This is a genomic window from Saprospiraceae bacterium (assembly GCA_016709995.1).
Lineage (GTDB): Bacteria > Bacteroidota > Bacteroidia > Chitinophagales > Saprospiraceae > JADJLQ01.
In genome coordinates this window covers 277672-335342 of record JADJLQ010000001.1, presented here as the reverse complement: position 1 = coordinate 335342, position 57671 = coordinate 277672, and the positions used below count along the sequence as shown (strand labels likewise).

Annotated in this window: 44 protein-coding genes and 1 pseudogene (2 of these 45 only partly in view); 12 read left to right on the top strand and 33 right to left on the bottom strand. The window is 41.5% G+C overall.

All coding sequences use genetic code 11. The features are described from left to right. From IPJ09_01450 to IPJ09_01440, 3 genes are all read right to left on the bottom strand, one after another. Positions 1-1919: the 5' portion of a DUF1553 domain-containing protein gene (locus IPJ09_01450; protein ID MBK7370116.1), read on the bottom strand. It extends 1315 nt beyond the left edge of the window; 1919 of the gene's 3234 nt are visible here — the first part of the coding sequence; it begins with the start codon at positions 1917-1919; its stop codon lies off the left edge, out of view. A 109-nt stretch (positions 1920-2028) separates the two neighbouring features. Further along, positions 2029-3321 carry a hypothetical protein gene (locus IPJ09_01445; protein ID MBK7370115.1) on the bottom strand — a complete coding sequence of 431 codons (1293 nt, stop codon included), beginning with the start codon at positions 3319-3321 and terminating at the stop codon, positions 2029-2031. A gap of 16 nt (positions 3322-3337) precedes the next feature. Further along, entirely contained in the window at positions 3338-6511 is a 3174-nt protein-coding gene (locus IPJ09_01440) for a glycosyl hydrolase (protein ID MBK7370114.1), read from the bottom strand. 237 nt (positions 6512-6748) lie between these two features. Between IPJ09_01440 and IPJ09_01435 the strand changes: the two genes are divergently transcribed. Next, positions 6749-8578, top strand: coding sequence for an acyl-CoA dehydrogenase family protein (locus IPJ09_01435; protein MBK7370113.1), 1830 nt, complete (start codon positions 6749-6751; stop codon positions 8576-8578). A 172-nt stretch (positions 8579-8750) separates the two neighbouring features. On the opposite strand, the gene IPJ09_01430 is transcribed toward IPJ09_01435, so the two are convergent. Next, positions 8751-9413 carry a TetR/AcrR family transcriptional regulator gene (locus IPJ09_01430; GenBank protein ID MBK7370112.1) on the bottom strand — a complete coding sequence of 221 codons (663 nt, stop codon included), beginning with the start codon at positions 9411-9413 and terminating at the stop codon, positions 8751-8753. 110 nt (positions 9414-9523) lie between these two features. Here IPJ09_01430 and IPJ09_01425 point away from each other — a divergent pair, with 110 nt between their 5' ends. Then, positions 9524-9871, top strand: a complete 348-nt coding sequence (locus tag IPJ09_01425) for a 4Fe-4S dicluster domain-containing protein (protein MBK7370111.1) — start codon at positions 9524-9526, stop codon at positions 9869-9871. Between the two features lie 3 nt (positions 9872-9874). Here the strand turns inward: IPJ09_01425 and IPJ09_01420 are convergent, their stop codons facing one another. After that, complete coding sequence (locus IPJ09_01420) at positions 9875-10456, bottom strand: sigma-70 family RNA polymerase sigma factor (protein ID MBK7370110.1); 582 nt, start codon at positions 10454-10456, stop codon at positions 9875-9877. Between the two features lie 284 nt (positions 10457-10740). On the opposite strand from IPJ09_01420, the pseudogene uvrA reads away from it, so the two are divergent. The 3 genes and pseudogenes from uvrA to IPJ09_01405 all read left to right on the top strand — a co-directional run bounded on the left by uvrA (position 10741) and on the right by IPJ09_01405 (position 16109). Beyond that, positions 10741-13586, top strand: a pseudogene (gene uvrA, locus IPJ09_01415) (excinuclease ABC subunit UvrA). A gap of 85 nt (positions 13587-13671) precedes the next feature. Then, positions 13672-14376, top strand: coding sequence for a CDP-alcohol phosphatidyltransferase family protein (locus tag IPJ09_01410; protein ID MBK7370109.1), 705 nt, complete (start codon positions 13672-13674; stop codon positions 14374-14376). Next, positions 14373-16109: a sulfatase-like hydrolase/transferase gene (locus IPJ09_01405; protein ID MBK7370108.1), complete on the top strand. Its 1737-nt coding sequence runs from the start codon at positions 14373-14375 to the stop codon at positions 16107-16109. The genes IPJ09_01410 and IPJ09_01405 overlap by 4 nt, the downstream gene beginning before the upstream one ends. 28 nt (positions 16110-16137) lie before the next feature. Here the strand turns inward: IPJ09_01405 and IPJ09_01400 are convergent, their stop codons facing one another. The 19 genes from IPJ09_01400 to IPJ09_01310 all read right to left on the bottom strand — a co-directional run bounded on the left by IPJ09_01400 (position 16138) and on the right by IPJ09_01310 (position 38315). Continuing rightward, complete coding sequence (locus IPJ09_01400) at positions 16138-17100, bottom strand: glycosyltransferase family 4 protein (GenBank protein ID MBK7370107.1); 963 nt, start codon at positions 17098-17100, stop codon at positions 16138-16140. 3 nt (positions 17101-17103) lie between these two features. Then, positions 17104-17484 carry a 6-carboxytetrahydropterin synthase gene (locus tag IPJ09_01395; GenBank protein ID MBK7370106.1) on the bottom strand — a complete coding sequence of 127 codons (381 nt, stop codon included), beginning with the start codon at positions 17482-17484 and terminating at the stop codon, positions 17104-17106. 11 nt (positions 17485-17495) lie between these two features. Continuing rightward, on the bottom strand, positions 17496-18440 hold the full coding sequence (locus tag IPJ09_01390) for a zinc-binding alcohol dehydrogenase (protein ID MBK7370105.1): 945 nt from the start codon (positions 18438-18440) through the stop codon (positions 17496-17498). A 10-nt stretch (positions 18441-18450) separates the two neighbouring features. After that, positions 18451-19041, bottom strand: a complete 591-nt coding sequence (gene ribA / locus IPJ09_01385; protein MBK7370104.1) for a GTP cyclohydrolase II — start codon at positions 19039-19041, stop codon at positions 18451-18453. A 186-nt stretch (positions 19042-19227) separates the two neighbouring features. Then, positions 19228-19971: an energy transducer TonB gene (locus IPJ09_01380; protein ID MBK7370103.1), complete on the bottom strand. Its 744-nt coding sequence runs from the start codon at positions 19969-19971 to the stop codon at positions 19228-19230. Between the two features lie 119 nt (positions 19972-20090). Further along, positions 20091-21104, bottom strand: coding sequence for an exo-alpha-sialidase (locus tag IPJ09_01375; protein MBK7370102.1), 1014 nt, complete (start codon positions 21102-21104; stop codon positions 20091-20093). A gap of 392 nt (positions 21105-21496) precedes the next feature. Further along, positions 21497-22090 (bottom strand): dihydrofolate reductase family protein, encoded by a 594-nt coding sequence (locus IPJ09_01370; GenBank protein ID MBK7370101.1) that lies wholly within the window; start codon positions 22088-22090, stop codon positions 21497-21499. Positions 22091-22224: 134 nt separating this feature from the next. Continuing rightward, a complete protein-coding gene (locus IPJ09_01365) occupies positions 22225-23922 on the bottom strand; it encodes an alpha-glucosidase (protein ID MBK7370100.1) in 1698 nt (565 codons plus the stop codon). A 305-nt stretch (positions 23923-24227) separates the two neighbouring features. Next, positions 24228-27077: an aminomethyl-transferring glycine dehydrogenase gene (gcvP, locus tag IPJ09_01360; GenBank protein ID MBK7370099.1), complete on the bottom strand. Its 2850-nt coding sequence runs from the start codon at positions 27075-27077 to the stop codon at positions 24228-24230. Positions 27078-27316: 239 nt separating this feature from the next. Then, complete coding sequence (locus tag IPJ09_01355; GenBank protein ID MBK7370098.1) at positions 27317-28573, bottom strand: methionine adenosyltransferase; 1257 nt, start codon at positions 28571-28573, stop codon at positions 27317-27319. 270 nt (positions 28574-28843) lie between these two features. Beyond that, on the bottom strand, positions 28844-29455 hold the full coding sequence (locus IPJ09_01350) for a fumarylacetoacetate hydrolase family protein (GenBank protein ID MBK7370097.1): 612 nt from the start codon (positions 29453-29455) through the stop codon (positions 28844-28846). A 345-nt stretch (positions 29456-29800) separates the two neighbouring features. Then, a complete protein-coding gene (locus IPJ09_01345; protein ID MBK7370096.1) occupies positions 29801-30286 on the bottom strand; it encodes a YdeI/OmpD-associated family protein in 486 nt (161 codons plus the stop codon). Positions 30287-30344: 58 nt separating this feature from the next. Continuing rightward, entirely contained in the window at positions 30345-32987 is a 2643-nt protein-coding gene (locus IPJ09_01340) for a family 78 glycoside hydrolase catalytic domain (GenBank protein MBK7370095.1), read from the bottom strand. 261 nt (positions 32988-33248) lie between these two features. Next, a complete protein-coding gene (gene trpS, locus IPJ09_01335; protein ID MBK7370094.1) occupies positions 33249-34280 on the bottom strand; it encodes a tryptophan--tRNA ligase in 1032 nt (343 codons plus the stop codon). A 1-nt stretch (position 34281) separates the two neighbouring features. Continuing rightward, the gene (locus IPJ09_01330; GenBank protein ID MBK7370093.1) at positions 34282-34662 is read right to left on the bottom strand and encodes a RidA family protein; all 381 of its coding nucleotides are present in this window, start codon (positions 34660-34662) and stop codon (positions 34282-34284) included. Between the two features lie 5 nt (positions 34663-34667). Continuing rightward, the gene (gene rpmF, locus IPJ09_01325) at positions 34668-34853 is read right to left on the bottom strand and encodes a 50S ribosomal protein L32 (protein MBK7370092.1); all 186 of its coding nucleotides are present in this window, start codon (positions 34851-34853) and stop codon (positions 34668-34670) included. Positions 34854-34872: 19 nt separating this feature from the next. Beyond that, positions 34873-35379 carry a DUF177 domain-containing protein gene (locus IPJ09_01320; GenBank protein ID MBK7370091.1) on the bottom strand — a complete coding sequence of 169 codons (507 nt, stop codon included), beginning with the start codon at positions 35377-35379 and terminating at the stop codon, positions 34873-34875. A gap of 276 nt (positions 35380-35655) precedes the next feature. Next, on the bottom strand, positions 35656-37818 hold the full coding sequence (locus IPJ09_01315; protein ID MBK7370090.1) for a xanthine dehydrogenase family protein molybdopterin-binding subunit: 2163 nt from the start codon (positions 37816-37818) through the stop codon (positions 35656-35658). A gap of 41 nt (positions 37819-37859) precedes the next feature. Further along, positions 37860-38315, bottom strand: coding sequence for a (2Fe-2S)-binding protein (locus IPJ09_01310; GenBank protein MBK7370089.1), 456 nt, complete (start codon positions 38313-38315; stop codon positions 37860-37862). Positions 38316-38632: 317 nt separating this feature from the next. Between IPJ09_01310 and IPJ09_01305 the strand changes: the two genes are divergently transcribed. Genes IPJ09_01305 through apaG form a run of 3 tightly spaced genes read left to right on the top strand, consistent with a single transcriptional unit; the run spans position 38633 to position 40476 of the window. Then, complete coding sequence (locus IPJ09_01305) at positions 38633-39502, top strand: YicC family protein (GenBank protein ID MBK7370088.1); 870 nt, start codon at positions 38633-38635, stop codon at positions 39500-39502. Positions 39503-39505: 3 nt separating this feature from the next. Continuing rightward, the gene (gene gmk / locus IPJ09_01300) at positions 39506-40072 is read left to right on the top strand and encodes a guanylate kinase (GenBank protein MBK7370087.1); all 567 of its coding nucleotides are present in this window, start codon (positions 39506-39508) and stop codon (positions 40070-40072) included. 29 nt (positions 40073-40101) lie between these two features. Further along, positions 40102-40476, top strand: coding sequence for a Co2+/Mg2+ efflux protein ApaG (apaG, locus tag IPJ09_01295; GenBank protein MBK7370086.1), 375 nt, complete (start codon positions 40102-40104; stop codon positions 40474-40476). 38 nt (positions 40477-40514) lie between these two features. Here the strand turns inward: apaG and IPJ09_01290 are convergent, their stop codons facing one another. From IPJ09_01290 to IPJ09_01275, 4 genes are read right to left on the bottom strand one after another with little or no spacing between them, the layout of a single operon-like run. Then, the gene (locus IPJ09_01290) at positions 40515-41888 is read right to left on the bottom strand and encodes a hypothetical protein (GenBank protein MBK7370085.1); all 1374 of its coding nucleotides are present in this window, start codon (positions 41886-41888) and stop codon (positions 40515-40517) included. Further along, the gene (locus tag IPJ09_01285) at positions 41885-44065 is read right to left on the bottom strand and encodes a hypothetical protein (protein ID MBK7370084.1); all 2181 of its coding nucleotides are present in this window, start codon (positions 44063-44065) and stop codon (positions 41885-41887) included. Before IPJ09_01285 ends, IPJ09_01290 begins: the two co-directional genes overlap by 4 nt. A gap of 46 nt (positions 44066-44111) precedes the next feature. Next, complete coding sequence (locus IPJ09_01280) at positions 44112-46157, bottom strand: hypothetical protein (GenBank protein ID MBK7370083.1); 2046 nt, start codon at positions 46155-46157, stop codon at positions 44112-44114. Beyond that, positions 46063-47598 carry an FAD-binding oxidoreductase gene (locus tag IPJ09_01275; GenBank protein ID MBK7370082.1) on the bottom strand — a complete coding sequence of 512 codons (1536 nt, stop codon included), beginning with the start codon at positions 47596-47598 and terminating at the stop codon, positions 46063-46065. Before IPJ09_01275 ends, IPJ09_01280 begins: the two co-directional genes overlap by 95 nt. A gap of 262 nt (positions 47599-47860) precedes the next feature. Between IPJ09_01275 and IPJ09_01270 the strand changes: the two genes are divergently transcribed. From IPJ09_01270 to yidD, 4 genes are all read left to right on the top strand, one after another. Next, positions 47861-49174: an adenosylhomocysteinase gene (locus IPJ09_01270; protein MBK7370081.1), complete on the top strand. Its 1314-nt coding sequence runs from the start codon at positions 47861-47863 to the stop codon at positions 49172-49174. 90 nt (positions 49175-49264) lie between these two features. Beyond that, entirely contained in the window at positions 49265-49846 is a 582-nt protein-coding gene (locus IPJ09_01265; protein MBK7370080.1) for a HupE/UreJ family protein, read from the top strand. Positions 49847-49880: 34 nt separating this feature from the next. Next, the gene (locus tag IPJ09_01260; protein ID MBK7370079.1) at positions 49881-50408 is read left to right on the top strand and encodes a hypothetical protein; all 528 of its coding nucleotides are present in this window, start codon (positions 49881-49883) and stop codon (positions 50406-50408) included. Positions 50409-50414: 6 nt separating this feature from the next. Continuing rightward, positions 50415-50687: a membrane protein insertion efficiency factor YidD gene (gene yidD, locus IPJ09_01255; protein ID MBK7370078.1), complete on the top strand. Its 273-nt coding sequence runs from the start codon at positions 50415-50417 to the stop codon at positions 50685-50687. A 109-nt stretch (positions 50688-50796) separates the two neighbouring features. Here yidD and IPJ09_01250 read toward each other — a convergent pair whose 3' ends face one another. The 5 genes from IPJ09_01250 to IPJ09_01230 all read right to left on the bottom strand — a co-directional run. Then, a complete protein-coding gene (locus IPJ09_01250) occupies positions 50797-52266 on the bottom strand; it encodes a RagB/SusD family nutrient uptake outer membrane protein (protein ID MBK7370077.1) in 1470 nt (489 codons plus the stop codon). 18 nt (positions 52267-52284) lie between these two features. Continuing rightward, positions 52285-52704 (bottom strand): hypothetical protein, encoded by a 420-nt coding sequence (locus tag IPJ09_01245; protein MBK7370076.1) that lies wholly within the window; start codon positions 52702-52704, stop codon positions 52285-52287. Beyond that, positions 52701-55406, bottom strand: a complete 2706-nt coding sequence (locus tag IPJ09_01240; GenBank protein ID MBK7370075.1) for a SusC/RagA family TonB-linked outer membrane protein — start codon at positions 55404-55406, stop codon at positions 52701-52703. Before IPJ09_01240 ends, IPJ09_01245 begins: the two co-directional genes overlap by 4 nt. 373 nt (positions 55407-55779) lie before the next feature. Next, the gene (locus IPJ09_01235; protein ID MBK7370074.1) at positions 55780-56502 is read right to left on the bottom strand and encodes a YebC/PmpR family DNA-binding transcriptional regulator; all 723 of its coding nucleotides are present in this window, start codon (positions 56500-56502) and stop codon (positions 55780-55782) included. A gap of 86 nt (positions 56503-56588) precedes the next feature. Continuing rightward, positions 56589-57671, bottom strand: partial view of a hypothetical protein gene (locus IPJ09_01230; protein ID MBK7370073.1) — the 3' portion only. Its footprint extends 462 nt past the window's final position; the window shows 1083 of its 1545 coding nt (coding positions 463-1545); the start codon falls outside the window, past its right edge — the gene reads right to left on this strand; its stop codon occupies positions 56589-56591.

Below are 57671 nucleotides of genomic sequence, written 5' to 3'. Positions count from 1 at the left end.
CCTTTGCCACGCCACCAGCCTCCAATTTGCAGCGGTGGCTCTTCTTTTTGGTGGAATAGGATGTCTTTGGTTAATTGGTCCATGGTAGTCTTCATCTTCAGTTCAGCACCATCCAGATACAATCTTGCACCGGCTGCGCGGGACGAGCCATCATAGGTCATGACCAGCTGTATCCATTGGTCTTTTGGGATCGTATCGATGGTGCATTTGGTGATGGCATTGGATGGAGCGGTATGGGCAAGACTTAGTTCGATTCGCCCATTTTTATAATATAGATGATAACCTTTAAAATTATAAAGTCGCTCTGCAATACATTTATGCAAAAGGACTCCTTCTTCAAATTCCGTAGGAATCTTTAGCCCTAGACTGATACTAAACGGATCCGCTTTGCCAAATATGCCAACACCTTTGAGAAATAAATAGGCATCTCCGTCCAGCATCAAAGCCAACCCATTGTCTCCAGTCACCAGGCGAGCTATTTCAGCAATCGTGTCGTTTTCGCGGAGAATGGTGGCCTCGCGATCAGCAGTGATAACGTTGCAAAGTGAATCTTCAAAATCAAACTGCCCTATCAAGCCATCCAGCGGCACATTCATCTTACCCAGATCACGATATTTTTCCTCCTTCACCCATTGATCAAAGCGACTGTTGGGTTGCAATGTATAATTTGCCTTTTCATCTTCCTGCCGGTCAATAGATTTCTGGATAAAGGATATTATTTTTTCTTGTTCTTCAGATGGAAGTAAAAGCGTCGGCGTAGGCAAGGCATCATTCCAGGCGATCTGTCCTGACTCTTTGACATTATTAAAAAAAGAAAATAGCTCATAATAATTCTTTTGTGATATGGGATCAAATTTATGATCATGACACCGGGCACATCCAAAAGACAATCCCATAAATACTTCGCTCGTGGTATTAGTGCGATCGATCACATATTCAGTCTGGAACTCTTCTTCCACGATACCTCCCTCCATATTTTGAGGATGATTGCGATTAAAGGCTGTAGCGATGATCATTTGTTTGGTTGGGTGAGGCATCAGATCCCCCGCCAATTGTTGTTGAATAAACTGATCATATGGCAGATTATCATTGTAAGCCTGGATGACCCAATCCCTGTAAGGAGTCATATCTCTCAGTCGATCGACCGTATACCCATGTGAATCTGCATATCTGGCAAGGTCAAGCCAATCCACAGCCATTCTTTCTCCGTAGTGAGGCGACTGCAATAATCTATCCACTTGTTTTTCATAAGCAAAAAAGCTGGTATCCTTTTTAAATTGGGCAAGGTCTTCCAGGCTGGGTGGCAGTCCGGTGAGATCTAATGACAATCTGCGCAAAATGATCTCTTTGCTGGCCGGAGCATTGTGAACCAAACCCTCCATTTCTAACTTCTGACCGATAAAATGATCTATTGCATTGAGCGGCCAATTCATATCTTTTATGGCAGGAGGATCGTTTTTCACAGGGGCGAGAAAAGCCCAGTGTGGTTGATACTCCGCTCCTTGTTCGATCCATTTGATCAGCAAGGCTTTCTCCCTGGGAGTGAGGGTGAGATTAGATTTTGGTTCAGGCATCAGCTGGTCAGGGTTGGCCGTCAATATCCTTCTAACAAGTTCACTTTGATTTATGTCAAACGGTTTGATGGCTACTTTGTCAGGAGATATCGGCAGCGCCCCATAGGCATTGGCTGCTTTGTCCAGTCTCAGCTCAGCTTGTCTTTTATTAGCATCATTGCCATGGCAGGCAAAACATTTGTCAGAAAGAATCGGCTTGATCGTTTTATTGTAATCCAGTTTGGTTATAAGTGCATTATATTCCTGGAGCACCCCCGTTGGCAAGAGCTTAGTTATGTCCTGGCCCATTAAAACCACTCCCTGGATCATAAACACCAGCACCCATCCTGATTTAAGACACTTCATCATTCAATGTTCCGAATTTAAGCAATTGAAAAACAATCAGCTTTAAAATCTAACAGCGCTTTTCATTTCGCTCGTGCATAATTTTAAAATTTCTAATACTGGATATTTCTTAATATAATATATTTTCAAGGTCACCCTTCCATTTTACAAAGCCGTCTACCAATTTCGAATAATCATGAAATATTCTTTTATAATTTGATTCCCCAGATTGGATATAACTGAGTTTTCCCTGTACCTGGATGGTCTGTATAATCGCTTCGACATGCTGCAACATGCCTTTTAAGTGGGGCAAATTCTTTTCTGTATGCCAGACATAAGTGGCCTCTTCTGTATTGAGCGTCTCCCATATGATATGATATGCTCGGACTCCTTCGATCAAAAAAACAAATGAAAAAGGTTTCAAAATAAAGCGAAGCTTCATAATCTGATGTGCATGAAGATCAGACAGATACCGAAGATTCTTGTAATGTTTGGTGGAGGTTATGGACAATATATCATCCAGCAACATGGACTCTTTATCATAGAACGCTCCAAGTCCTGAGGATTCATCCTTGAGAGATTCAAAATATTGGTCCATGGTAAACAATGACTTGTCGATGGGTTCCATATATTTTTTCTTCGGCAATTCTTTTAACATTTCAAATTTAATCGACTCAATGATCGAAGGATTGATCAAATCTATTTCTTTACTGGTAGCTCTTGATTCGATCACGTTTGCTTGATCGCATTTTAGCTGAAGTTTTACATTGATCTTCTTACTGTTTAATTTTTTGGAAAAATAATTTTTAATAGCGTCAAATTCAGGTCTTAAACATTGATTGTACATCCTCAGCTCTACCTGATTATTCAACTGTTTCATTTTATGTTCCACGGTACAAAATCCAAAATCAAAACGGAGGTCTTTCCAGGCTACTTTAATTTCACTATTTATAATTTTAATTTTTGGAGTCGGAAGGATCTTTTCATAAGGCAATGGGCCTGCCACCGTTTCAATCAATGGTTCAGTCTCCCTCAAAGCCTCAAAAGTAAACATTTGGTAAGCTTCGTCCTGTGGCTGCGGATTGGAAATATATGCTTCCATTCTGGTGACCCCTCCCAATGTGATCAATAATTTATTGGTATCTATCGACCTGAAAGTTATTTTCTCTACCTGATAATCATCTTCGATATTTTCCTGATCTGGCAAGAATGGTTCATGACCCAGATGGTATTCGACTATTTCTGCAAAAATTTTTTTTTCTCTTGCATTGTACGATATTATTCTGCAAAGCCAATGAGCCTCAGCATAAAACTTACGGGCAAAAGCAGGCAGGTTTAGCTGAGATATTGCCAGCGATTTTGTATCCGAGATGAAAGCTAAATCTTCGGTAAAATTTATAATAAACTCCTCTCCTGCGACCATGGTGTTTTTAAATCCATCAACTTTTACTCACAGGTTTCTCCACTTTTCGCTCGGTAGAAATGAAAGGGACTTTATTTTTCTCGATCAACTCATTTAATGATTTGACATCGTCCTGGATCAATTTGTTTACTGACTGTTTGGTATCTACCCATTCTTTGATCAGATCCATGGACCTGGATTTCTGTCCCTGAGTGATCGGAGGGGCAGCTTCGTCGATAAGATCCATCACATGCTTGAGCTTGGCATCCAGTTGATTTTCAAAATTCACAACATCCTGAAAAGTCTTTGATTTTGACTGGACCATTTTGTTTTCGAGGCTATCGATAAGCTTAGTGATTGATGCTGCTTTTTCTTTGATCTCTTTTTGATCACCATCACCTCTTTTAGTATAAGCATTGACTTGCTCCTTAATATATCTCATCCTTTTGACCTGATCATAGATATCGTCGATCGAGGTTTTCAATTCATTTAAAATATTCTGTTGATCAGCAAATTGTTCAGCGGTAGTACTTCGCCTGGGATCATTTTTTAACTCAAATTGTTTGGTTTCTGATTCTTTCCCATAAGTTACTTTGACCTGGTAGGTGCCAGGAGCTACCCGATAACTATTGTTGCCTCCTAACACCATCAATCCGTCCGGCAATGATTGTGGCTCTGTGCGAAAATCCCAGACTATTTTATTGAGATTAGTATCCCTGGTTGCTTTTTTTGCGGCTAATTTTTCTTGTGAGCCAAAGGTTCGGATAACCTTTCCATTTATGTCACTGATCTCTACAGATACATGTTCTGAGGTATCTGAGATATTGAGCGAATAGTAAATCACCGCACCAGATGGAGGATTCGTCCCCAATATGACCGCCCCCCTTGCCGGGCCGCCACCGTCACTGCCAAACCGGATCGGAATCTCCGGTTGATAAACGATCAATTTTTTTGATTTATCCTCAGGCTTATAATCTTGTAAAGGTTTTAAATCATCCAGTATCCAAAATGCCCTGCCTTGAGTTGAAGCCAATAAATCACCTTGATGAACCATCAAATCTGTGATCGGTACGATCGGCAGATTTAGTTGGAACTTCTGCCAATCATCACCACCATTGAAAGAAATATAAAATCCTGTCTCAGTACCTGCATACAGCAAATCTTTTCTAACTGGGTCTTCTCTCACTACCTTCACATGCGCCTCTGGCTCCAATCCTTTGACTTTTTGAGTCCAGGATTTACCATAATCTGTCGTTACATAAATATGAGGTGTAAAATCATTAAACTTATATCGGCTAAAGGCCACATAGGCTTTGGCCGGATCATGAGGAGATACTTCAATACTATTGACCAGCCCTTCCTTCATATCAGCAGGAGTGACATTGATCCATGTCTTGCCCCCGTCTCTGGTCATATGCACCAATCCACAATCAGACCCTGTCCATAGTACATTGGCATCTGATCCTGACTCGGTCATACAAGCGAGTGTATTATAATTTTCACCCCCAGCTGATTCATTCGTTATCGGACCTCCCCCTTTGCCTTGTTTGGATATTTCATTTCTTGTAAGATCACCACTTAATTCTACCCAGTTGATGCCTCTGTTTTCGGACTTGAGCACTTTATTGCCTCCATGATATATCACATTGGGATTAAACTTAGAGACCAGGATAGGGGCATTCCAATTAAATCGATATTTATTATCCCCTGCATTGGCTCCAAGACCAAGGAAAGAGTATGCCATGACATCCTTGGATTCCCGAGTCTCCCAATCAAACTCTTCAATTATACCCTGGTAACACCCGGAATAGATATACCTGGGATTATTAGGATCGAATGCCGGCCAAGCACTTTCACATCCGGATATATTGATAAAATCTTTGCCCGAAATACCTGGGCCGGAGGTTCTGCTCATGACTGCGACTGCGCTATTGTCTTGCTGGCCTCCATACACCCAATAGGGGAATCTGTTGTCAGCGATCACCCTGTAAAACTGGGCAGTTGGCTGATTGTCTTGATCGCTCCAGTTTAATCCGCCATTATAAGTGACATTTGCCCCACCATCATTGGAGTTGGCCATGATCATATTATTATTTGGATTGATCCACAGGTCATGATTATCCCCATGAGGTACCTGTACATTTTTAAACGTGCGCCCTCCATCGGTCGATTCCATATAAGGTGCATTCAAGACGACGACCCGATCTGCATTCTGAGGATCAGCGAATACATGCATATAATACCAGGCTCTCGCCCTCAGCATCCTATCGCCATTGATCAATGCAAAAGTATTGCCACCATCTTCAGATCGGAATAACCCGCCCTCATCAGATTCTATTATAGCATAAACTCTTTGGGGGTTGGCCATAGATACTGAAATTCCGATTTTACCCATAAGAGCGGTAGGTAATCCATTGCTCAGTTTTTTCCAGGTATCTCCCCCATCGGTTGATTTCCAAATACTACTCCCTTTTCCCCCACTGCGTACGTACCAGGGTAGTCGCTGGTGATCCCAGAATGCTGCATAGAGGACCCTTGGATTTTTCATATCCATGCTCAAATCACTAACTCCGCTATTTTCATCTACAAAGAGGACTTTTTCCCAGGTTTTGCCACCATCTTTTGTTCTGAATACCCCCCGGTCAGCGGTAGGTTGATAAGGACTGCCCTGGGCACCCACATACATAATATTGGGATCTTCAGGATGGATACGGATTTTGGAGATTTGTCGTACATTTTTTAATCCTATATGATTCCATGTCACGCCAGCATCGGTAGATTTATAGACCCCATCACCATGCGATGTCATGACCCCTCGTACCGGAGCTTCACCCATACCTACCACTACAACATTGGGATCTGACCAGGCTACCTGGATAGCTCCCACTGAGCCGGTATTAAAATATCCATCAGATATATTGTTCCATTTATTGCCTCCATCGATAGTTTTCCAAACCCCACCTCCGGTAGAGCCCATATAAAAGGTATAGATTTGATCAGGCACCCCACAAATGGCAGTCGACCTGCCTCCTCTATAAGGTCCAATATTGCGCCAGGTGAGTGCGTTAAAATCCTTGTCATTGATTTTTGGGGTAGTAATAACAGGATTAGTCACTATCGAAGTTTTAGCCACTGTTGCTTTTTTCTTTTGAGCAAAAATGATGGAGCTCAACATCAACATGATGCCAACAGATATCACAAGTCTTTTCATACAGATTTGATTTTCAGGTCAATTTAAGAAAGATTTGAAGAGAATCTCCATTCTTCATATAAATTTAATACAGATAGCCATTTTTTAAATTTTTCTGACTGTTAGTCAATAATTAGAAGCTCCCAGACAAGCAAAATTGAAGGTAAAAATGAAAGAATTGTTAATTTAACGCAAACAGTATTGATTGGCAAATACAAATTACTTAACTTTGAGTCAAATAGCAAAAACCTTTAATGTATGCAAACTGATGTTCAATCTATACCCTTAAAAGGTGGAGAATTTCTAGTAAAAGATGCCGAATATGGTCAGACTTTTATCCCTGAACAATTTGGAGAGGAATCACTCATGGTCGCCAAAGCTGCTCAGGATTTTTTAGAGAATGAAATTAATCCTGTCGCAGCCCGAATTGAAGTACAAGAAGAAGGCCTTTCAAAAAGCCTTATGATCAAAATTGGGGAGTTAGGCTTTCTCGGAATTCATATGCCTGAAATATATGGAGGCAGTGATTTAGACACCAATACCAATACGTTAGTAACTGATATTTTAGGCCCCATGGGTTCTTTCTCCACAACTTTTGCTGCACACACGGGTATTGGCATGCTTCCAATCCTTTATTTTGGCACAGAAGCACAAAGAAGTCATTATTTACCAGCATTAATCACTGGCGAAAAGATAGCCAGTTATTGCCTTACCGAACCAGGATCAGGATCGGATGCGCTAGCTGCCAAGACCCGGGCTGATTTAAGTGCTGATGGACAACATTTCAGTCTCAATGGTCAGAAAATGTGGATCTCTAATGCAGGTTGGGCTGATTTATTTATTGTATTTGCTCAAGTGCACGGGTCCGAATGGCCTGATGGGAAAGGAGGATTTTCTTGTTTTTTGGTAGATGCCGGACTCAAAGGACTCACGCTCGGGGAAGAAGAGAAAAAAATGGGAATTAAAGGATCCTCTACCCGCCAGGTATTTTTCGAAAATGTTGTGATCCCCAGATCAGCTCTGTTAGGTGAGGTAGGCAAGGGACATAAAATAGCCTTCAATGCCCTCAACATCGGTCGATTTAAATTAGGTGCTTTCTGTATCGGTGGAGCAAAATCTCTGATCACGAAAAGTGTACAATATGCTAACGAACGAGTGCAATTTGGCAAAAAGATAGGAGAATTTGGTGCCATAAAATATAAGCTCGCCGAACAGTTCATTCGAACCTATATGGCAGAGTCTACGATGTATCGGGTGTCCAATATGATGCAGGAGAAAATAGAATCTTTGATCGGAGAAGGAAAATCACCTTCTGAAGCAAAGCTTATTGCCGCTGAAGAATATGCGATCGAATGTTCCGTACTCAAGGTCAATGCTTCTGAAGTATTGGACTATGTAGTTGATGAAGCGGTTCAAATACATGGTGGTATCGGATTCTCCGAAGAAAATCGTGTCGCCAGCGCCTACCGGGATGCCCGGATCAATAGGATCTATGAAGGCACCAATGAAATCAATCGATTATTGATCTTTGATATGCTCATCAAAAGAGCCATGAAAGGCCATATCAACCTGACCGATGCAGCCTGGGCTGTACAGAAAGAACTTACCAGCATGCCATCTATGGAAAGGCCATCTGGCCCTTTGGGCGAAGAGAAAAATTCACTTAAAGAATACAAAAAACTCGCGTTGTTGGTGGCAGGTGCTGCTGTCAAATCACAGATGGATGGCAAGCTTCAGTTGCAGGAGGAGCAAGAGATCCTGACCAATTGCAGTGATATGCTCATCGATATGCTCAATGCAGAATCACTGCTGTTGCGAATTGAAAAACAAGATCAATTAGGCATAAAACCAGAGCTCAAAGACCTCCAAATGTCTGTGGTCAAAATTGTATTCCATGATATGAATGCAAGAATGACCAAAAATGCATTGGACGCTTTGTCCAGTTTTTGCGAAGGAGATTTACTCAAAACACTTGCTATGGGGGTTAAAAGATTTACTAAATATCCTCTGGTCAATGTTAAAGAATATAGAAGATTTATAGCAGATTTTATGCTCACAGCCAATCAATATCCCATTCAAATTATATAAAAATTATATCACCATGAACGAATATTCACTAGACGAAAACACCCATATAGAACCAGCTGCAGATCATTGGCTGATGCTTTGGGTCGAAGAAAAAGTAAATGATTTTGAAAGTGTAGAGCTGGACGATTTTATTCTGATAGACTGACTAAAGTAGATTCAGCACAAGACCGGATCAAACTCTGCTCTCAAGCTGATTTCTCATGAGTTGCAGCACGTATTTTTTCCATTCTAATTTGTTGATGGTGTGCAAAGTAGATCGGTGTTTTCCTGAAGCAGTGGTCAATTTGAGATAACCGACTATTGTAGACCAGGCGGTGATAAAAAGCAATTCAGGCTTATTAGGATTTAGCACACTACCATCTCGTTTACCTTTTTCTATTTCCTTGATAGCCAAAGATATAGGCACATTCTGAATATCCGAGATCTTTTGATAATAGATACTTGATTTCATAGCTTCAGTCATTTTGGCAGCGTCCTGCCCCGAAGAAGAGGCACGGTTAATCGCCATAAAGTCCAACAGGCACTCAATATATAAAGGGAAATCCTCCGCAAAATCTATATAAGTCTCCAGCAAGCCGATGACACATTTGGACCCATTATCGTCTTTATGATTGGCCAGGCTGGTATACATGAAATCATTCAGTTTTTGCATGCCGCGGTAAGTGATGGCCATGTAGAGATTCTCTTTGCTTTGAAAGTAAAAATAAATACTCCCTTTGCTCATACTTGCTTCTCGGGCGATATCGTCCATTTTCGCATTGACAAAGCCTACCTCCTCAAATATTTTTTCGGCGGCATTAAGTATAATTACCTCTTTTAGGTCCCTCTTCCCCATGGCGCCAAATTACTAAATAAGTACTAGCTACCCAATGGTCCTCTCTTTATAAATCATATCTTTGTAGTGAACTTATAGAGTGTTGACCTTGTTTTAAGGATGAAAAATTTATGGCAATAAGAATAACGAATGAATGCATTAACTGTGGAGCCTGCGAACCAGAGTGTCCAAATAATGCAATATATGAAGGCGGTATCGAGTGGGCTATCAATGATGGCAATACAGTGACAGGCACTTACACACTGGAAGATGGCACCATCGTGGATGCAGGAGCCAAAAACAAACCAGTAGAACCCGATTATTATTACATAGTCCCTGATAAATGTACAGAATGTGTAGGCTTTCACGAGGAACCTCAGTGTGCAGCAGTATGTCCTGTGGATTGTTGTATACCCGACGATGATCGGGTAGAATCAAAAGAAGTTTTACTTGCCAGGAAGGCCAGGCTGCACTTGTAACTATTAGTAAGTTACTTCTACCTTTTCCTCCATCATACGACGAAGATTGATCAAGGCGTATCGCATGCGACCTAGCGCAGTATTGATACTCACCCTGGTGAGCAGGGATATTTCTTTAAAACTCATGTCTGCGTAATGCCTGAGAATAACGACCTCTCGCTGTTCTGCCGGCAACTGGTCAACCAAAGACTGGATCCTGCGGGTTCCCTGATCCTTGATCAGAAACTGCTCCATATTGTCATCACCAGTTGGGATCACTGTGAAAACATCAAAGTTCTCTCCCATCGAGACCTGGGCATTGCGTTTAGATTTTCGAAACTGATCTACACACATATTATATGCTATCCTCATGGCCCATTGGAGAAACTTACCTTCATGGTTGTACTTGCCTTTGCGCAATGTATCAATGATTTTGATGAAGACTTCCTGAAAAATATCTTCGGCAACTTCGGAGTCACGCGTAAACAGATAAATAGAAGTGTAGATTTTGGTTTTGTGCCTCGTCAATAGAGTTTCAAAAGCACGTTCATCACCATTTAAATAATTTAGGATTAAATCCTGATCAGAGAGCAGCATAACTTGCATAACTATAAATTTTTTTTTGGTTCGTAAATTAAATTATAGTGTAGAAGTTATGAGTCGATAGGCGAGAAAAGTTTAATTATTTAATAAGGCCAAATATACACCAAAATTGAAATTACCAAACATTGTGTCTATAAATATTACTCCAATACATGCTTTTTAACATTATATTATAATAATTTATACTGGATTGTTAGAGAAGAGTCTTAAAAGTGAATCTTATTGACCAAATACTCCTGATAGGGATCTTCAATCCTGCATCCTATGTATCTTTGGATCTTTAAAGTATGCTTACCTCTTTGGCACCATCTATTTCAATCTCAGAACAACAAGATACAAGACGATCTATATTCATTAAAGGAGCACGGTCCAATAATTTACAGAATATTGATGTCTGGATTCCTAAGCGAAAAATGATCCTGGTCACCGGGGTTTCAGGATCAGGCAAGTCGTCCCTCATAATGGATACCTTATACGCGGAAGGTCAGCGTAGATATGTCGAAAGTCTCTCTTCCTATGCCCGTCAGTTTCTCATGCGCATGAAAAAGCCGGATGTCGACTATATTAAAGGCATCTGCCCGGCCATCGCCATCGAACAGAAAGTAAGCACCAGCAATGCCCGATCCACGGTAGGGTCAATGACAGAAATATTTGATTTTTTAAGATTGTTGTATGCCAGGATTGGAAAAACCTACAGCCCTGTTTCAGGAGAAATCGTCAAAAGACATGAAGTAAAAGATGTGGTCGATCATGTCAAAAAAATGAAGAGTGGCACCAGGTTGTATTTATTGATACCCTTACCAACGAAATATGATGATCGTACACTTACCCAGGAGCTCAATTTTCTGCTCCAGAAAGGTTATAGTCGAATCAAAAGGAAAGATGAACTCTACCAAATAGAGGAAGTATTGAGCGCCAAGGGATGGCCATTAAAAGACAAACTCTCGAAGTTAAAAGGCGCAGACATATCTATATTGATCGATCGGTTTGTACTGGATGCTGAAGATGAAGAACTCCTGAATCGAATAGCTGATTCAATATCGACCGCTTTTGCAGAAGGCGAAGGCAATGCTATATTATACAACCCCGATCTGAAAAAGCAATTTGATTTTAACAATCGATTCGAAGCGGATGGTATCATCTTTTTAGAACCAACGCCACATTTATTCAATTATAACAATCCATTTGGAGCCTGTCCCAGGTGTGAGGGTTATGGCAGAGTGATGGGCATAGATCCGGACAAAGTCATTCCGGATAAATCAAAATCCATCTATGAGGGAGCCATCGCCTGTTGGAATGGCGAAAAAGGAAATCTATGGCTTCAAGAGATCATCAATAAATCTGCCCAATTTGATTTTCCCATCCACAAACCGATCAACAAACTAACCAAAGAACAATATAAGGTGCTTTGGACGGGCAATGATTATTTCTATGGGATTGACGCTTATTTTAAAGAGCTCGAAGAAAAGACTTATAAGATTCAAAACAGGGTCATGCTAGCCAGATTCAGAGGACGCACTACTTGTCCGGAATGCGACGGAGGCAGACTGCGCAAAGAAGCATCTTATGTCAAAATCAGCGATACCACCCTACCTGAGTTGATTCATCTGCCTATCGATGAGCTATTAGAAAAAATAAATAAGCTGAAATTTTCCAAGCAAGATGAAGTCATAGCCAATCGCATCAAACGAGAGATCACCCAAAGATTGGATGTGATGTGTAAACTGGGCTTGACTCACCTCACTTTAGAACGGCTGGCTTCTACTCTGAGTGGTGGCGAGACCCAGCGTATCAATCTCACACGGACGCTAGGCAGCAATCTAACCAATTCACTTTATATCCTGGACGAACCCAGTGTAGGGCTGCATCCGGTAGATTCTAACAAACTGATCCAGGTGCTCAAAGAACTCAGAGATCTGGGCAATACGGTCGTGGTGGTCGAGCATGAAGAAGAAATCATCCGTCAAGCAGATCAAATCATTGATATCGGCCCTGAAGCTGGAATTCATGGTGGCAAAGTAGTCTTTGCAGGCAGTTACATCGATTTTATGAAGCCTACTACCAAAGGACTCACAGCAGAATATCTGCAAGGCACCAAAAAAATCGAAGTACCTATCTGGAGAAGAAAGTGGACTGATAAAATCATCCTGAAAGGGGCCCACTTACACAATCTTCAAAATCTGGAAGTAAAATTCCCTCTCAATACGATCACCGTCATCACCGGGGTCTCCGGGTCAGGAAAAACCAGTCTTTTAAAACACTTGCTCTACCCTGCGTTAGATCAATATCTGTCGGATGGACTCGAGCCCCATCTTTTAGGTATGGAATCCCTCACCGGTGATCTCAAAAGGATCAAAATGGTGGAGATGATCAATCAGAATCCAATCGGCAAATCATCCCGATCCAACCCGGTCACCTATGTCAAGGCTTATGACTCTATCAGGAAATTATTTGCCAATCAACATCTAGCCAAAGTCAGAGGATTTGGACCGGGACATTTCTCTTTTAATGTCGAAGGAGGTAGATGTGAAACCTGTCAGGGCGAAGGCGAAATCACCGTGGAAATGCAATTTCTGGCAGATGTAAAACTATTGTGTGAAGATTGTAAAGGAAAAGGTTTAAATCAGAAATCCTGGAGGTCAAATACAAAGAAAAATCCATGTTTGATATCCTGGACATGAGTGTGGAAAGTGCATTGATCTTTTTTAAAGACCAACTTGATGTATACAATAAATTAAAACCCTTGTTTGATGTAGGGCTGGGTTATGTAAAACTAGGTCAACCTTCCAGCACTTTATCCGGGGGGGAGGCGCAGCGGGTCAAACTGGCCAGTTATCTCACCAAAGAGGCCGGACACGAGTCGATCCTATTTATTTTTGATGAGCCTACTACCGGACTGCATTTTCATGACATCAGGAAACTATTGGATTCATTTAATGCACTTGTAGAGAATGGACACTCTGTCATATTGATCGAACATAATATGGATGTAATTAAATGTGCTGATTGGGTGATCGATCTCGGGCCGGGAGGTGGCAAAGATGGAGGGCATCTGGTATTTGCAGGGACTCCCGAAGATTTGGCCAAAGTGAAAACATCCCAAACTGGAAAATATCTGAAAGAAAAACTTTAATTTTTCGCTTACGCATTTTGTAAGAGCACATGGTTCAATACAATTTCAAAAAGCAATCCTTTTTAAAACTCCATAAAACTATAAAGTGATATCTCCCAAGTCAGTAATCTCTGTGCAACGATTGCATAAAAATCTATGGTGGTATTCAGTGGCCAATATCCTTTTGACCATGGTGACTTTATATACCAAGGACATGGTTTGGCTGATTGCAGGCAGTGTGCTTGGTCTTTTATATTGGATATCGAGGTATTTTATAGACCATCCAAATATTAGTTTTCCACAAAGCCCGGCGAATGCACTGACCTTACTGAGAATATGTCTTTTGGTCATGACTACTATGATGTCTCCCGGAATCACCTTGTTTGAAGCCGGAATATTGTATTCAATCATCTGCCTGGGGGATATCCTGGATGGGTATGTGGCGAGAAAATTAAACATGACCACCCTCATCGGAGAATATCTCGACAAGGAGACCGATGCACTGTTTGTGCTTATGAGTACTACTGTATTATATCTCACCGGACATGCCGGTATATGGGTGATAGGCTTAGGATTGATCCGATATATATATTTTACAGGGATGTATTTTTTTATAACCCCTGATCAGAAAGAAATTAAAGACCCCTGGGCAAAGTACATTGCAATATTTTTGTTTGTGAGCATATTATCTTGTTTTCTGCTGCCTGGTACTTTTTCAAAATCATTGTTGATAACTGCTGCTGGTTTAATCCTTTATTCTTTTACCAGAGTTGCGCTTATTGAACTCAGGATCATTAAGGTAGCAGAATGACCACAAACCCTGAACATAGTTTTCTAAGTGGGAAAAAAATCCCATTCACCCTGATAGTTTTCGTCTTGCTACAGTTATTATTATTCTTGCCTTTGTACCTGACGAGATCGATGGAAGGCAGTTTTTTCCCACACCTGGCGTCTTTGCCTCAGTCTTTAATCATCAGGTCAAATCCAGATATATTCAGATGGAGTCTCGACTATGCATTGATCTTTATGCTATGCCTGCTTTTGCAAAAAAGAATGAAGCTTACGATTTTGGCTGGAGGCATAGCTGTTATCTATTTTATTTTATTGGCATTCCAGATCTATTATTTTATCGTCTGGAAAATATATGGCGAGATCCCGGTGTGGTCATATGATTGGGCGCTATTCCAACGTGTACTGCCGGTATTCTTTAAGACGATGGGGATATCGCCAGATTTATTTAAGCTGTTATTGTTATTCCTTGCTGCACTATTGATCTATATCAGTTATAGAGTGCATCGATGGATGCTTCGCAGGACTCAACCCTGGACTTCAGTTTTTATACTTGTATCAGCTTGCTGGTTTTTCGGATTACCGTTGATCCTCAACAGGCTGCCGCATGCTCCTGAATCTAATAATACCAAATCAGCCATTTTATGGATCATCGACAATATGCATACCACTTTCACGCAGGCGCGTGTGAAGTCCTTACCCGCTGACCTCAGCCATCTACCCTATGAAGCGTATCAACAACTTAAGATTAAAACAAAACCGAACATAGAATTGATATTTATAGAAGCCTATGGTAGCCTCTTGAGTACAGTTCAACCATATGACAGTATCTACATACATCAATTGCAGCATTTTGATCAAAAATTAAAATCCAATCACTGGCTCAGTGCTTCCGCCTTGTCCAATAGCACCATACTTGGCGGACGATCGTGGCTGGGATTTACTTCCTTGTTATCAGGCATCCATATAGACAATCATCCAGCTTATGAAAAACTTATACAAGATCATGTGGGCTATCCCCACCTGATCAATCTGCTCAACCATTTTGGTTATGAGACCTATCGATTGAATACCATGGCCAGCTTTGGAGATGATAACAGAGCTTTGGACAGCATCGCCGGCAGATATTTTAACAATAATAAGTGGACTCGGTTTCAAGACCTTCCATACCATGGGTATAAATACGATTATATGGGAGGCATCCCAGATCAATATGCCTTGAACTATTGGCATGAAAAAGTATTGAATCCTTCAAAACAACCCTATTTTTTATTTTTCATTACCTTAAACACACATGCACCATTTTACTTACCACCTCCAGTCCTCGATAATTGGAATGATCTGGATACCATCAAAATGAGCCCGCATAAGACAGTGAGATCAGAAAATTTTAGCCCGGTAGAAAGGTATTCCAAAGAAGTAGTTTATATCCTTCAGGTGTTGGAAAAATATATACTGGAAAAAGGGAATGACAACACACTGTATGTCCTTGTAGGGGATCATCAACCGGCCGGCATGGAGTATTTGCTTGAAGGAAAAACCGATGTCTATGCGACCCCTCTGCATATTATTTCCAGGGATAGTACCTGGATGAAAATCCTGTTGCAGGAAGGAATGACAGCAGGCATGGTCCCACCATTTCATCCCGGTTCATTGCTTAGTCATGAAGGCTTTTATTCTTTTTTTATGTCTACCTGGGCCAAAAGGGATTCGTTACAACTTTCCGTTCCCTATCTCAAAAACGGTTACCAATAATCAGGATCTTCGACTTTTTCATCCATGGTCAACCGTTCAACTGATATTCAACTGCCAATTTCACCTGTTCAATAAATTTCTGCCATCTTGCTTCAGAACTTGAATTGGAGTTAAGCCGCGGTATTAGTTCTTGATCGTGGATGATCAGCATATAATGAATAATTTCATCCATATTCTGGCATAATATCCCACTTCCCAGGCTGAGTAGATTCTTAATATTGCCCTTGCCCAGGGTGATCACCATTACGCCGGCAGCCAAAGCCTCCGCTACGGCCATACCATAACTTTCAAATGAAGATGTATCCAAGAGCATTTTAGTTTGATGGTACAAACGTAACAGGTCTTTATGATCGATGATACCATGTATCTTAATATGGTCTTTCAATTCGGGAAACCGCTCCAGGATAGCCAGGCAATATTGGAAATAATCCTGATTGATGGATGCATCGCCGTAGATGTCAATCACTAAATCTGGCGGTAAGGTGTGTTTTGCAAGCAAGAGAAGAAATAAATCTATTTGTTTGACCGGCTGCCAGGTAGCCACCAGGAGGATCTTATTGCGGACAGTCTCTAAACCGATGTCGGGTGACCGCTCTATATAAGGTTCCAGTATATCTATTTTACCTGGAAAGCCCATTTTTTGCACACAATAGTCCTTTGTAAATTTGCTATTGACGATCAATCGATTAAACTTTTTTAAAAAATATTTTTCGGAATCCGCATCGTCCTGACTCAACATAGAAGGCAATAAATGCACTAACAAAACCTTTTGCGCCAACATTGAATCCATAAACATTTCATCCAAGGCCGGCATATAGATCGAATCTATGATGATCACATCACCCGGATCGAACGTTCTTTGCTCCCATCGCTGAACCGACACGTATTGGTAGGTATACCTCACTTGCTGCAAGGCCCGGAGGATCTGCCCGTTGAATAAGCTACCTCCTGAGACATGCACATCCGCAGGTGGTGCAACGAAATAGATCATCGCTCAATCAAGGGTGTGTTCGTATGAAGCCCAGGCGATATGCGATTCGCCCAGAGTGACTTTGAGCATACCATTGAATGAAAGTCGTGGATGCCTGGCAATCTGATCATGAATATATCTGGCCATGAACTCGGTGGTGGTGATCTGACCCTTAAGATCTTCGACCTCGTCCAGGTTTTTATAATTCAATTTTTCAACAATTTCTTTGAGTATATCTGCAGCCAGGGCTATATCTATGACCACATTCATCTCATTGAGGTATTCGGACGAAAACTGTACATCAATCACATAGGTCGCCCCATGTAGTTGGCTGGCCTTGCCAAAGCCAGGATGAAATAAAGAGTGGGCGATCATGATATGGTCCCTGATTTTTACACTGTACATCTAATAGCATTTTAATATTTGATCAATAAAGATATTTCATTTAATTGTCCTGACCTGAGCCGATCATACCATGGGATAATTTGGTGGAATGGCACCTCTATCCCTATCAGCTGATCCCAAATATCATGCTGGAGCATGTTGACCACAGCTTGTTTTCTGGTCAAATAATTTTGAGTTGCCTGTAGGCGGTCTGGGATATGGGAGACCTGAGACGAAATAATGGAGAGCCTGTTGTAATGAAAATAATGTCCGAGGTGTAGGCTTACAGGCTTATCACCGTACCAACTCAGCTCTATGATTCGCCCTTCAAAATCCATGTGATCAATACAAGTCTGTAATCCAAGACCAGTGGCAGAGCAATGAAAAGCTAAACTAAACTTTTGCTCTGGGATAAGCTGGGTCAGGGTTTCGAACCCAAGGCCTTGGGCCAAGGCTCTGCGATGATCATTTTTTTCTATGACAGTGATAGATTGATGGCCAAGAAGTTTGTGCCACAAGGCGATGGCGGCTCCAATCAACCCGAAGCCTACTATGAGTATTGGTTCATCTTGTGCAGCCCGACCATCCCAGTATGCATTACAGGCTGTCTCGAGATTGCTGATTAGAGCAGCACGATTTAAAGGTAGTGATGCCGGCAACTTAAATGCATCTTGAAGCCGGACAGATACTTTATCCTGGTGTGGATGCATGACATGATAGTTACCTTGATCTGCCGATGACCCTATCAGGGAATAACCATATTTTACTGGAAATGAAAACGATCCACCCATATAGGGCACTTTCATCACAGTGTAAAGCTCCGGAGGCACCATGCCGGTCAAGACGATTTTTTCCGTACCCAGGCTTACCAGAGAATACGTAGCATCCAGGATAAGATCTTGAGGCTCTTGGGTTAAACTAGCAGACTTTAAAGCGCTGGTAGCAGGATCTGTATGCCATAGACTGATAGCAACCATATTGGCCTCATCATTTTAAGTCCAACAAATGCCCCATCACTGTCTTCTTAGTTTCCAGGTATCGCTTATTTGATCGTATTGGAGTGATTTCAAGGGGAATTCGCTTGTTCAGCTTGATAGGGCTATTTTCAAAAATTTTGATTTTCTCAGGATTATTGGTCAAAAGGTCTACTTCTTTGATACCCAGATCTTCTAATATAATCAGGGCTTCTTCGTAAGTCCGTTCATCTACTTTAAAACCCAGGTGAGTATTGGCCTCTGCCGTGTTATCTCCTTGATCCTGTAGCTGATACGCTTTAAGTTTGTTGATGATACCGATCCCTCGACCTTCCTGGCGCAGATAGAGGAGCACGCCTCCACGTTCACCGATCAGTTCTAGCGATCTGATGAGTTGAGGACCACAATCACACCTCTGAGATCCAAAAATATCACCGGTCAGGCATTCGGAATGTATGCGGATCAACACCGGCTCATCATAATCAATCGGTTCTTTGATGAGCGCCAGGTGAGGGGTCAAATCATGCTCATCCATAGCATATGCCTTGATTGTAAACTCCCCATAAGCAGTCGGAATCGTGCTCTCGACTATATTTCTAAGCATGTGCAAAAGTAAGCAATTATTAAGGTCACGTTGATTTTATAGAACCCACAAAAATTACACTTAGTAATTATGGCTCTAAAAGCAGAATAATCAAAAATAGGAAGGCACGCCATTAGAGTATTGGAGACTAATGATTGTACCCCTATCTACCATACCCTTGAGTACTTTGTTGACGACCAGCCGTTGCTACCGGATATTTATCAGGTTGAGGGTGCAGCTTTCCATGTTTCCTACCAATAGGACAAAATCTTGTTTAACTCTCAGACCGGAGGCATATTCTGCTGGCTTCCAACTGGGCATATTACAAATGGCAGCGAGTAATAACTCGTCTATTTTTTCATCCTTAGAGGCCTCGGAGAGGTGGGCATCGATTATTTGACCTTCTTCGCTAATGGTAAATTTTACTGCAGCCAATATTGACTTGTCGAAGACTCCAGAAACTTTGTCCATCGCATTCACTTTTAAGTATTGAATTAATTCTTTCTGGCCACCAGCATAGGTAGCTTCATTTTCAGGCTCGGGGATAAATCTAAAATCGAACTCTTTTATATCATTGTGCTTCAGCGTATTCTCAGGCATGTATTTAACCTTCACTTCAATATCTTTGCCAAGATCAGCCAAATTCATTAAATCCTTCTGCTCCTGGTTAAACATATCGCTTTTACTTATAGCTCTCCTTATGCTCCCTTGAAAACTTGTCAGGATTTCCACTGAAACATATTCTCTGACCCAGGATGATTTATAATGTGGATTGATATCAATGATTGCATTGGCTGTTTTAATTTTTTCTCTGGATACTGAAATGTAAGGACGGTGTCTATTTACCTGATATCTCAGTTCATTGTCCAGCCCGTTTTGACCATTACTAAGGAATGGAAATACGAGGATAATAAGTAGAACTAAAACCAGCTTGTTTTGAACATTTTTCATGTTTACAGTGCATTTAAAAATTTTAAAAGTAATTCTTTAGATGAATTTACCATTGGAAAAGGACAATGTGGAGAAAAGGGAATCTTTCAACCACCAGAATGATAGCAAATCTGAATGCTTCAACACCCCCCATTTCTGGGTAGGGCATAAATCACATTACCTGAAACAAATAAATTGAAGATCTTATTTTCGATAGAAGGAAGTAACAGTTTCCATGTTTTTCCTTTGTCTGAAGATCTAAAGATGCCGGCAGGATGACCACAAAAAAAGAATTCACCAACTTGAATAATGGAGTTAATGGATAGGCTTGCCGGAAGGTCACCATCTATAGGCTGCCAGATTTTACCGCCATCGTAAGATGTTCGCACTCTTCTGGTCATCGACTTTGTATTGTATGTGATTGCCGCAAATCCGCCATTGATGCATTCTACAGCGATGCCCACGCCACCCTCATTAATTACACAATCCCAGCTTTCTCCTTGATCGGCCGACCGTAGTATCCCGTTGAGGCTGGTCGCTAAAAGTACACCATTTGACTCTACCAACTTCATTACCCAGCCTCCAGTATAGACTTGCTTCCAAGTTTTTCCACTGTTTATGGATTTAAATAGACCGTGGTTGGAGCCGATGAAAGCGGTGCCTCCAGCGGATTCAAAAACTGTGAGCACCTCTTTTTCTTTAAAATTCGAGTAGATAGGCGACCAATCACCCGTTGCATTTAGTTTTTGTAAAAATTGGCCATAGTCATTGTACGCTAATATCCCCTTCTTAACAGGCGCTATGCTGCCTAGTTTGTCAGGGAAAATCTCTTTTTCCCAAAAAGAGCCTGTAGCAGTTGGTTTACTGTGATATATCCCATTTTCAGTACGTACATAGAGCCCACTTTCATTTGCAAAGAAACCATCTCTCCGGATGTCCTCTGCTTGCAAATTTTCGGGAAGTCCCCGGCTAATGTCCTGCCATGTTTGGCCCCCATCAGTAGATTTAAAAACAATGTTTACCACCCCCGGTTTATTCCAATTTAGCTTTTGCGGACTATCCACGATTGGAGATAATGCTGGAAATTCTACTGCCACCTCACTGGCAAAGGGGAATAGAAGAAGGAGTAAAAAAGTCAGACTAAATATTTTCATGGCGGTAATTGGTTTGGTGAAAAAGTACTGTAAAGTTACTGGTGGTCAGTTGTCCAACAGCTTTTAAGTTGTAAAAAGCTGTAAAAAACATGTAAAACGTTTGTAAAGTCACCAAAAGCTTAGTTAATATTATGAGTGACTGATTTAAGATTACGTGATGTAGATTCAAACAATTTCAATAAAGTAGAGCGTGATAGCTTGGACCCTTGGATTTTTCGGGATAAAAATTCACCGATGGTGGGAGATTTTCTAGGCCGATTTGAAACCGTGCAGTGTTCGATTCCTTAAAATGGCATCAAAGGTGATGTACGAAACATGGCTGAGTTTTAAGGGCAACATAAATTTACACAGAACCCCAGTTATGCTGTATAGCCTTAGTTAGCGGCTATTTCTTATAGCCTGTCCACTATATAATCCAGCTCAGTTACCCCGCTGGTAAATTGTCGAGTATTCAATAACTTTAGTTTTATCTTGTCTTTAATATCTACAAACAATGAAATGCCTCGTCCAAGAATAATTGGATTGACGAATAACCAGTAGCCGTCGATTAAGTTCAGTTGCATAAGTGAGTGTGTTGCCGTCGGGCTACCAAACAGCAAGATGTCTGTTCCTGCCTGTTCTTTTATTTCAGTTATTATGTCTGAAAGGTTGTCGTTAATAATTTTTGTGTTATTTAAACCTGGATGGCCGGCAGGAAGGCCATCGTCTTTCATAGATTTTGACAATACAACTTTGTGCACTTTGCTGTACCACTTGGAATGTTCAATGTCGTGCCTGGTCGCGTTCGGTTTGTCCGCTGCAGAAGGCCAGTAATTTTCCATCATCTGATACGTTACGCGTCCATATAATGCTGTGTCGCATTCACTTATCCGCTTACCAACATGATCAAATATTTCCTCGTCAACTTTAATCCAATTCATTTCTCCGTTCAGTCCAGATACAAATCCGTCAAGCGAGATGTGCATAAATGAAATTATTTTCCCCATATAGTTCTATTTTAAATTGTTCTCTTTGATTGATTGATGTCTTATTGCAATGACCGCTAATGATTTAAAACATGGCATAACTGCTTGTAGCTGCTAAGTTTTTGGTAGCTTTTATTGCAAGGCACTTACTATTTCTATTTAATTTTAAATATTACTGCTTGATAAGGCAACAGATTAGCGGTGGTGAACTCTCTTATAAAAGTATCATAGTTATTAATAATCGTATCTTGAATATAAGCAATTTCGTGAAGATTAATAGTTGCTTTTTCTGGCGAAAAATTGAGCAAAACAAGCATCTTAACATTCGCTAACTCTCGGGTGAAGGCATAAATTTTTGGGTGCTCTTTTTGAAGCACTTCGTACTGGCCGTAAATCAAGACAGGATTGTTTCTTCTTACATTTGCCATTTTTCGGAAGTGGTTAAGTATGCTGTTTGGGTCTTTATTTTGGGCAGTTACATTGATATCCTTAAAATTTTCATTGACTTTTTTCCATGGAACACCTGTCGTAAATCCAGCATTTTCAGACTCATTCCATTGCATTGGTGTACGACCATTTTCACGAGAACTATAATTAAGCACTTTCATGAATTCTACCATATCCTCATTAGCAGCTAAGGCAGTTTTGTATTTCCCTAGGGCTTCAATGTCATCATATTCTGCTATTGTCGGCATGTCAATATTAGTCATACCCAGTTCATCACCATAATAAGTGTAAGGCGTGCCTCTCATACTAAGCAAAAAAGTATTTAGCATTTGAGTAGAGGCAATCCTACATTCAGGACTGGGATTTCCAAATCGGTTGACCAGGCGAGCATTGTCATGATTGGATAGAAAAATCGCTATCCAGCCTTTCTCAGCAAATGCACTATCCCAACGGCTGAACACTTCTTTAAATTCGGCTAATTTGTAACCTTTGGGAGTTCTTGACATATCTACTGATTCAAAATGATAAGCGATCTGAAGTTCATTGCGATATTCATCTACCAGGTCATGTGCATCTTGAAAAGTGCTACCTGCACCTTCCGCAACTGCAAAAACATGATATGGCTCAATAATTTCTTTATACATTTCCTTTAGGTATTCGTGCAGTTGGGGACGCAGGCCATACCATTTAATAAATTCTTTTTCATGTCCTTCAGGAAATTCGGGGTACGTGGTGTCTTTACTAGCAAATTGAAAAGCATCCATCCGGAATCCATCTACTCCTTTTTCTGCCCAAAACCTCATAATATCATAAACTTCTTGGCGTAATTTTGGGTTCTCCCAATTCAAGTCAGGTTGTTGTTCTGCAAAAGTGTGGAGGTAATAAGCATTAGTAGTTGAATCATAGTCCCATCCGCCTTCGGGGTCGAAAAGACTATATCTAAAAGGAGGTTTGCCTTTTTCTGCTGGCCACCAATGGTAATAATTCCGATAAGGATTATCCCTTGAGCTACGGGATTGTTTAAACCACGCGTGTTCATTGCTACTGTGATTGACTACAACATCCAACACAAACTTAATTCCACGCTCATGCAAGCCATCCAACATTTGTTGAAAATCTGCCATAGTCCCATATCTTGGTAATATGGCCCTATAATCACTTACATCATATCCATTGTCTACTAAGGGAGACTCGAAAAAAGGATTCATCCAAACTATAGAAACACCAAGGCTTTGAATATAGTCCAATTTCTCTACCACCCCTTTAAAATCACCAAAACCATCGCCATCAGTATCCTTAAAACTTTGGGGATATATTTGGTAAAGAATACCTTCTTTCCACCAAGTGTCATTTTTTATTGAAGTATCAACTACTTTTTTCTGCTGATTTGAACAGCTTAATAACATTAATACTATTGTTAATTGCCATAAGTGTTTTATCATTTCACTTTTTTTTAGTTTAATGCCCTACAACATCATTGCTTACAAATGCCTAATGCTTAAACATCACTTTATCCTCCTAAAATTAATAATACCCATTGAATCTAAAGGACTTGCTAAGCATAATTTATTTGAGTAAAAATTTGAATATTAGATTTCGGTAGTTGGGGAGAGCATATAACCCAATGCTACCATTTATCCATAAAATGATAAGCAGGAATGTCTTAAAGTCTGGCATTCATACCAAATAATATCCGGCAGAACATCCGCCACTACCCTTCTGCCATATAACTCGCCACCGGAGGACAAGTGCATACCAGGTTCCTATCACCAAAAGCATTATTAACTCTACTTACACTGGGCCAGATTTTTGTCTCACGAAGGTAGTCCAGTGGAAAAGCTGCTTTGGACCTGGAGTAGGCATGTGACCACTCATCACTGGCCACGTGCTGGCAGGTATGGGGTGCATTCTTGAGGACATTGTCCGTAGGATGGGCTTCGCCTCCGGCGATCTCATCGATCTCGACTTTGATCTGCAGCATGGCATCGCAAAACTTATCTAATTCGGCTTTGTTTTCTGACTCCGTAGGCTCTACCATGATGGTGCCTGCTACGGGAAAAGAGACAGTAGGTGCATGAAAACCATAATCCATCAATCTTTTTGAAACATCCTCCGCTGAGATGCCAACGCCTTTGAATGGTCTGAGATCCAAAATAAACTCATGGGCGGCACGGCCTTTGACGCCACTGTAAAGCACCTGGAATTGATTTTGAAGCCTGGCTTTCATATAATTGGCATTCAATATAGCATGTCGGGTGGCCTGGACGAGACCGGAATGACCCAGCATAGCAATATATCCATAAGAGATCAGTAATATGCTGGCACTGCCCCAAGGAGCGCTACTCACAGCATGGATCGCTTGAGAATGATGCAGATCTACCAAAGCATGACCCGGTAAGAAAGGTGCCAATTTGTCATTGACACAGATAGGCCCCATACCCGGTCCTCCTCCTCCATGCGGGATGGCAAAAGTCTTGTGCAGATTAAGGTGACATACATCGGCATTGATCAATCCCGGACTGGTCAGCCCGACCTGGGCATTCATATTGGCGCCATCCATGTAGACCAGTCCTCCCCGGTCATGGATGATCTGACATATTTCTTTAATCTGAGTCTCGAATACCCCGTGTGTGGATGGGTAGGTGACCATCAGACAGGACAGATCATCCCGATGCAAATCGGCCTGCCGGACCAGATCTTCAAGATCAATATTGCCTTTCTCATCTGTCCTGGTGACGACTACTTTCATACCGGCCATAACGGCGCTGGCAGGATTGGTACCATGGGCAGACTCTGGTATAAGGGCGATTTTTCTATTTGGTTGATGTCGGGCAGCATGATAAGCCGCTATCGTGAGTAAGCCTGCATATTCACCCTGTGCACCACTATTGGGCTGTAAAGAACAAGCCGCCATACCAGTAATAGTACACAACCATTTTTCAAGGAGATCGAAAATATACTTGTACCCAAGCGCCTGATCTGCAGGAACAAAAGGATGTATATTGGCAAATGCCTCCCAGGATACCGGCAGGAGCTCGGAGACCGCATTGAGCTTCATCGTACAAGAACCCAGGGAGATCATAGAGTGGACCAGAGAGATATCTTTGTTTTCGAGGCTTTTAATATATCGCATCAAAGCAGTTTCAGACCGGTGCCTGTGAAATACCGGATGGGTCAAATAAGCAGAAGTCCTTTTAAGGTGATGGGGAATATTGTCATCCAAAAGATGGTTGGAATCACTGATGCCAAAAATGTCTGCGATGCTTTTGAAGTCATCCTCCGATACCGTTTCGTCCAGGGATATCTGAATGTGTCCTCCAGAGTAATAAAAATTGACGCCTTTGTCCAAAGCCTTTTGCCTGATCAAGGTTGTCTGATCGGCATCTGCCATCAGGGTGACTGTGTCAAAAAACGATTGATGCACTACCTGGTATCCAGCCTGTTGCAGGTCATAAGCCAGGCGCTTGGCAAAGGCATGTACTTTTCCGGCGATGGCCCTGAGTCCGTCCGGGCCATTGTAGACCGCATACATTCCACTCATGATGGCCAGGAGGGCTTGAGCTGTGCAGATATTGCTGGTGGCTTTTTCGCGTTTGATATGCTGTTCACGAGTTTGAAGTGCCATGCGTAGAGCCGGCTGATTGTATTGGTCTATACTGAGGCCGATGATCCGACCGGGTATGTTTCGCTTAAAATCTTCTTTGCAGGATAGAAAAGCTGCGTGCGGACCGCCATAACCCATGGGCACACCAAAACGCTGCGCATTACCAACCACTACATCTGCACCCCATTCGCCAGGAGGTGTCAGTAAGGTCAGGGCTAATAAATCGGAGGCCACACATACATATATATTATGACTGTGTGCAGCATCACATATGGCAGCATAGTTTTCTACTTTCCCCTCGCTGTCCGGATATTGCAGCAGGACTCCAAATAAAGCAGTGTCATTGTAATCTAACTGATCTACCGGCGCGATAATCAGATCTATACCCAAGGCATGCGCCCGGGTTTTCAACACATCTATCGTCTGGATATATACCTTATCGCTAACAAAAAACTTGTGTTTATGATCGCCGTCAGATTTATTGGCCAGGTTGTAGAAGAGGATCATGGCTTCTGCAGCAGCAGTACCTTCATCCAGGAGGGAGGCATTGGCGATCGGCAGACTGGTGAGGTCGGCTACCATAGTCTGAAAATTGAGCAAGGCTTCTAAGCGGCCTTGGGCGATCTCAGCCTGATAAGGGGTATACTGGGTGTACCAACCCGGATTTTGGAAGATATTGCGCAGAATGGGCGAAGGAGTAAATGTCCCGTAATACCCCTGGCCGATATAAGACCTAAAAGTCTTGTTTTTGCGGGAAATCGAACTGATATGTCTCAGATATGCCTGCTCGTCCATCGCTTCAGGGATGTCCAGGGCACCATGCATCCGGATACTGTCAGGAATGGTCTCGTCTATCAATTGGTCCAGGCTGGCCGCTCCGATGACTTCTAACATTTGACTTACGGCAGCAGCATCATTGCCCAGGTGTCTTGATTCAAACTGATGAGGATGGGACATACTATCGATTTAATGATTTCGGATGCAAAAGTACGAAGATGGGTGATGGGAAACCGTATGAATATATTTTTTTTATATCTGTTTTATTTCGATACAATGAGCATCGGAAGACCCGGGCAGGCCACTCAGTGTTGGCCTAATCTGCAAATCCTACATTCGTAAAAAGGAATATAGATACAAAAAAGGGGCAACAACTGAATGCGACCCTCTTTTTTTTGCCTATTGAATGGGAGATAATTTTATTTTATGCCGAAAGCTTTTTTAATGTCTTTGACTTTGTCGAGTTTTTCCCAGGTAAATAGTTCGACTTTCATTTTTTTAGTTTTTCCATCGGGAGATTTGAAAGTTTTTTCGACAATCTGAGGTTTGCGGCCCATATGTCCATAGGACGCAGTCTCACTATAGATGGGATTACGCAGCTTGAGCCGCTTTTCTATCGCATAAGGACGCATATCAAATAAAGTGGAAACTTTGTCTGCGATATCACCGTCTGACATATCCACGTGCGCTGTACCATATGTGTTGACATAAAGACCCATAGGTTGGGCGACACCGATGGCATAGGATACTTGTACCAGGACTTCGTCGCAAACACCTGCAGCCACCAAATTTTTGGCGATATGGCGGGTAGCATAAGCAGCAGATCGATCTACTTTGGAAGGATCTTTGCCCGAAAAAGCACCTCCTCCATGGGCACCTTTACCCCCATAAGTATCGACAATGATTTTTCGACCTGTCAATCCGGTATCTCCATGAGGTCCACCGATCACAAATTTGCCGGTTGGATTGATATGATAGTGAATCTTATTGGTAAATAGCTTTTGAATCTCAGGAGTCATTTTTTTCTTCAACCTGGGAACCAGGATTTCGGTCATATCCTTGTAGATCTTTTTGCTCATTTCCTCATCTGTGCCGAAATCATCGTGCTGTGTGGAGATGACGATAGCGTCGATGCGTATCGGTTTATTTTGATCATTATACTCAATAGTGACCTGGCTTTTGGCATCCGGACGGAGGTACTTCATCTGTTTGTTTTCTCTCCTGAGGGCAGCGAGTTCGATCAATAAATTATGAGCGAGATACAAAGGCAGAGGCATATAATCTTCAGTCTCCCTACTGGCATATCCAAACATCATGCCCTGGTCACCGGCTCCCTGGTCTTCGCGGTCCTTTTTATCGACCCCACGGTTGATATCTGCTGATTGCTCGTGGATGGCTGAAAAAATGCCACAAGAATTGGCTTCAAACATGTATTCACTCTTGGTGTATCCAATTTTCCGGATCACTTCACGAGCTATCTCCTGCACATCAAGATAGGTTTTGGACTTGACCTCACCGGCCAGAACCACCTGGCCTGTAGTGACTAAAGTTTCACAAGCTACTTTAGAATCTGCGTCGAAAGCCAAAAAATGATCTATCAGTGCATCTGAGATTTGGTCTGCTACTTTATCAGGATGTCCTTCCGAAACAGACTCAGAAGTAAATAAATAAGGCATAAATTATTTGTTCTAGGTTATTAAAATTTGAAGCCCATCTTTCAATGAGACGGTGCAAATGTATAGATTCTTTTTGGATGATAAAAAAACTTAATATTAGTACTTGTTCGAGGTCGGGCAGCGTTTGATTATATAAGATGATTGATCATACTTTGAGGTGATAAGTAAACACTCGAAACTTGTCTTTTACCTGAATACTTACAATCCTGGCTCGTTTATTTTTTTATTTAATTTAATTGTTAAATAGAGGAAACTCTACCGCACACCGGCTCATTTCACATTTACAAATAACCTGGATATGCCTTCTAAGTAACCCTCTAAATTATCCCCAATCTGTACCTGTCCGACGCCTGCAGGTGTACCTGTGTAGATCAAATCACCTTTGAGCAATTTGAAATATCTGCTGGCGTAGGAGATGATGGTATCGAAATCAAAGATCATGTCACTCGAATACCCAATTTGGACAGTCTGCTGGTTCTTCTTTAATTCAAAATGGATGTTGCTCCGGTCTTTGAGCTGATCGATTGGAATCATTTCTCCCAAAACTGCAGAATAATCAAAGGCTTTGGCAAGTTCCCAGGGATGTCCCTTTTGTTTGGCTCTATCCTGGATATCCCGCGCTGTAAAATCTATACCTAGTCCGATCTTGTCATAATATTTGTGTGCAAACTTCGGATCAATACTTTTACCGTTTTTATTGATCTGAATCACCAATTCCAGTTCGTAGTGAATATTGGAGCTAAAATCTGGGTGATAAAAAGGTCGCTGATTGATCAGAAGAGCGGTAGAAGGTTTCATAAAGAGCATGGGCTCTGTAGGTACCGGATTGTTAAGCTCCTTGGCATGATCGATATAGTTGCGGCCAACACAGATGATTTTCATATATAAGTAAGATTATGGTGGTAAAAATAGGTTGATTTGCTCAAATGGGATGTATCATAAACTCAAATCTCATTGGCTAAGTCCAAGGTCATTATGATCCGGAATATTACACCTATATTTCTCCCGTTTTAAGGTAAAAACACTTATCCTTTTTCAACATTCAATGAATGAGCTGCTGCTTTAATTGACATTGACATAAATTCCTATTAGTATGCAGGTCAATAAAATTAAACTATGTACTTAAAAGAATTAGCCTAATCATTTAAGGATTTTTTTTAGGCAAAAGACTCGCAGAATCATTTAACCAATCTGATGCGAAGGCGGATAATAAATTAACGCCAAGCATCATTTTAAGCCATCTCTGCCAATAAACCTTTCTTTGCCCAACAAAAAATTTATAGCCCTTGTAATATTTCTTTCCAGGGATTGCTCGGTTTTTAACTGAGATAAATAACGTACGATTTCAAGTCTCAATGAAGGCCGAAGGTGGTCAAAAACTGATTGAGCATCAGCATGATGTTTCAAAGCCTCCTTAAACTTTGGAGGTGGCAAAATTTCTCTTTTTACGGGATCATAATCAATGCTGATGTCAATGGTTTCTCCGATTCTTTGCGGTGAATTTTTAAGCATTTTGGTATTGATATACAATCGCCACGCACCTCCAAATCTTACCAAGGTCTGCTTATATTCAACCCCATTGACTGTGCCCAGTATCGGTATATTTCCTTTTACACTGCCTACCCGACTAAAAATATATTGCAAGATTTTATCAGGCACCGGCACATAAGGGTTGACTCCAATAATTTCAATTTTAGCTTTGAAAGATTTCATTGCATAGTCATTTCAGGCATTGTAAGACAAGATGAATTCCCATTCTTAATGCAAAAATTTATTTGATCATAAACAAATAGGTTCCGGATGAAAGACTGATTTTAGCAGGTATTTGTTTGTGATCAAGTATTATTTGCTGACCTGGTGTGAGGTCAAATTCCACAGTAGCTGTGGAATTGGCCGGAATGGTCACCGAATATTTAATGCTGTCGCCCAGTCTCTGCCAGGATGAAAGGATGGTTCCAAAAGGTCCACGGTGACTGGCGGTAAAGTGACTGAGCTGTGACACAAAATGCGGAGACAATAGAATGTTTTTAAAACCGGGGTTCGCTTCATCAGGATGGATGCCACCAAGACCTTTAAAAAACCAGGCTCCAATCTCCCCAAACATCATATGATTTAACGAGATATCCCGGGCTGCCTGAATATTCCAATTTTCATACAAAGTGGTAGCTCCATTTTTAATCCACCAGCCCCAGGAGGGGTAGCTGTCTTGTGCTGCTAAGGCATACGCCGTAGCTGCCTGACCATTATCGCTTAGAGCGTTGAGGATGGCTTTGGCACCTAACACGCCTACATCTAAATGCATACCATCCGACTTAACCCGGGTCGCCAGGTTAGCCGCAACTTTGGATTTTAACTCTGGAGGCACTATACCCCATTGTAAAGCCATGCTCATCTCTGTCTGTAGGCCACTGCCATAGATATTGGTAGCCGAATTAAAATATTTATCGTTGATAGCCTTTTTGATTTTCAGAGCAAGTGCTGTGTAATATTTTTCATCTTCCGAGTTACCAAACAGCCTGGATGATTTGGCAAGGATAGTAGCATCTACATAATAATAGATAGAAGAAGTATACTCCAGAGGAGAAGTAGATTTGACCGGTACCCAATCGCCACGACCAAATGTAGTGAGTCCGGCCGGGCTGATGCTTTCAACATATTTGAGGTATTGTTTGATAGCAAGGTAATTGTCTTGCAACGGCTTTTTGTCCCCATAAAATAAATAAAGATTCCAGGGAATGATGGCAATGGTGGAGGTCCAATCGGTGCCATTGGCAGTACCATATCCCCAGCCACCGGTCGGTATGATATCAGGCAGTACTCCATTGGGCTGTTGCTCATCCCGATGGTCAGCCATCCATTTTTCATAGATAGTGATGCCATCAAAATTAAACAGTCCTGTTTCCACAGCAAAATGTCCATCCCCTGTCCAACCATTTTTCTCACGCTGAGGACAGTCGGTTGGATACCCAAATAAGTTTGACAGATAAGAATTGTTAGTCGCCCACCATAATTTATTGATGATAGGGTTGGAGCAATCTATGCTACCGACCGGAGTCACATCACTGTGCATAAACCAACCGGTCACATCCTCTTTGGTTAAAGCTATAGGTCTGCTACTGCTAATCTCTACATACTGGAAACCCTTATAATTAAACTTTGGCATAAAATCAATGGGCCCCTGGCCGTTTAAGATCACGATGTCTGTACCATAAGGATCACCATCATCAACAGGCCGATAGTATACATCTATATTAGACATATCAACATGATTGTCCTTTTGGAGTCGCTCACCATGTTTAATTCTAACGATGGTGCCTTCTTCACCATTGAGTCTGACTTGTGTCACACCTGCGATATTTTGACCAAGGTCAAATACATAATTGGTATCACTAAATCGGGTCATCGATTGAACAGGAATTTTCAAAACATTTTTAATTGGCGACATGAGTTGACTCACTATATTTTTGGAGGGAGCTGCCCTTAAAATCGTCCTCCTCCAGGCAGTATCCACATAATTCACTGTGTTCCAGCCTGGTATTTCCTTGCGAGCATCATAATGTTCCCCTGTGTAAATACTGTTAAACACCAGCGGGCCAGTATGGGTCTTCCAACTTTGGTCCGAGGTGATGGTCTGAGTGGTACCATCTGTATAAGTGATTTTTATATCCAGGCAGAAGGCTGGCCTTGCTCTCCATGGTGCCCGGTCAAAATTCCATACTGCTAAAGATTGATGATTGTACCACCCATTGCCCAGCAATACGCCAACTGAATTTGGACCCTGTTTGAGTTGAGTGGTGATATCGTAAGTAACATAGAAATTTCGGCGGTCGAAGCGAGTATACATTGGATCAAGACGATGATCGCCTACTTTAGTGCCATTGAGACTTAACTCATACAATCCTGCCGCTGCAATATAGGCTCTGGCTGATTGGATCGCTTTGGTCGTGGTGAATACTTTGCGGAAATAGGGAGCCTCCAAGGTTTGAATATTGTCACCATCACTGATCCAACTCCCCTGCCAGTGGCGCATATCCATCATACCAGTCTCAAATGTCGCAACCCGACCTGCAGCCAAAGGTTTTCCGAGTTGATTCCAAACAAGCACGGTCCAATAATATTTGGTAAAAGGCTTGAGAGCAGAACCTGGCATGGTGACCAAATTGAGGCGCCCTAAAGTTTTCTTTGAATCCCAGGTATTGGCTAATTGATGACTTACGGCTGAGGAGTCTGTACCCACCACTATTCTATAAGCAGACTGGGCTGCGCCTCTTGTGGAATCTTGCAGCATCCACGAAAGCCTTGGATGATCTGTATCTACTCCTATGGGGTTGACCAGGTACTCACATTGCAAAGAGGTTACAGTCTGCCCAAATCCTGAAGCCATTGGTGTGATTAGAATGAGGCCTAAGCTCATGATTTGAAAAATCGCCTTAGCAAGAGAATGTATCATACAGAGATTGTCTAGATTGGATAATATTATGGTTCAAAATAAACAAATTGATGAAACCTAAGGTCCAAGAACTCTTAGGTAATTTTAAACTGTTCAAATGATGCCATGAAATTTCCAGGTACTCAATCCCAGATCCTGTGTAGATTCAGGCAAAAAGCACGACCATCCCCCAATACAAAACTATCTATCTTTTCTTCCTGAGTTGTGGTTTGATATTGACCATCCTCAGACTACCATCAACCCAACAGCCTCTTTGATTTCATCCAGGTTGGCTTTGGCTTGCTTTCGGATGACTACGGAGCTAGCCTTAATCATCTGTTTGTAGTCTTTTTTATTGGCGAGGATCTCTTGCATTTTGTCACGCATGGGATCGCTGAGGGCGACCAGGGCATCAGCTACGACTTCTTTGAGCTCAGAATATTTGAGGGTTTGGGCGGTGTATTGTGATAATAGCTGTTTGGCGGCTTCTTGCTGGCCACAAGCACGGAGCAAGGAAAACAAATTCTCAACACCCTCACTCATTTTGCCTGGATCAGGTGTACCTGTATCTGTCACAGCGGATTTGATTTGTTTTCGGATGACCTCTGCGGGAGCAAATACATTGATATTGTGTTTTTCCCCCAGGCTGGCACTCATCTTACGGGAGGGATCAGCGGTGGACATGACTTTGGGAATCTCTGTAAACAATGCCTCCGGAACAGGAATTAATTCTTTGCCTACGATATTATTGAGCCTGGTGGCGATGTTGCGGGCCAGCTCGAGATGCTGCTCCTGGTCTTTGCCTACCGGCACATATTTAGGTTTATATATTAATATGTCTGCGGCTTGAAGTACAGGATAAGTAAATAGTCCCACTGAAATGAATGCGTCCTTGTCTTTTTCGCTCGCTTGAGAGGTCTTGTCCTTAAACTGGGTCATCCTCTGGGTCTCTCCATAGCTGGCAAAACAATTGAGTATCCAGGCCAATTCAGCATGCTCTGGCACCAGGGATTGAATAAATAGATTGTCAGGATTAATTCCACAAGCTAGTAAGCCAAATATACCATTCCAGGTAGCTTCGCGAAGACCACTGGGTTTATAGGGCATGGTCATTGCATGGTAATCTACAATTCCATAAAAACAATTATAAGTTTGTTGGAGATTCACCCAATTCTGCACGGCCCCAAAATACCTTCCAAAGTGAAGATTGCCTGTAGGCTGCATACAAGAAAGTACACGTGGCCTGGTTGCAGATGAATCGAGTGGAGCCTCCAGCATGTTAACAGACGGCTATCGCAGAGATCTCTACTTGAACATTTTTGGGCAGATTACTCACCTCTACGGTCTCCCTTGCAGGAGCCGTTGCTTCATTAAAATAAGTGGCATACACTGCATTGATCCTGGCAAACTGACTCATATCTCTGATAAAGACAGTGCATTTGACTACGTGCTCAAAGCCAATGCCAGCAGCAGTAAGAATAGCACCAAGGTTGGTTAGTACCTGGTGAGTCTCCTCCTCCAACGTACCGTTTTTGATGCTACCATCATTAGGGTCTATTCCGATCTGACCGGATATATACAAACAACCATTGGCTCTAACAGCCTGGTTATAAGGGCCTATCGGCAATGGAGCCTGGTCCGTCCTGATGATCTCTTTCATCTTCTTTATTCAGCTCCTTTGACCAATACTCTGCCTTTGTAATACAACTCACCTTCATGCCAGTAAGCACGATGTCTTAAAAAAGCTTCACCGGTAGTCTTGCAGATAGACACATTAGGCAGTTCAGCATGATGGTGATTGCGTCTTTTGTTTTTTCTGGATCTGGAGATCCTTGTCTTTGGATTTGGCATGACAAATTATTTATAACTATTAATTCAATTTAATATTTTTAAGGTCTTTCCAAACGGATTCGTCGATGTCAGTCTTCACTTCAAACTCCGTCAATTTCTTCAACATCACTGCATCACACGGTATACCCTGGCAATCATAAACATTCATGAGTGGTTTGCCTAGACAAATCAGCTCAAAAATGACTTTTGAAGCATTCCATTCAGAAGCTTGAGGATCAAGATACAGCACTTCATCAGTATCTTCTCCTTCTTCAAATTTCAAGATCAATTGATCATCATAAGTCACCGGCAGTTCGATCTGCACCAAACACCGGTCACACACACATTCATAGGCACCTTCAATTTGAAAATTGACCACTGCAAGATTTGGCTGTCTATCTAAGGTGATACTGGCCGTGAACCTTCCACGCTCAATAGGCGAATTTTCAAAATGCTTAAAAAAATCAGAGCCTACCTCAAATTGGTAAACATGATTTCCCGGCTTCAAGCCAGTGAGCGGTACAGTATATTCCTTCAATGCTTCCATTAAAAAGACTTTTCCGAATTTTTCGGCCCGCAAAGATAGATTATTTTAATGAATTTTTTAAAAATCAGCTAGGGGAAATTGTCAATACCTGTTTTAAGGCTACCAAGACCTGACTAAGGCGGATAAAATTTTATAATTACCTAAATTTCAATAATTTATATATTAAACAAATTATCTAAATTAACCTTAAGCCACTACTGTTATAGAAAATCTTCCGAAAGCATTATAAGGGCAAATAGATTACCGGGCATACGAATAAAAGAGATTATGTTAGTATCACATAATTGATTTACTGGTTGATTTTACACTTACCTGTTGGTCGATAAATGGCTGATCTCTGTACCGAATGCCCGTAGCCGAATACAAGGCATTGCCAACAGCCCCACTAATTGGAGGGAGCGCTGGTTCACCTAAACCGGTGGGCTCTATGGTGTTTTTAACAAAATGCACATCAACTGCAGGAATTTCAGACATTCTAATCAAGCGGTAACTATCAAAATTACTTTGATCCGGTGCACCCTCATTGAAAGACAATTTGCCAAACATTGCCGTTCCGATACCATCTACAATACTGCCAACGACCTGGTTTCGTGCTCCGCTCTGATTGACCAGGATACCACAGTCCACTGCACAGTAGACTTTTTTAACAACGGGGATACCTTTGACCTTGATTACTTCTGCGACCTGAGCAACATAGGTGGAGTGCGCAAAGTATACACTAAATCCTTTGTATACGCCTTTTTTCTTTTTATACCAATTGGATTTCTCTGCTACCAGATCTATGACAGCTTTAAACCGATCAGGTTCGTATTGGACCTTACCCACCGGATTGGTTTTTGCCTTTTCAACCAGCTCAAGCCTCATTTTGAGTGGATCTTTGCCTGCAGCTTCTGCTACTTCATCAAAAAATATTTGTTCGGCACCGGCCAGGAAATTTGTGATTGGCGCTCTCCAGGGACCTGTAGTAATAGCCGATTTAAAATCAGATGACTCCATAGTGACATGATCGATTGCTCCGACTGGAAAATTATTTTCCCTAACCGGATTGCCACTATTCATCCCGGCTCCTCTCACATGAAAGGCTGTAATATTGCCATTTGCATCCAGGGCCGCTTTAAATTTATATTTACAAGCTGGCCGGTAGATCCCTGCAGTCATATCGTCTTCCCTGGTCCATAACAATTTTATAGGTGCTTTGACCAAGGATGAAAGCTCCGCAGCTTCCAAAGCGTAGTCACTATTTAATCTTCGTCCAAAGCCGCCGCCCATTTTGGTCATTTCCACTGTAATATTCTCCTGTGGAATATTAAGCAACTTGGCTACGCCATTTCTTGCACTCTCCGGGGTTTGGGTTGGGCCTACGAGTTCAGCAGTGTTTTCTTTGACATCGGCGAAGAAATTCATCGGCTCCATGGAATTGTGTGGCACGAAAGGACAAACAAATTCCGCTTCCACGATTTTAGCTGCTGTTTTGAAAGCTGCCTCAGTATCACCTTCTTTTCTCTTCACATCCATTTTGCCATTCGAGATCATATCAGCGAAGATCTTTTCATGCATCTCAGAGCTCTCCAATGCTTTGTCGTTTTGATAGTCAAGCTTCAATGTTTTTCTGGCTTTCATGACTTCCCAGGTAGATTTGCCTACCACAGCCACTTTGTTTCCAAAAGTGACCACCTCTAAGATGCCAGGCATAGCCTTTGCTTCAGCACTGTCCACATTTTTCAGTGTCATACCAAAAGCAGGAGGCCTTACGATCATGGCATGGAGCATACCAGGCCGCTTCACATCAAAACCATAGATTGCCTTGCCAGTGAACACTTCCATATTGTCGACACTTTTTACCCAGGTACCAATGGTATGAAATTGTGAAGGGTCTTTAAGTACAATGTCTTTGGAGGGGGTCAATTTAGATGCTGTGACAGCCAAAGAACCATAATGCATCGACCGATTGGTCGCTTTATGCCAGACAAAACCCTGGGTGGTAGATAACTGATCCATAGGCACACTCCATTGAGCTGCAGCGGCTTGCATCAGTACATTTCTTGCGGTGGCCCCAGCCTCACGAAGACGCTTCCAGGAATGAGGAGTACTTCTACTTCCTCCTGCCACTTGTCGTTCAAACCGTTTGGTGTCCAAGGGAGCTTGCTCCACTTTTATTTTGGACCAGTCCATATCCAGTTCTTCTGCGACGATCATTGGAAAAGAAGTCTTGATACCCTGTCCTACTTCAGGGTTAGGAGAGTATATGGTCACGCTGCCATCAGGGTGAATAGAGAGATATGAATTAAAATTGATCAGATCAGGATCATCGGTGGCTTTGATATTGCCAGATGACCCTTTGCTGAAAAGATTGAAACTGATAAATAAACCACCGGTCGCGAGGGTGGATGCTTTCAAAAACTGCCTTCGGCTGGTTGATTTTATAATTGAAGTTGCCATTGATCTTTATTGTTTATTCGATAATTAAAAAAGAATAACTATTATTTCATGTTGCGGGAAGCTGTCTTCACTGCATCTAAAATTCGATGGTAAGTGCCACACCGGCAGATATGACCATCCATCGCCTCTATGATCTTTTTATCAGAAGGCTTGGGGGTTTTACTCAATAATGCAGCAGCTGTCATGATCTGACCTGCCTGGCAATACCCACATTGAGGTACATCTATATCATCCCAAGCTTTTTGCACCGGGTGATCACCATTGGCTGACAATCCTTCAATGGTAATGATCTTCGCATTGCTCAATACCGATACAGGTAATACGCAAGATCGGCTGGCTACCCCATTAATATGTACGGTGCATGCCCCGCACTTGGCGATGCCACATCCATATTTAGTTCCGGTCAGATCCAGATGATCTCTCAATACCCAAAGTAGTGGAGTATCTTCAGCTACATCGACGGAATACTTTTGTCCGTTGATATCTAATTTATACATTGCCATGTTAAAATAATTTAAAATTATGTTTTATAAAGATACAATATCTGGCAACTCCAATGTTTGTATAGTAAAAAATACCTCCTTTTTAACAATCAATCATTTATAACGCTGCAAATTATTAATCCAAAATAACACTATACATTCATGGGTCCAACATTTGGATCCAGCTATTCTAAGGCACTTGTTTAATCTGATTGATGCTGATGAAAGGCTAAATTCAAGGATTGAATAATTGGCACCATTTAGTTATTTGATTCTAACCCGTTTGATTTTCACCTTTGGCGATGACATAATGTAGAACTATATTTGCAGCTATGCTAATATCGATGACGGGATTTGGGAGAGCTGGTGGGGTCGTAAGAGATCATCAAATCAAAGTTGAAATTAAGTCTGTCAATAGCAAGTTTTCAGAATATCGGTTTCGGCTTCCACCTTTTCTCAAGGACAAAGAATTTGAAATCCGTAAACTGCTGAGCACCTCCATCGACAGAGGTAAGATTGATTTTTTTATCGAGCAGTCCAATGGCGAGGTCAATGAGGTTCAGATCAATCGGGCCCTTTTCATCAAATATGCTGCGACACTGAAGGAACTGGCAATCGTGACTGATCTCAAAGAAGAAGGTCTGATCGCTTCGATCTTGAATCTACCAGAAGTAGTTGAATCACCTGCGGTTACCATTGAAGAAGATGATTGGGCATCTACCGAGAGCATCATACAAAAAGCAATAGAAGAATTTAATGCATTCAGACTCCACGAAGGCAAAATACTGGCTCAAGTAATCAAACAGAATGTGGTTATGATAAAGCAGTATCTGGAGCAAATCACCCCCTTTGAAAATGTGAGAATAAGCCAATTAAAACAAAGACTGCTCAAGACCCTCGACGAATATAGCAATAGACCTGAATATGATGCCAACCGATTTGAGCAAGAGCTCTTATATTATCTTGAGAAAATGGATTTTACCGAGGAAAGGGTAAGGTTGGACAAACATTGCAATTTTTTTCTGGAAAAACTGGACCTGCCGGTAAGTAATGGAAGAGAACTGAATTTCATCAGCCAGGAGATGGGGCGGGAGATCAATACACTTGGATCGAAAGCTCAGGATCACAATATTCAGCACCTGGTAGTTGCGATGAAAGATGAATTGGAAAAGATTAAGGAACAATTGGCAAATGTGGTCTAATCTATGGGCAAACTGGTCATCATCACAGCACCGTCCGGTTCTGGCAAAAGCACTATAGTCAATCACTTACTCGATACCATACCCTCCCTGTCCTTTTCAGTATCTGCGACTACCAGACCACGAAGGCCTCATGAAATCGAAGCAAAAGATTACTATTATATCGATGTGAAAAAATTTAAACAGTATATCCATCAACGCCGGTTTGTAGAGTGGGAGGAAGTATACCCGGGTCAATTTTATGGGACTTTAAAATCCGAACTGCAAAGACTTTGGGATCAAAAAAAGACCATTGTGTTCGATATTGATGTTATCGGAGCTTCTGATTTGAAACGCTTTTTTCCTAAAAAATCTCTTGCATTATTTATCAAACCGCCCTCTATCGAAGTACTGCGACAAAGACTGATCTCCAGGCAAACTGAATCACCGGATAAAATCGATATGAGAGTCCAAAGGGCTACCATGGAAATGGAATACCAGGACCGTTTTGACGCCGTGGTGCTCAACGACGACCTTGAACAAGCTAAGAGAGATGCCGGTAGTATTGTAAAAAAATTTATCTTAGGCCAGTGAGTGAAACGAATTCAAATACCCCACATTGTATTACCAACGGCATCGCCGTCGAGGTGATTGTAGAATTTCAGGCAAAATTCTCTATACCTTTTTCTGATCAAAACGTTTTCACTTACTATATCAGGATCCACAATTCGAATCAATATACTGTGCAATTGCTTCGTCGACATTGGTGGATCTGGGAGAGTAATGGCACCAACAGGCAAGTCAAAGGTGAAGGTGTCATCGGAGAACAACCTGTCTTAGCTCCCGGCAATACCCATCAATATCAATCTTTCTGTCCGATCGCTTCATCCATGGGTAAAATGAGTGGATCCTATCAATTGATCCGATTGGATACCAACGAACTCTTTGAAATTAAAATTCCAGAGTTTCACCTGATTGTGCCTGAAATGCAAAATTGATTAGCGTTTTATTATTTTTTTACAAGGTTTATCCAAAATTATTTCTTCGTCAAAATAACTTCATACATCTGGTTATTTACACTGGAAGGATTGACATCATTGGAGCTCGGGGATGGAGATTGTATACCACCATACAAATACCCGATAATCGTGGTCAGATTGCCTTTTATTTTAGCATAATCAATAGTACCATCTGAAAAAGAAAAATCTGGATTGGCCAAAAAAATGGCATTGGCCCCCAGCAAAGCCGGAAGCTCCGGGCTACCCGGAGGAATTTGTACTCGCTGAGCCATATTTCCCTGAACATATTGCATCTGCGTAATGGTTTTTACAAAAGGAAGCAGAGCCCCATCATCCCCATCTTCCCAATAAGCCGAATCCACGTGATATTGAAATCTCCCAATGCCTCCCATCAAAGCCACTGTAGTTTTATCGGTTGCCTGATCATAGATGACAACCCGAGCACAATTGTACTGACTGGTAAGCTGATGTAAAGTATCTATCCTGTAGGAAGTGGATAGTCCTGCCGGAGTGATGTATATTGGCTGATCAAACCCATTGCCCGCAGCCGTAAAAACACCACCAAAGGTAGCAAAAAAACTACCCGATTTTTGCGGAATCACAACTACGTTTAAATCTCTGCGGTGTAATTCGCTATTTCGAATGCTCGCAGTATCAGCCAATTTTCCACCAATGACCTTAAATACTCTAATCGCTTCAGTATAATTGCCAGTTTTGTTTAAGGTGTATGCTCCGATATAATTTTGTCCAAACATCAAATAGAAAGTCCCGGCTTGCTTTATCAATTCGCCACCAGATACTTGTACAAAAGGCGATTGAATCGTATAAAGTATTGCCTTTTGAGGATCGCCCTGGCTTTCCACCTGACTTATCATCAACGGCACATTGATAGCCAACATTTTATCAAAAGTAAAATCGCTCCTGGAACCAGTTATTTTTGTAGTGCCATAACCCCCAACGATGTATAATGTGTCCTTATCCTGAAAGAACTCCATATTAGACGAAAAAAACTGCAACATGGACTGATCCTTAGGGTTTAGCTTCAATTCAGTTGAAGTCCAGGTACTCATATCCAATACATAGATTGATTTATTGGCCAGTCTGCTATTAAATATAGTGTCCAGACCTGACAGTCCATGGAAACCGGTCTTGCGCCCGCCTATCAATAGTACTTTATTACCGGATCGTGCCCAGGCAGCAGATTGGAGGCCAGGGATAGATGGATTAGGCTCCATCGTGCGAACGCTAATATCAAAGCCCGCATCCAATGACTCGCTAACCACTTCCGTCATAGGTGATGAATCCTGTGGCTTGCTAGTTTCTTTACATGCAAAATGGCTTATCACGCAAATCAGCAACAGCCCGCTTAATGAGAAAGGTATATTTTTCATGTCGTTCTATTTGAGGAGATATTATTGGCCCAAGCTACGATCAATGCTCTCTGGTCAGCACTCAATTCTCTGGACCGGGGCATATAAATAATATTATTCCAATTTTTGAGATCTGTTCGTTCGAGGACCAAACCAGCAATGGTTGGATCATCCCACACAGCCTTATTGAATGGCAATGCTTTCCCCATGATAGGATAGACCACATCATACAACTTAAAAATTTCATTATATATCACTTCAAAATCCGGCGGAGCATACGAAGGATGGTTCTTATCAAGATATCGGCTGTAGTCCGTTGAAGGATGAACACGCATCACTGTAAAATAGCCTGTGTCCATCACTGTATAATTGGCTGGAGAAAAAACAGGCACTTGATTTTTGGGATAAAGTCCATCATATACAAAATAGTATACAGCATTATTGTCAATGCCAAATGGTGCTTGTGAAAAATCTATTACAGCGCCGTCTGCTAACTGCAGCCACACTGTTTTATTTGGCAGGCCTGGTGGATCATTGGCAGCGTCCGGAATAATGTATTGGGCTATGCCTACAGGGATAGGATCGGTGACCCTTGCTCCTTTCTGAAAAATCCTTAACACAAAAGATTCCCTGGTATTGCTAAACACATTAAAGCCTTGTCCAGGTGTATCACCCTGATCAGTATACAAGCCCTTTTGATCACTCGCAAACATATAAGTGGCTTCCTCCAATGCCAATATTGAATAACCCTGCGGTGTCGTCAAGGTTGCTTTTAAAAAATTTTTATGGACGCGATTAGAAATGTTTTGATCAGAAATAATAAAATCAAAAATCGCCCCTTTTTTATATACTTCAAGCCTGGGATTGGCCAAAGGATCGATGTCAATAGTCGCTATCGCTAAACTTGCATCTTCTACAGTACCCAGCGTCAGTTTGCCAAGAACTGCTGTTTCAAAAGTAGCATTCTCAGGCATGGGAGGTTGAAAGATAGGAGGCACTTGAGAATAAGCGGGTGAAATAGCTTCGGGCCAACTGTTGCCCATGTCCAGCGATAGTACAGATACGCCTGTCCCAATAGATTTGATTGAACAGATAGCCGGAGTCATGCTTACAGGTACGGGATTATTTGCTCCTGCACCCAGGTTTTGAAAAATAGGCTGCGCATTGAGAGAGATCAGGTTTCTGCCAATATTGCTTGAAATGAAGTCTCCATCATACCACGGAGTAATACTACCTACGGTATAGCCTCTTGCGGGATTGCTCTGAGTGCCCTTCTCTTTATAATAGTTTTGATCGTATCTGTTTTCAAACACACTTTGAATGGTAAATGAAATAAATAAACCTTTTAAAGGTCTGCCATCATAGGCAATGTATTTATTAAAAAATTGCACCACCGGAGAATTTTGTCCTGCAGGAATTTGATCAAGTGGAAGAGCTGAACAAAACCTGGCGGAGCCGCCCATGGCAGGCCACCAGTTGACGGTGCGCCATGCGCTGTAAATAGACGCAGAGAATTTGAAGGGAGTGCCCTGGAGGTATACCTCAGCAGGATTAGCCGAATTGTATAAATTTAAGTTGCTGCAGAATATACTCGCATAACATGATTGATTGGATACAGTCTCGACCATCAGAGCCGTCGTCTTGCCTGAGCCTGGTGTAGCATCAAAATCAAATTTTGCTGATAACAAGGGTGCCACTTCCGGAGGAATATAGGATGACTTATCATCATAAAGCGTGATGACCGTTCCATCAAATGTTTGCACACCAGTGACTTCTGTATTACTAAGGGTCACCCCCATATCTCCCCACATGTTCCAATATCCAGGACACAGACCTACGATGGGGCCCAGGGCCGATGTAACAGACTGATAATAAGGCAGATAAGCAGCATCTGCTTCACCCTGACCGAGTGGAGTCATGCACCAGCTTTGTAAGGAAGGTATATCATTGATGGGTTCAATCTCTATATAAAATGGTTGACTATGATTTTGAGGATCAGTGTAGATCGTAGGAGCAAAGCTTGAATTAATCTTAGTGATATCCGCCTGGCTATCATAGTATATCCTCGGGGGTAAGAAGGCCTGCGAATGGGTCGCATCATACATGGTGAGCGGATAATAGACTGCATTGTTGATCGTCGGTACATTGACATCTACCCTACCGTTAAAATTAATTCGTGGAAAATCAAAAAGTGCCATTGGTAAGTTTTTATCTGGGTTTAATTTAAAATAAGGAAAGTGTCTTCTAGTGAATCGGCGTATGGAAGTGTTTCTTTTTATCAACAAAATACATGTCGATCGAGCCAATATTTTTAGCATCTATTTTGCCCCGGTGAGTACATTCAAAGTGTCCTTTAATTCTATGATAGGTCGACTCAGAGATATTGATTTTACCAGCCACGCCTAAGGACTCCATGCGGCTGGCTATATTGACTGTATCGCCCCAAATGTCATAAGCAAATTTTTTCACGCCGACTATTCCTGCGACCACTTGCCCAGTGTTGACCCCTATCCTGATATTGAATGGTTTTCTGCCCTCGGAAATTTTCGTTTGATTTAATTTGCTAATAAAGTCCAACATCTCAAAAGCTGCATTGACTACATCATCAGGATTGGAGTGATTGGGTTTGGGCACCCCACCCACAGCCATGTAGGCATCACCTATCGTTTTGATCTTCTCGATACCGTATTTCTCCACAATCATATCAAACTCTGTAAAACATTCATTGATTTCATTGACCAACTCATCGGGGCTCAAAGTACTGGCGATGGAACTAAAATCTTTGATATCGACAAATAAAACTGTGGCTTCACTGATCAACTTTGCGTCCGAAGTGCCTGTCGCTTTAAGCTCTTCAGCTGTTTCAGCAGGAAGAATATTGAGTAGCAGCTCTTCACTACGTGCTCTTGCATTTTCAGCTTCATTCTTTTGTTTTACAACTTCTGCAGTACGGGTCACTACTTTTTGCTCCAGTTCTTTATTGGCTCTCAGCTGAATCTTTTCGTTTTCTTCGAGTTGATATATAATCTGGGATTGTTTTTCTTCATTCTCCTTTTTTAGAAAATTGATTCGATCAGCCAAAGCAAACGACAGCAGCAATACTTCGGTCATATGTCCTATAAAAATACTATGGGTGGTGAAAAAATTACTGGGGAATACATTATTGATCGTTAGGATATAGAGTATAGCCAACAATAAAAACAAAGTCCAGGCAAATAAAAAATACCTCGCATTGCTGATTTTATTGCGATATGCCATGACTCCAAGGGTGATGAAATAAACACAGATGACCAAACTGAATAACTGAGCCAATCCGTTTACCAATCCGTAAGGCAATAAAAAATCGAGAATAAACAATAATCCAAACATGCCGGCAAGGAATATTCCGAAATAATATTGCCATTTAAATGACTTTTTATTAATGCCTAAAAATCTAAAGGCAAATGCCGTGATACAAATATTGGTAAAGCAAAGAATGGATACAACATGTTTATTCAAAGAGGGCAAATCAGGCCATAGATATTTGAAATCAAATCCTTGTAAACCCAGGTAAAACAACGATGCACCCAGGATATATAAAATGTAATACAGATAGGTCTTTTCCCTGACAGAAAAATAAATAAACAGATTGTACAAAAAAGCAAATACCATAATGCCGACATACAAGCCCCAAAACAAGTTGTGTTGCTGGACTCTGCCTACGTATTCATTTTTAGAGGCAATACTAATCGGCAATAAAAAAGGAAAACCGGTATATGCTCTGATATAATAGGTAGTAGGCGCATCTTTATTACTTTGCAAACTAAACAACCAATCTTCAATTTTAATAGGTCTTTTTGTAAATGCTGTATTAAATCCTCCTTTAAATAATTGGTTAAACTTTGCATCCTCTACTTGATAAACTTCCAATTCCTCTAGCATAGGTGCTTCTATCTGCAGAAAATAGGATTGGTCCGTTCTATTCGTCACTTGAAAACGAATCCAGACAGGATGTTCCTGATGTCCCAGATTGAGTACATCTGTCTCACAGGGTATAAAGGTTTTGGAAGATACCTCGTCGACTGTCACAGAGTGACTTTCATCTACATAAAAACTGATATTTTTGCCGATCAATTTGTCTTCACCGATGCTTAAAACGACTGGACTTTGAGCAATGGATAAGTGCCACCCGAGTGCAATAAAAATATATATAAGTTTAAATGGCTTCATATTGAATAGGACTTTGGGTAATAAGGTTTTGTCGAGAAATGGACTGGTAAGGTCCAATGGATTGAGGATAATTAAAGGCATTGGCCGGATCATATTTTTGTTTCACTGACAACAGTTGGTCATAAAAATTTCCCCAATAAGCCCATTTCCAATTCTGTTGATCCCTATTCGGATAGTTTTGGTAAGAATGCCCATTACTGTATCGCTGCATAAATGTCATAAATGCATTGAGCCATATCTCGTTTTCCTTTTGATCCTTGGTCTGGTCATCGAAAAAAGCGTCGCAGAAAAAATCCATTTTTGCTGTACGATGTATGAATGCATTATATCCGGGAGATACCTGATTTATTTTACCACCATAACACTCCATGTCTACCATCGTATATTGATTGGGCGCAGTCAGAAAGTACTGGAGGATATCGCTCCAATTGGCTATACTAAGAGATCGCTCAATAATCGTACTTCTGGAGTAAGCCTTGATGCCTTCAGGCAAATCCGGTGTACCCTCTAACACCCGGGCATTGACATCCGAGTATTTGCCCTGGATTTTAAAAACCACTTGAGCACCAGGTACATCCAGCAAAGGAGCCAAGGCCATGTCGAAGCCTGCTTCATCTCCAATCCAGACTGCACAGAAAAATACTTTCTTTTTGCCATCAGTGTCTGTGGCCAATATAGTTTCAATTCCAAGATTGGCAAAAGCATTGTCTGTCAAATACTGTTCTTGAATGGTATAGAGCGCCTGGGCAGCGTCGCCTGGGCTCGGATCTATATTCCAGGTGATCTTTATTCCCCAAATAAATCCGAGTGGCACCAGTTGATATTTTATATTGAGTAAAATGCCAAAATTTCCACCTGTACCTCCCCTGACTGCCCAAAATAAGTCACTGTTTAAATTTTGGTTGGCTTTTACTATCCTGCCATCAGCCAACATGACCATGACTTCGAGCACACAATCGCAATTCATGCCAAATGCCCTCGATGTCAGCCCATAACCACCACCCTGCATATAGCCCGCGACACAAACCGTAGGGCATCCGCCACCCGGCATATGCAATCCATATTGCTCTAAAATGGGAAAAATGTCCCCGAAAGCTGCACCCGCATCGACTGTCAAAGTTTGTGATGTAACATCGACATGGACATGTTTCATCATACTCATATCGATGACCATGCCGTCACAGACTGAATATCCTGCCAGGCTATGTCCTCCCGATCTGATCGTAAACTGGAGACCATTGTCTTGCGCAATTTTAAGACACTCCCTGAGATCATCAAAGCACACGGCATATACTATTACAACAGGACAGGCTGGGTATACATCATTAAAATCTTTTCGATCTTGCTCATAGTCTGGATTCCAGGGAAATACCAGTTTCCCCGTGATGGATTGTTCCAGGCTTATTAGCTGGTCGATCGACAAGGGGCTATCTGTAGGCAAGCTTTGGCTTAATCTCCCAGATTCCAGGTCCTTAATCGATATGGATTTTGCTATTTGGTTTTTGGTTTTTCTATACTTCATAATTGGTATAAGGATGGTTGACAATGAGATTTATTAAGTCGGTTGTACCATATGATTGATTCTTATATAAGTGCTTTTTAAGGATAAAATTCCATAAAGCTTAACATTTGCAATAATCAAATATAATTAATTCAATCACAAACACTATAAGATGTGGTATTTATCTGTTCAGATTATTATTAAATACTATCCTATTCAACGATAAAATCCAGGCTATTTCATACCTTTGCGGCCTTTAAGATTACATATTTAAATATTTATAATGGAAACAATACATGCAAAACTCCCTTACAAAGTAAAAGACATGTCTTTGGCTGATTGGGGTCGCAAAGAAATACTCCTGGCAGAAGCAGAAATGCCCGGTCTAATAGCACTGAGAGAACAATACGGAGTGTCCAAACCTTTACAAGGAACTCGTATAGCCGGATGTCTGCACATGACCATACAGACTGCCGTACTCATAGAGACGCTCGTCGCATTAGGCGCTGAAGTAAGCTGGTCTTCTTGCAATATATTTTCTACCCAGGATCATGCGGCTGCCGCTATTGCTGCTGCAGGTGTACCGGTATTTGCCTGGAAAGGATTGACCAATGAAGAATACGAATGGTGCATTGAACAGACTTTGTTTGCCTTTAAAGATGGCAAACCACTTAATATGATCCTCGATGACGGCGGAGATCTGACTAATGTAGTGCTTGATCAATATCCAGAACTGGTCGCTGGTCTTGGTGGTATCAGTGAAGAGACGACGACCGGTGTCCATAGATTGTACGAGCGTGTAGGTAAAGGCACCCTGCCAGTACCAGCTATCAATGTAAATGATTCTGTGACTAAGTCTAAATTTGACAATAAATATGGTTGTAGAGAGAGCTGTGTAGACGCAATCAGACGAGCAACAGATTTGATGCTTGCTGGAAAAGTTGCAGTAGTGGCAGGATATGGAGATGTTGGCAAAGGATCTGCTGCTTCACTCAGAGGTGCTGGCTGCAGAGTGATCATTACCGAAATCGACCCTATTTGTGCACTACAAGCAGCTATGGACGGTTTTGAAGTTAAAAAGATGTCTAAAGCGCTGCCAGAAGCCAATATCCTTGTAACCGCCACTGGCTGTCTCAATGTGGTGACGGGTGAGCACTTCAAACTCATGAAAGACAAAGCAGTCGTGTGCAATATAGGTCACTTTGACAATGAAATCGATGTAGCCTGGCTCAATAAAAACTATGGCCAGACTAAAGATCAAATCAAGCCACAGGTAGACATGTACAACATAGATGGCAATGACATTATCTTATTGGCTGAAGGAAGATTGGTCAATCTGGGTTGTGCGATGGGGCATCCATCCTTCGTGATGTCTACTTCATTTACCAACCAGGTATTAGCTCAAATCGAACTTTGGACTAATCGTGACAAGTATGATAACAAAGTCTACATGTTGCCTAAACATCTTGATGAAATGGTTGCCAGGCTGCATCTTGAAAAAATTGGTGTCGAACTGGATACGTTGGATACCGAACAGGCGGATTACCTCGGAATCAAAACTGAAGGTCCTTATAAACCTGATTATTACAGATACTAATTTTAGTTAAAATATCATCCAGGTCCGGAGGTAGACTATTTGTAGTTACTTCCGGATTTTTTATTAAAGGATGGTTAATATTGCAGTCAAATGAATTCAGAGTTTTATACTTTTTTTCAACTTGGCATACAGCACATTGCCGACATCAAAGCCTATGACCATATCCTCTTTATTGTAGCGCTTTGCGCAATATATACGCCTTCGGACTGGCGCAAAGTTTTGGTATTGGTGACCGCCTTTACCATTGGCCATTCCCTGACCTTAGGGCTTTCAGCATTGAATATCCTGGTCTTTCCATCAAAGATTATTGAGTTTCTTATACCGGTGACTATACTGATCACTGCTATCTTAAATCTTACAGTAGCCAGACCAGGACTCAAGATGACCTGGTGGAAATATGTATTACCCATGTTTTTTGGATTTATCCATGGAAGTGGCTTCTCTAATTATTTTAAAAGCTTATTAGGTAAAGAAGAAAACATTATCAAACCACTATTTTCATTTAATGTAGGCATAGAGGTCGGTCAGATCGGTATTGTATTGAGTTTGATGACACTTACCTGGGTGGTGTTGAGAATAGTTAAAAATGGATTTCCAATTTGGTCAAAATTATTGTCTATCCTGGCTGGTCTGGTGGCCCTATATTTGATGTACGAAACTAAGTTTTGGTGATTCTTGTTTATTAATGCATCATATCAAGAAAAAAATGATTACAAACTGGTCACTTTATATAATTTTATCCTTGGTCAGCCTCGCCGGCAAAGGTGTTGATTGTTCCTCAGATTATTTTCACGCTATTCACCTAAGCAAATGTGAAATCCAATATAATGCTGATGCCAACACGCTGGAAGTAGCCACCCAAATCTACCTGGATGACCTTCAGACAGTCTTGGCCAAAGAAGGCGCCAGCGATCTGCACCTTTGTACTGACAAAGAAGTGAGCACCGCTGAAGCTGTTTTGTCAAAATATCTTGATAAAAAACTTCAAATTCAAATCGACAACAAAGCCACTGCCGGCAAGTTTATTGGCAAGGAAGCTTCAGAGGATCAACTAGCTGTGTGGTCATATATGGAGTATCCAATGCCGTCCAATTTTAATCAGATAAAAGTAAAATATAATGTGCTGATGGAGTTATATGATGATCAAAAAAACATCATCAATATCAAAGTCAAAGGCAAAACAGGTTATATGCTGTTCAACTCCAAACACTTTGAAGAATCAGTGAATTATTAATGGCACATGAAGAAGGTTGTAGATACAAGCCATAGAATCATCAAAGGCATCTTTATTTTTCCTATCAGGGCCTACCAATATTTACTTTCTCCTTTACTTGGTGCCAACAAATGCAGGTATGACCCAACTTGTTCACACTATATGATCCAGGCAATCGACGAGTGGGGCGTAATCAAGGGTTCCTGGCTGGGCATCAAAAGAATAGCAAGGTGCCATCCATGGGGAAGCTGGGGATATGATCCGGTGCCAAAGAAAGCAGATTCCATCAAAAAATCATAAGGAGTCACCTATTCGATCAAGTACCTGACCCTAAAAAAAGCAAAGGCTACCATCTTTGGTAGCCTTTGCTTTTTTTAGGGTCATTCTGCTTTAGAACATAACCATCCTTCTAGAGTGGGTTTTGAACGATCTGTGGGTTGGCATTGAGTTCATCCCTGGGAAATAAAAATTCCCACTGTTTATCCCCTGCCGGTACATCAAAGATCAAACAAAGCGCGGATTGATGATTAGCTCCATTTCTGTTTAAGGGCAGGTTTAATCGCTTCAGGTCGGTAAATCGGAATCCCTCGCCCCAAAGCTCCACTCTACGCTGAATCATGATTTCCTCGATCAGCTCGGTTCCAGTTTTGGTGGATTTGACATAGTTGGGATCCCGGTTTTTGGCCAAGATAAACAATACATCTTGTGCGCCGGAATTATCATTACTTCTGGCTTTGGCTTCTGCTTCTATGAGGTACATCTCGCCTGCGCGCATGTAGGGTACATCTCCAACGCTATTACTAGAACTACTGGCCAAAAATTTTTGTGTCATATATGGCTTTTTCAGCCCTCCTGGAGGAGTGATGGCGGAGGCACTTCCGGTGGGATCCCAGCATTTTTTTCTAACATCGGTATCGGAGATCATTTTGTACAAAGTCGAATTGATGGCTTTGGGATTGGTCCTGATGTTGGTAGAATTAAAATTGCAGGATACATAGGCAAAATAAGAATAGAAAAAAGTAGTTTGCTCATCTATCTGATCGCTACCCCACATCCATTCCTGGTTGCTCACATTATTAAAGCCACTTAAATAGTCTGCGTTTGTCATAAGATTAAATCCTGCACGAGCCTCAGCTGCAAATTTGGCAGCATTTGGATAGTCCTGTTGAGCCAGATATACCCTGGCTTTGATGCCTTTGGCCACTTGCCCGTTAAAATGGGATTTGTTCTTTCGGGAAGTTGCAGGCAAAAAACTAATCGCATCATCCAAATCCTTGTGCACTTGAGTGTAAACCTCTTCTACTGCAGCCCGAGTCTGACCTTCACTGGTCGGCGTAAGCATCAGCGGCACCCCTAATTGAGTATTAGGTGCTTTTGACTTGTCATATCTCTGTCCATACAATTGTACCAATTGAAAGTGTGACCATGCACGATATACCAGAGCCTGTCCCTTGATGGCGTTTATCTCAGCGGGATCTGCAGCGATCCCATCAATATTGGCGATGATGAGGTTGGCATTGCCAATCAACCTGTAATAAACTGCATAGGGATATTTACTTAATGCGCTGGTCTCGCTTCTATGGTCCAGCCATTTATATGAATTGTTAAACCAACCATTTCCAACAGCAGTCATCACATAATCTTCTCCAAGAACATCCCTGTTGAGATTGAGATTGCCTTCGCCACCTTCGCCTTGATTGGCATATTGCACGTATAATGCACGATGGATGCCATTTAGTGCGGCCCATGCATTGGTAATGTTTTGAAAAGCAGCGCTGGAAGATACCAAGTCTGTGGGAGTGGTATCCAGATAGTCATCTCCACATGAAGCTAAAATAAAAAGCGTTGCTACAATTATTGATAGTTTTAAATATTTCATTTTCAATAAAATTTGAGTTTAGAAATTTATGTTTACGCCCCCACTGATTATTCGGGCGGGTATAAATTCATTTGAGGTGACCCCGGTAAACGATTCTTCCGGATTCATGCCTGTTCTTTTTGAAAACATTTTTAGGTTTTCAGCATTTAAAAATACGCGAGCACCAGAAATCTTCATTTTATTAACCACTTTCTTAGAAAAGGTATAAGCCAATTCGACATTGCGAATATTGATAAAAGAAGCATCCGTAAGCCATCTGTCAGATTGAGCTCCAAAAACTGCTGTCTGAGAAACATCCATACGAGGTATATTGGTGATATCTCCTTCTGTCTGCCATCTTCTGAGAAGATCCTTATGCAAAGCTGCACCATAGTTGCCTGAAGACATCAAGGTAGCATAAGTTGCATCATAAGTAAGTCCTCCCCTTTGGTAAGTCAACAGTGTTGAAAGCGATAGCCCTTTATAAGTGAAAGTATTGTGACGCTACCATAAAAATCCGGGATAGCAGATCCGGCATAATGAAATCGTGCATTATTTTGACTACTAGATACGGAATCTCCATTGGCTAGAACTTTGGTATTGCTGGCACTAAATGCATTGGCTGTATATAATCCATTACCATTAGCAGGATCTACTCCATACCAGTCTCTCAACCAATAGTCGTAGATAGAATGTCCCACACTAAGTTTTTTGGTGCCAGAGATGATTTCTTCTTGAGGCAATTTGGTGATTTGATTTTTTAGTGCAGTGACATTAAAATTGATGTTCCAGTTAAAATTTTTAGTCCTTATGATGTCAGAAAAAAGATTAAGCTCTACTCCCCGATTAAACATAGATCCAACGTTTTTGATTTGAGAAGTAATACCTGCTGATATTGGAAGCGGGACCTGGAACAACAGGTTATCGGATTTTCTATCAAAATATTCTATTGTGCCACCAAGTCTACTTTTAAAAACTTCAAATTCAAGCGCCACATCAAAGGTGGTATTGGATTCCCATTCAAGATCTTCGTTGCCCAGGCTGTTTTGGATGATACCGGGTTCGGCAGCATTGTTAAATCCAATGGTATATAATGGTTGTGATGGATATAATAAAGTAAGCCCATCAGGATCGAGTACTCCGTCATTGCCGGTCACTCCATAGGAAGTTCTCAGTTTTAAAGCATTGATCCAGGATATATTCTTAATAAATGATTCCTGATCCATTCTCCAGGCTGCACTGGCAGAATAAAAATCACCCCACCTGTTTTTCTTGGAAAACTTAGAAGACCCATCTGTTCTGTAAGATAAAGTGGCAAAATATTTATTGTCTATATCATACATCAGTCTTGAGAAATAACTTTCGATTTTATATTTATTTGCCTCCGACCTGGATGTAGTGGTGGTCGTAAAATTGACCAATTCTATATTTCCTTCCAGGATCTGTCCGGCTCTGAATCCTCGCAAATTATCATCCTTGTAGTCAAAATTTTCATGGCCAAACAGGAAATCAAAATTGTGTCTACCGAATGCTTTGCTATAATTAAGCAACTGGTTAAGAGTAAAACTGGTCACATTAGCGTACTGTTTATCTGAGCGGCCACCTGGAGCTCCGTCACCAATAATGGCATTGTCATAATCATAATCTGTGCGGTTGGATGCATCTACAGTCACATTAGTAGTAAATTTAAAATCCTTCAAAAAGCTGATTTCGCCATAGGTACGTGCACCCCAGGCATTACGATTAAAAAACTCCTGGTTTAATTCTGTTTCAGCCACAATGTGACGACCTCCATATCCTCCTCCAGGTCTATTAGGCAATCCTAATGCACTGAGATTTCCAAAATCATATTGTTTTTCTCCCAGACCATTTAACAAGTATTGGCCCGGATTAGCTGGATCATAAGCATATACTGGAAAGATAGGACCAATGTTTCTGGCGAAGTTAAAAGGATTGACAAATGCGGTCCCTCCGGTAGACGAAGCCAGATTGGATTTTACAAAAGTACCACTGAGATTGAGACCGGTTCTGAACCAAGGCAAAGCCTGATTATTGATATTGACTCTTCCGGTATACCTTTTAAAATCGGACCTGACCAAAAAAGACTTTTCATCAAGATAACCTAATGAAATCAAATAATCCATTTTTCCTTGTCCTCCGGATATATTGACAGAAGCATCATTTCGATTTCCTTGACGGGTGATGAATTTTTGCCAATCCAGGTCCTCAGGATTATAGATGAGACTGGCTGCTGGATTGAGTTTTCCATCTGTACCTACGACTGTGTTTCCTGCGACATTGAATGGATTGTAAGCCAATAGACCAGCAATATCCTTTGTAGCCGTCTCACTGGCTGTAGCTATTGCTACCGGATTGGATGCACGAAAAGCAAGGCTATTTCTATATGCTTCCCACATCAATGGATAATATTGAAAAGCATCGACACGCTCATACTCAGGGAGCGCTCTAGAAGATACTCCACGACTTAATTTAAGACTTACATTGTTGTGTCCAATTTTACCTTTTTTGGTGGTGATCATGACCACTCCATTTGCAGCTCTGGATCCATACAAAGCAGTAGAGGCGGCATCTTTTAGAATAGATATACTTTCCACATCGTCGGCATTTATATTGGCTACATTGCCTGAAAAAGGAACGCCATCCACTACAAATAAAGGTGCATTAGATGCATTCACAGAACCGAAACCTCTTACTCTGATCGCTGGAGCACTTCCTGGCTGTCCATTGACTGCATTGGTCTGCACACCTGGAGCGGCACCTACCAAAGCAGATGCCACATTGCCCAAAGAGCGATTGCTCAATTGTTCACTGCTGATCGTATTGGCCGATCCAGTAAAGTTTGATCTTTTTACCGTACCGTAAGCTACTACCACTACTTCTGATACCCCGAGTACTCCTGATTCTATCGTAATGACCAGATCTTCGGCTGATGTAACTATATGCTCTTTGGACTGAAATCCAACATAACTAAACTGAATGACATCATTGAGCTGAGCATCGATAGAAAATCTACCATCTATATCTGTAATGGTGCCATTTTGAGTACCCTTCACCAAGACATTGGCACCGATCAATGGTTGTTGGGATTCATCCTGTAGGAGGCCTGTGATTTTAATCTGAGCTTCGGCGAAATGGGTCATAAAAACCATTATGCCAATGCTCAAAAATCGATTTAGTAATCTTTTGGACATATTGTTTTAATTGTTTGATTTAGAGAGAGCGATGGAGGTTAAATTCTGAAAATAACCTCGTGAAAATCTTTTAAATAAACTCCAGTCAACTATTTTGTTATTCAATAAAATTGATCAACAAAACTTTGATTAAAGTGTAATAAAGATCCGACTTAGAGTAAGCCCTTCTATCCTGGAATTTCGAAAAATTCAGGTATCATGCAGTATAACGATATCACTGAGCAAAATGCTCCTTGTATTGTTAAAGATTTTAAGGACAGAGACTCGTAACTAAAAATTTAAAATAATGCACTGTATATCTGCATATTAGAAGGACTCTGATCTAAGCCAGGTTGTGAAACACCTTTTGCACATCATCATCTTCCTCCATTTTTGCAACCAGCTTCAGTACATCCTCAGCTTTTTCATCCTCCAGGGAAGTTGTATTTAATGGTATCCATTCCATTTCTGAGGAGATCGGAATGATATTTTTGTCTTCAAGTGCTTTTTGCATAGTACCAAACTCATTAAAAGGGACTCTGATCACTATTACGGGTTCATCGTTTTCTCCTGTACCCTCCCCCATTTCTTCCAAACCAAAGTCAATAAGCTCCATTTCGAGGTCTTCAATCTGGATGCCTTCCGGGTGCAATTTGAATACACCCATTTTGTTAAACATAAAGCTGACAGACCCATGGGTCCCGAGGCTGCCACCATACTTATTAAACAGTGCCCTCACGTTGGCTACAGTCCTGGTATTATTGTCTGTAGCTGCTTCTACCAATACAGCTACTCCACCTGGACCATATCCTTCAAACATGACTTCGTCATAGCTGGCCTGATCTTTTCCGCTAGCTCTTTTGATGGCGCTTTCGATGCGGTCTTTGGGCATATTGACCGACTTGGCATTGGCCATGCACCGTCTTAATTGAGCATTTCCATCAGGATCCGGTCCTCCGGCTTTAACAGCAATAATGATTTCTTTACCTATGCGTGTAAATTGTTTAGCCATACGGTCGTACCTGGCAAACATTTTCGACTTTCTTACTTCGAATATTCGACCCATAATTTGATTTTAGAGCCGCAAAAATAGGATTTTATCTGTTATAAACTTTCTTCAAATTAGCGCTTTACCTGTAAAGAATTTGGCTGCTAAAACCGATATCTCAGATTAAAATCAATAATGAATGGCTGCTGTCCCGACCCTTTTAATGATAATTGGCTAAACCCGCCATTATTAGGCCGATCGGCAGCGCTCTGTAATACGCTACCAGACCCAGACTGAAAAGGCTTTGAAACAAGTCCTGCATTTAACCCTAAACGACTGTTTAGCATGTATCCCGCTTGAAGATACAGTGAAGTACGATGGAGTGAAGCAGCATTGTCTACCATAAATGTTCCGGCATTCGTAATACTATTGGTGAGACCATTATTAACTGGTGTCGCATATTGAATCAATAGTTTGTCTTGATTTTTACTAAAACTTCGTCTGAAATCAAAACCAGATTCCAGGTGGAAACGAGGGAAAACATTCCATCCCAAACCCGCCTGCAACATTCCCATCAGGCTTGCAGATTCCTGATAAGTCACTTTATCATTAGTAGATATAAACAAAGTATCATGCCTATATCCGGTCAAACTATTTGAAGCATCAAGAAACACCTTAGAAGAATTGACCGTGTACAGTGATCCTGCATCTAATTGTTTTAAAGCCCCAGGAGCAGAGCTCTGAAATGAACCTGGCTGACCTTTAGCCGTCAAGGCACTTTTTTTAGCATATTGAATGGCTAAGCCGGCATTTAAATTGAGGTATAGTTTGGAGCTTAGGTTAATGGGCTTTCCCGCTAGTATACTTGAGGTCCAATGTTTATCACTCATATAGGCTGTACCGGCCTGAAGATGCCCACTGAACTTATCTTTGGAGGTAGCTGCGAGTAAAACAGGAGCCTCAAATTGCTTAAACAATATTTTTGAGCCCAGAGAGCTATCATCAACTTTGGCACCCAAGATGGCTATGCTTCTATAAGGCAATAATTCATAATGCAGCAAACTTCTGGGTGCAGCCAAGGAAAGAACTGTGGCTTTTGATTCGTCTTTGGCATAAGCACTCTCAGGCCCTTCTGAAAAATACCCAGAAATCGAAGTATAAGCATCAGAAGTCGCATGACCTGTGCGAGTTTCCAGTGTAGAATTAGTTTTTGATTTTGTTTGCTGGTGCGTAGCGGGAGTAGAAAC

Excerpts from the sequence above, each read along its gene's own strand:
- IPJ09_01435 (MBK7370113.1), top strand. The coding sequence starts at position 6,749 with ATGCAAACTGATGTTCAATCTATACCCTTAAAAGGTGGAGAATTTCTA.
- IPJ09_01375 (MBK7370102.1), bottom strand. The coding sequence starts at position 21,104 with ATGAAAATATTTAGTCTGACTTTTTTACTCCTTCTTCTATTCCCCTTT.
- IPJ09_01440 (MBK7370114.1), bottom strand. The coding sequence starts at position 6,511 with ATGAAAAGACTTGTGATATCTGTTGGCATCATGTTGATGTTGAGCTCC.
- IPJ09_01390 (MBK7370105.1), bottom strand. The coding sequence starts at position 18,440 with ATGGTTGCTATCAGTCTATGGCATACAGATCCTGCTACCAGCGCTTTA.
- IPJ09_01235 (MBK7370074.1), bottom strand. The coding sequence starts at position 56,502 with ATGGGTCGAATATTCGAAGTAAGAAAGTCGAAAATGTTTGCCAGGTAC.
- IPJ09_01315 (MBK7370090.1), bottom strand. The coding sequence starts at position 37,818 with ATGGCAACTTCAATTATAAAATCAACCAGCCGAAGGCAGTTTTTGAAA.
- IPJ09_01350 (MBK7370097.1), bottom strand. The coding sequence starts at position 29,455 with ATGAAAATCATCTGTGTTGGCCGCAACTATATCGATCATGCCAAGGAG.
- IPJ09_01310 (MBK7370089.1), bottom strand. The coding sequence starts at position 38,315 with ATGTATAAATTAGATATCAACGGACAAAAGTATTCCGTCGATGTAGCT.
- yidD (MBK7370078.1), top strand. The coding sequence starts at position 50,415 with ATGAAGAAGGTTGTAGATACAAGCCATAGAATCATCAAAGGCATCTTT.
- IPJ09_01290 (MBK7370085.1), bottom strand. The coding sequence starts at position 41,888 with ATGAAAAATATACCTTTCTCATTAAGCGGGCTGTTGCTGATTTGCGTG.
- IPJ09_01425 (MBK7370111.1), top strand. The coding sequence starts at position 9,524 with ATGGCAATAAGAATAACGAATGAATGCATTAACTGTGGAGCCTGCGAA.
- IPJ09_01370 (MBK7370101.1), bottom strand. The coding sequence starts at position 22,090 with ATGGGGAAAATAATTTCATTTATGCACATCTCGCTTGACGGATTTGTA.
- IPJ09_01265 (MBK7370080.1), top strand. The coding sequence starts at position 49,265 with ATGAATTCAGAGTTTTATACTTTTTTTCAACTTGGCATACAGCACATT.
- IPJ09_01445 (MBK7370115.1), bottom strand. The coding sequence starts at position 3,321 with ATGGTCGCAGGAGAGGAGTTTATTATAAATTTTACCGAAGATTTAGCT.
- gmk (MBK7370087.1), top strand. The coding sequence starts at position 39,506 with ATGGGCAAACTGGTCATCATCACAGCACCGTCCGGTTCTGGCAAAAGC.
- IPJ09_01270 (MBK7370081.1), top strand. The coding sequence starts at position 47,861 with ATGGAAACAATACATGCAAAACTCCCTTACAAAGTAAAAGACATGTCT.
- rpmF (MBK7370092.1), bottom strand. The coding sequence starts at position 34,853 with ATGCCAAATCCAAAGACAAGGATCTCCAGATCCAGAAAAAACAAAAGA.
- IPJ09_01330 (MBK7370093.1), bottom strand. The coding sequence starts at position 34,662 with ATGAAAGAGATCATCAGGACGGACCAGGCTCCATTGCCGATAGGCCCT.
- IPJ09_01380 (MBK7370103.1), bottom strand. The coding sequence starts at position 19,971 with ATGAAAAATGTTCAAAACAAGCTGGTTTTAGTTCTACTTATTATCCTC.
- trpS (MBK7370094.1), bottom strand. The coding sequence starts at position 34,280 with ATGCTGGAGGCTCCACTCGATTCATCTGCAACCAGGCCACGTGTACTT.
- IPJ09_01405 (MBK7370108.1), top strand. The coding sequence starts at position 14,373 with ATGACCACAAACCCTGAACATAGTTTTCTAAGTGGGAAAAAAATCCCA.
- IPJ09_01355 (MBK7370098.1), bottom strand. The coding sequence starts at position 28,573 with ATGCCTTATTTATTTACTTCTGAGTCTGTTTCGGAAGGACATCCTGAT.
- gcvP (MBK7370099.1), bottom strand. The coding sequence starts at position 27,077 with ATGTCCCATCCTCATCAGTTTGAATCAAGACACCTGGGCAATGATGCT.
- IPJ09_01400 (MBK7370107.1), bottom strand. The coding sequence starts at position 17,100 with ATGATCTATTTCGTTGCACCACCTGCGGATGTGCATGTCTCAGGAGGT.
- IPJ09_01240 (MBK7370075.1), bottom strand. The coding sequence starts at position 55,406 with ATGACCCATTTCGCCGAAGCTCAGATTAAAATCACAGGCCTCCTACAG.
- IPJ09_01285 (MBK7370084.1), bottom strand. The coding sequence starts at position 44,065 with ATGGCACTTTTTGATTTTCCACGAATTAATTTTAACGGTAGGGTAGAT.
- IPJ09_01320 (MBK7370091.1), bottom strand. The coding sequence starts at position 35,379 with ATGGAAGCATTGAAGGAATATACTGTACCGCTCACTGGCTTGAAGCCG.
- IPJ09_01395 (MBK7370106.1), bottom strand. The coding sequence starts at position 17,484 with ATGTACAGTGTAAAAATCAGGGACCATATCATGATCGCCCACTCTTTA.
- IPJ09_01430 (MBK7370112.1), bottom strand. The coding sequence starts at position 9,413 with ATGGGGAAGAGGGACCTAAAAGAGGTAATTATACTTAATGCCGCCGAA.
- IPJ09_01305 (MBK7370088.1), top strand. The coding sequence starts at position 38,633 with ATGCTAATATCGATGACGGGATTTGGGAGAGCTGGTGGGGTCGTAAGA.
- IPJ09_01365 (MBK7370100.1), bottom strand. The coding sequence starts at position 23,922 with ATGTTATTAAGCTGTTCAAATCAGCAGAAAAAAGTAGTTGATACTTCA.
- IPJ09_01260 (MBK7370079.1), top strand. The coding sequence starts at position 49,881 with ATGATTACAAACTGGTCACTTTATATAATTTTATCCTTGGTCAGCCTC.
- IPJ09_01275 (MBK7370082.1), bottom strand. The coding sequence starts at position 47,598 with ATGAAGTATAGAAAAACCAAAAACCAAATAGCAAAATCCATATCGATT.
- IPJ09_01250 (MBK7370077.1), bottom strand. The coding sequence starts at position 52,266 with ATGAAATATTTAAAACTATCAATAATTGTAGCAACGCTTTTTATTTTA.
- ribA (MBK7370104.1), bottom strand. The coding sequence starts at position 19,041 with ATGCTTAGAAATATAGTCGAGAGCACGATTCCGACTGCTTATGGGGAG.
- IPJ09_01280 (MBK7370083.1), bottom strand. The coding sequence starts at position 46,157 with ATGCCTTTAATTATCCTCAATCCATTGGACCTTACCAGTCCATTTCTC.
- IPJ09_01420 (MBK7370110.1), bottom strand. The coding sequence starts at position 10,456 with ATGCAAGTTATGCTGCTCTCTGATCAGGATTTAATCCTAAATTATTTA.
- IPJ09_01345 (MBK7370096.1), bottom strand. The coding sequence starts at position 30,286 with ATGAAATCTTTCAAAGCTAAAATTGAAATTATTGGAGTCAACCCTTAT.
- IPJ09_01340 (MBK7370095.1), bottom strand. The coding sequence starts at position 32,987 with ATGAGCTTAGGCCTCATTCTAATCACACCAATGGCTTCAGGATTTGGG.